At 46.0% G+C, this 57,671-nt stretch carries 24 protein-coding genes and 3 pseudogenes (1 of these 27 cut by a window edge); 8 read left to right on the top strand and 19 right to left on the bottom strand.

The features are described from left to right. Nucleotides 1-268: 268 nt before the first annotated feature. Nucleotides 269-1,706, top strand: a pseudogene (locus tag KHO06_RS19360) (catalase). A 195-nt stretch (nt 1,707-1,901) separates the two neighbouring features. On the opposite strand, the gene KHO06_RS19355 reads toward KHO06_RS19360, so the two are convergent. The 3 genes and pseudogenes from KHO06_RS19355 to KHO06_RS19345 all read right to left on the bottom strand — a co-directional run bounded on the left by KHO06_RS19355 (nt 1,902) and on the right by KHO06_RS19345 (nt 5,091). Beyond that, entirely contained in the window at nt 1,902-2,780 is an 879-nt protein-coding gene (locus KHO06_RS19355) for an NAD(P)-dependent oxidoreductase (protein ID WP_050936115.1), read from the bottom strand. 116 nt (nt 2,781-2,896) lie between these two features. Next, nucleotides 2,897-3,139, bottom strand: a pseudogene (locus KHO06_RS19350) (DoxX family protein); the annotation flags it as partial. An 80-nt stretch (nt 3,140-3,219) separates the two neighbouring features. After that, nucleotides 3,220-5,091, bottom strand: a complete 1,872-nt coding sequence (locus tag KHO06_RS19345; RefSeq protein ID WP_171357806.1) for a fructose-specific PTS transporter subunit EIIC — start codon at nt 5,089-5,091, stop codon at nt 3,220-3,222. Between the two features lie 233 nt (nt 5,092-5,324). Between KHO06_RS19345 and KHO06_RS19340 the strand changes: the two genes are divergently transcribed. Together KHO06_RS19340 and KHO06_RS19335 are read left to right on the top strand one after the other, a co-directional pair. Further along, nucleotides 5,325-5,624 (top strand): PTS fructose transporter subunit IIB, encoded by a 300-nt coding sequence (locus KHO06_RS19340; RefSeq protein WP_005432059.1) that lies wholly within the window; start codon nt 5,325-5,327, stop codon nt 5,622-5,624. Between the two features lie 12 nt (nt 5,625-5,636). Beyond that, nucleotides 5,637-6,413, top strand: coding sequence for a PTS sugar transporter subunit IIA (locus KHO06_RS19335; protein WP_103413955.1), 777 nt, complete (start codon nt 5,637-5,639; stop codon nt 6,411-6,413). 23 nt (nt 6,414-6,436) lie between these two features. On the opposite strand, the gene KHO06_RS19330 is transcribed toward KHO06_RS19335, so the two are convergent. Continuing rightward, nucleotides 6,437-7,279, bottom strand: a complete 843-nt coding sequence (locus tag KHO06_RS19330; protein WP_005451367.1) for an AraC family transcriptional regulator — start codon at nt 7,277-7,279, stop codon at nt 6,437-6,439. 382 nt (nt 7,280-7,661) lie between these two features. Between KHO06_RS19330 and KHO06_RS19325 the strand changes: the two genes are divergently transcribed. The 3 genes from KHO06_RS19325 to KHO06_RS19315 all read left to right on the top strand — a co-directional run bounded on the left by KHO06_RS19325 (nt 7,662) and on the right by KHO06_RS19315 (nt 12,016). Beyond that, complete coding sequence (locus KHO06_RS19325; RefSeq protein WP_212583172.1) at nt 7,662-9,569, top strand: fructose-specific PTS transporter subunit EIIC; 1,908 nt, start codon at nt 7,662-7,664, stop codon at nt 9,567-9,569. A gap of 77 nt (nt 9,570-9,646) precedes the next feature. Further along, nucleotides 9,647-10,879 carry a mannose-6-phosphate isomerase, class I gene (manA, locus tag KHO06_RS19320; RefSeq protein ID WP_212583171.1) on the top strand — a complete coding sequence of 411 codons (1,233 nt, stop codon included), beginning with the start codon at nt 9,647-9,649 and terminating at the stop codon, nt 10,877-10,879. 201 nt (nt 10,880-11,080) lie between these two features. Further along, nucleotides 11,081-12,016, top strand: a complete 936-nt coding sequence (locus tag KHO06_RS19315) for an ADP-ribosylglycohydrolase family protein (protein WP_212583170.1) — start codon at nt 11,081-11,083, stop codon at nt 12,014-12,016. A gap of 63 nt (nt 12,017-12,079) precedes the next feature. Here KHO06_RS19315 and KHO06_RS19310 read toward each other — a convergent pair whose 3' ends face one another. Both KHO06_RS19310 and KHO06_RS19305 read right to left on the bottom strand, forming a co-directional pair. Continuing rightward, nucleotides 12,080-12,991: a DMT family transporter gene (locus tag KHO06_RS19310; protein WP_212583169.1), complete on the bottom strand. Its 912-nt coding sequence runs from the start codon at nt 12,989-12,991 to the stop codon at nt 12,080-12,082. A gap of 548 nt (nt 12,992-13,539) precedes the next feature. Then, nucleotides 13,540-14,196, bottom strand: a complete 657-nt coding sequence (locus tag KHO06_RS19305) for a hypothetical protein (RefSeq protein WP_212583168.1) — start codon at nt 14,194-14,196, stop codon at nt 13,540-13,542. Nucleotides 14,197-14,996: 800 nt separating this feature from the next. Here KHO06_RS19305 and KHO06_RS19300 point away from each other — a divergent pair. Further along, nucleotides 14,997-15,644, top strand: coding sequence for an HAD family phosphatase (locus KHO06_RS19300; RefSeq protein WP_038889126.1), 648 nt, complete (start codon nt 14,997-14,999; stop codon nt 15,642-15,644). Nucleotides 15,645-15,711: 67 nt separating this feature from the next. Here KHO06_RS19300 and KHO06_RS19295 read toward each other — a convergent pair whose 3' ends face one another. The 3 genes from KHO06_RS19295 to KHO06_RS19285 all read right to left on the bottom strand — a co-directional run bounded on the left by KHO06_RS19295 (nt 15,712) and on the right by KHO06_RS19285 (nt 22,179). Next, nucleotides 15,712-17,019 carry a dicarboxylate/amino acid:cation symporter gene (locus tag KHO06_RS19295; protein ID WP_081233923.1) on the bottom strand — a complete coding sequence of 436 codons (1,308 nt, stop codon included), beginning with the start codon at nt 17,017-17,019 and terminating at the stop codon, nt 15,712-15,714. 84 nt (nt 17,020-17,103) lie between these two features. After that, nucleotides 17,104-18,333 (bottom strand): NAD(P)/FAD-dependent oxidoreductase, encoded by a 1,230-nt coding sequence (locus KHO06_RS19290; RefSeq protein ID WP_212583167.1) that lies wholly within the window; start codon nt 18,331-18,333, stop codon nt 17,104-17,106. 231 nt (nt 18,334-18,564) lie between these two features. Next, entirely contained in the window at nt 18,565-22,179 is a 3,615-nt protein-coding gene (locus KHO06_RS19285; RefSeq protein ID WP_212583166.1) for an Ig-like domain-containing protein, read from the bottom strand. A gap of 610 nt (nt 22,180-22,789) precedes the next feature. On the opposite strand from KHO06_RS19285, the gene azu reads away from it, so the two are divergent. Continuing rightward, nucleotides 22,790-23,242 (top strand): azurin, encoded by a 453-nt coding sequence (azu, locus tag KHO06_RS19280; protein ID WP_005432103.1) that lies wholly within the window; start codon nt 22,790-22,792, stop codon nt 23,240-23,242. A 113-nt stretch (nt 23,243-23,355) separates the two neighbouring features. Here the strand turns inward: azu and KHO06_RS19275 are convergent, their stop codons facing one another. The 10 genes and pseudogenes from KHO06_RS19275 to KHO06_RS19230 form a co-directional block, all read right to left on the bottom strand. After that, nucleotides 23,356-25,422 (bottom strand): EAL domain-containing protein, encoded by a 2,067-nt coding sequence (locus KHO06_RS19275; RefSeq protein WP_212583165.1) that lies wholly within the window; start codon nt 25,420-25,422, stop codon nt 23,356-23,358. Nucleotides 25,423-25,759: 337 nt separating this feature from the next. Further along, nucleotides 25,760-27,850: an EAL domain-containing protein gene (locus tag KHO06_RS19270; protein ID WP_212583164.1), complete on the bottom strand. Its 2,091-nt coding sequence runs from the start codon at nt 27,848-27,850 to the stop codon at nt 25,760-25,762. A gap of 323 nt (nt 27,851-28,173) precedes the next feature. Continuing rightward, entirely contained in the window at nt 28,174-29,022 is an 849-nt protein-coding gene (locus KHO06_RS19265; protein WP_038889132.1) for a mechanosensitive ion channel family protein, read from the bottom strand. Nucleotides 29,023-29,119: 97 nt separating this feature from the next. Then, the gene (locus KHO06_RS19260; RefSeq protein WP_212583163.1) at nt 29,120-30,025 is read right to left on the bottom strand and encodes an OmpA family protein; all 906 of its coding nucleotides are present in this window, start codon (nt 30,023-30,025) and stop codon (nt 29,120-29,122) included. A 9-nt stretch (nt 30,026-30,034) separates the two neighbouring features. Further along, nucleotides 30,035-33,551 (bottom strand): annotated as a pseudogene (locus KHO06_RS19255) (hypothetical protein). Nucleotides 33,552-33,619: 68 nt separating this feature from the next. After that, the gene (locus KHO06_RS19250) at nt 33,620-44,878 is read right to left on the bottom strand and encodes a DUF11 domain-containing protein (protein WP_244858465.1); all 11,259 of its coding nucleotides are present in this window, start codon (nt 44,876-44,878) and stop codon (nt 33,620-33,622) included. A gap of 199 nt (nt 44,879-45,077) precedes the next feature. Next, nucleotides 45,078-45,560: a DM13 domain-containing protein gene (locus tag KHO06_RS19245; protein WP_244858464.1), complete on the bottom strand. Its 483-nt coding sequence runs from the start codon at nt 45,558-45,560 to the stop codon at nt 45,078-45,080. 336 nt (nt 45,561-45,896) lie between these two features. Then, complete coding sequence (locus KHO06_RS19240) at nt 45,897-46,790, bottom strand: OmpA family protein (protein ID WP_212583162.1); 894 nt, start codon at nt 46,788-46,790, stop codon at nt 45,897-45,899. Nucleotides 46,791-46,819: 29 nt separating this feature from the next. Beyond that, a complete protein-coding gene (locus tag KHO06_RS19235; protein WP_212583161.1) occupies nt 46,820-50,335 on the bottom strand; it encodes a hypothetical protein in 3,516 nt (1,171 codons plus the stop codon). Nucleotides 50,336-50,365: 30 nt separating this feature from the next. Next, on the bottom strand, nt 50,366-57,671 hold the 3' portion of the coding sequence (locus KHO06_RS19230) for a DUF11 domain-containing protein (protein WP_212583160.1). It continues 3,236 nt past the right edge of the window; the window shows 7,306 of its 10,542 coding nt (coding positions 3,237-10,542); its start codon lies beyond the right edge, outside the window; its stop codon occupies nt 50,366-50,368.

Raw genomic sequence — 57,671 nt, 5'->3', positions numbered from 1 at the left:
AGAATTTCTGCCTATTTTGAACAATTTAAAATAGGCAGAAATTATTCACACAGACCACAGTTAGAAGTAATATTTAATCCATACGACAAATAATGTTAATTGACACAAAGCCACTAATTAACAACCACTTAAAGCATAGGTGATACCTATCACACTGATTGCTAATAACAGTTTTTTTATTCTCAGTTGCAGCGCTATTCTCCTCGCATAACTTTCGAGCAGTTGCCGAAAAGTCGATAAATAATCACTATATTGCAAGGAAACTCAAATGAGCAAAAAACTGACTACAGCAGCAGGTTGCCCTGTCGCCCATAACCAAAACGTTATGACTGCTGGTCCTCGTGGCCCTCAACTACTACAAGACGTTTGGTTCCTTGAAAAATTGGCACACTTTGACCGCGAAGTGATCCCAGAGCGTCGTATGCACGCGAAAGGTTCTGGCGCTTACGGTACATTCACCGTAACTCACGACATCACTAAATACACTCGCGCTAAGATCTTCTCTGATATCGGTAAAAAAAACCGAACTATTCGCTCGATTCACTACCGTAGCTGGTGAGCGCGGTGCAGCAGACGCAGAACGCGACATCCGTGGTTTTGCACTAAAATTCTACACTGAAGAAGGTAACTGGGACTTGGTTGGTAACAACACGCCAGTATTCTTCCTACGTGACCCACTAAAATTCCCAGACCTAAACCACGCAGTAAAACGCGACCCTCGCACTAACATGCGTAGCTCTACCAACAACTGGGATTTCTGGACATCACTACCAGAAGCATTCCACCAAGTGACTATCGTAATGAGTGACCGTGGTATCCCAGCTTCTTACCGTCATATGCATGGTTTTGGTAGCCACACATTCAGCTTTATCAACGCAGAAAACGAGCGTTACTGGGTGAAATTCCATTTCAAAACTCAGCAAGGCATCAAAAACCTAACTGACCAAGAAGCAGAAACAATCGTCGGTAAAGACCGCGAAAGCCATCACCGTGATCTTTACGAAGCGATTGAGCGTCAAGACTTCCCTAAATGGAAGATGTACGTACAGATCATGCCGGAACTAGAAGCGGATGAAGTCAACTTCAACCCATTCGACCTAACAAAAGTATGGTCTCAGAAAGATTACCCACTGATCCCAGTTGGTGAGTTCGAACTGAACCGTAACCCAGAAAACTTCTACGCAGAAGTTGAGCAATCAGCGTTCAACCCAGCGGCAGTAGTACCTGGTATCGGCTTCTCACCAGATAAGATGCTACAAGGTCGTCTGTTCGCTTACGGCGATGCTCAGCGTTACCGTCTAGGTGTGAACCACCATCAAATCCCTGTGAACGCACCTCGTTGCCCTGTTCACAGCTACCATCGCGATGGCGCAATGCGTGTTGATGGCAACTTTGGTTCAACACTAGGTTACGAGCCAAACTACAAACAAGAATGGGCAGAGCAACCAGATTACTCTGAGCCACCTCTACGCATCAACGGCAACGCTGATCATTACGATCACCGTGTAGACGAAGACTACTTCAGCCAAGCGGGTGACCTATTCCGTCTGATGAGCGAAGAGCAACGTCAAACTCTGTTCGACAACACAGCTCGCGCAATGGACGGTGTGCCAGAGTTCATCCAACAACGCCACGTTCAACACGCATACCAAGCGGACGAAGCGTACGGCAAAGGTCTTGAGGTTGCGCTAGGCTTAAACAAGTAAGCAAACGCTGTAATCATCACACTGTGTGATTAAAAGACATAAAAAAGGAGGTGCCCAACAGCACCTCCTGATTTCAAATCACTAATCCTTAATCACTAGTCACAGACCATGCTCAAGGAGATTCATTATGATCAACTTAGATTTCTTTAAGCTCTTTGATACCAAAGAACTGTTTATCTATTACTGATTCATCAACTACTGATTTTTAGCTACCGCTTTGATCAGTACTGATGTATCCATGCGCCCCAAGCCATCGCGTTGAAGGTCTGCGTATTGCTCATCCACTTTCTTAGTCAGTGGAAGCTCTAGACCCACTCGCTCTGCTTCTTGCAGACAGAAACCCAAGTCTTTGCGCATCCAATCAATAGCGAAGCCAAAATCGAACTTATCTTCCGCCATCGTATTTGCGCGGTTTTCCATCTGCCATGAACCTGCAGCGCCATGCTTCAACGTTTCTACAACTTGAGCAATGTCCAAACCTGATTTTTGTGCCAGCAGCAAAGCTTCACTCAGACCTTGTAAAACGCCACCAATACAGATTTGGTTTACCATCTTACAACGTTGGCCCTGACCGTTTTCACCCAGTAGCGTCATCTGCTTCGCGTACACATCCATCGCTGGAGACACACGGTCAAAAATGCTTTGTTCACCACCACACATGATGGTTAGTACACCATTTTCTGCACCCGCTTGACCACCAGAAACTGGCGCATCAATGAAGTGATTGCCGTACTTAACACACGCTTCAGCCAGCTCAACCGCTAGGTCTGCAGAAGTCGTTGTGTGGTCCACTAACACTGCATCCGCTTTCAAGCCGACCAGAATGCCTTCTTCACCGTAAACAACGCTACGAACGTCATCATCATTACCCACACAGGTAAAAACGATGTCACAGCCTTCTGCTGCTTCACGTGGTGTTTCACAAGCTACGCCTTGGTATTCTTCAGCCCATTTGTCGGCTTTCGCTTTTGTGCGGTTGTATACTTTGGTTTCAAAGCCCGCTTTACTTAGGTAACCAGCCATTGGATATCCCATCACACCCAGACCAATAAATGCTACACTTAGTTTTTCCATTGCAAGCCTCCTTGAATTCGAAATAAGTGACGTTTTGAAACTATTACTATCTGAAACAGTTACTATTTGAAACATGTTACTAAAGATTTCAGAACATTACTTGCAATAATTTCGTCTTAAATAAGCGCAATAAACTCAATCAAAGGCGAAGCCACCAAAAGTGATAATAAAAGCGTCACCATTGACGGAATCGCGTCTTTCCAAGTATCAAAACGAAAATGGAAAAACATCGCACCAACGGAGGTGAATGCAATAAAACTTGCTCCTATCGCACTTAACAAGTTGTTCGTCGATAACAAGCCAATTAACATCAAAATTGCACCCGTTACCTCAACCAGTCCAACCAAAAACATAGCGGCACTTTTCGCAGGGATAAAAAAAAGCTCCATCAAAAATGATGGAGCTAACTAGCAGATAGCCTTATTTGGGGGCTATGTACTTAAGGGATTCTTTTCGCCTGTAACAGTGCTGCGGCGTTGAGCATCGCGTCTTTAGTGCTGACATCCAACACCTTCATTTTTCTGAATCGTTCTGGCTCTTTGATGGCAACATCGTGAGCGAAAATAACAAACTTCGCCTTAGCGATATCTTTGTCAGTGATTCGGTTAATGATGCCGTTCGCCCCTTGTGTTTCGACCTTGATCTTAATGCCTAACGCACAGGCAGCTTTTTCTAATGACTTCGCCGCTAAGAAGGTGTGCGCCACACCTGATGGACAAGACGTCACAGCAAGAATGTCTGCTTCACCCTCACCTTGCACAGAGGTGTAAGCTTGAGATTGACCAACCGGACTATCGTCTTCTGTGACCGTCTTCTTAAGCGCAATAACAATCAATGCTGTGGTAAACGAGCCTGCGATCGTGCCGACAATGTAGCCGATCTTGCCGTCAACGACTGGCAGTACAATCCAGCCGCCCCACGGAGCATGGTTAATCACATGGAACATAAATCCAATCACGTTACCGACAATGCCCCCAGCAACAATCGCAGGCAGGACGCGAGCTGGGTCACCAGCAGCAAACGGAATCGCCCCTTCACTGATGCCAATCATGCCCATGATGCCCGCGGCTTTACCCGCCTCACGTTCATCACGTTTAAACTTACTTGGCGATAGAAAAGTTGCTAATGCCATACCTAAAGGCGGGGTACAGATCGCAATACCGACACCACCCATTAACCAAGGCTGAGTATTCACCTGAGTTTGAGCAAACAAGGTCGCCACTTTGTTGATAGGACCGCCCATATCAAACGCGGTCATTGCGCCCAGTACGGTGCCCAACATCACTTTACCTGAGCCCGCCATACCTGTAAGTACATCGTTCATTGTCGTCATTGCGCTGGCGATCGGTGAACCAATCACCCACATCACTGCGCCACAAGTAACAAACGTACCAACCAGTGGGTAGATAAAGATAGATCCGAGCGAACTCATGCTGTCCGGCAATTGAATCTTCTTCAGTAGCCAAACCACAAAGCCGGCGAAAAATCCGACCACAATTGCTCCCAAGAAGCCAGTGTTGTAGTGACTAACCGCAATCCATGAGCCAATCATGCCCGGAGCAAGCCCTGGCTTATCCGCAATCGAATAGGCAATGTAACCGCCTAACACCGCGGTAAACAGCGTCAAACCTGCGATACCCATCTCAGCAATATCTGCCAAAATACCTTCTTCCGGAACACCGCCATGGCCTGAAATCATCACGGACAGAGACAACAACACGCCGCCCGCGACGATAAACGGAATCATATGAGAAGTGCCAAACAGCAAGTGTTCTTTCATTCTGCCGAGCTTCTGCGCCCAAGGGCTGAGTGGCTCAGACGCAAACTCTAAAGGATCGATACCAGAGTCATTCGTGTTCGATTGAATATCAGTAAGTAGCTCGCGCGCTTCCTCCACCGACTCCGCCGCTTTTAACTTATTGACGAAACCATCTTCAATGATTTTGGTGGAAATTTGTGCCAAGACTTCGATGTGGTGATGATCATCCCCATCCGGAGAAGCCAGCATAAAAAATACGTCAGACAGTTCGCCGTCATCAGCGCCGTAATCAATCCCTTTTCGGCTGATGCCCACTGCGACTGCGGGTTTGGCAACCGCGTTACTTTTGGCGTGAGGAATGGCAATACCCTCGTCAAAGCCGGTATTGCCAATCTCTTCTCGTTTCCAAATGTCCGCCAAGAACTGACTTTTGCTAGTGAGCTTGCCCGCCGCGTCCAACAATTCGACGAGCTCTTTGAGCGCTTCATCTTTGGTTTGAGCCTGCAAATCCAAGCAAATGGTTTCCGGCTCAATAAGGTTTAATATGTCCATTGTTTGTACCTTGCAATGTTCACGCTCGTGAGTCATGAGTTATTTGTTCCATCTATGACTGTGTACAGAGTAACCAACACTCGTCCTTTCCAATACAGGACAAAAAGTGCATTAACTGGATTAATGTAACATGAGATTTAAACTGTGATAGAGCTCTTGCGATTATCTGCTTTAAATCCATCCTTCCGACGACCACTATGCTAAAATCCACAAAAAAATAAAGTGGATAGAACATGAAAATCGTAGCGGTGACAGCGTGCCCTACAGGCATCGCTCATACTTATATGGCGGCAGATGCGCTAATGAAAGCTGCGCCTAAGCATAACGTACAAATTAAGGTCGAAACGCAAGGTGCGATGGGTATTGAGAATCAGCTTACCCCTCACGACATTGCACAAGCGGATCGTGTCTTAATTGTGTCCGATATCGAGATTGAACAACCAGCCCGCTTTGAAGGCACTAACAAAATCCAAATCCCAATTGAAGATGTGTTACTCAATGTTGATAAGGTGTTCCTTGTACACTGTCGATGATACTCTTTGCAGATGAACGAATACCAGATCACCTTTTTTGTCGACGATATTAATGCCAGTGCTCACGTAGCGCAGCCCCTCAATCGCGTCGCCAAAAAGTTCAAAAGCACTATACACATCATTAACATAACGCAAAACCGCATCGCTGAACTCACCAAGTCAGTCGCGGTTTTACAGGTCGGCTTGCAGCAAGGCGACCTGTGCCAAATCACTGCCATCGGTATTGATGCCGAGCTTGCCTGTTTCGTTATCAAAGACATCATTGCTGAGAACTTTACCGTTGTCGGCTCCCACATTAATTACGAGTTCTCAAGCCAACTTGCGGAGCGACTTCCCCAGATTTGCCCACCGTGTGAAATACAATGGCATTACGCCAAAGCGCACACTGAGCTCACCAAGTTTGAGTGCTTGAAAGGGCTAGCACAGCTTATTCATCCGCTTCACCCAGACGAACTCATTCTCGCCTTTATCAAACGTGAAGAGCGGTCCTCAACCGCAGTAACACCGGGTATTGCCCTGCCCCATGTGATGTTCGAAGGTGTAGACCACATTTCTGTTGCAGTTATCGCTAACGAGATCCCGATGGATTGGGCATCCAAAATGGGTGAAGTGCATCTTGCTATAGCACTAGTAATGCCAGCGAAGCCCACGCGCGAGCACATCATTGCAGCAACCAACTTAACTCGTAACCTGCTGACCGACCAAATGGCTGAACGTTTACTGCTAACAAAAAGCAGCGTCGACTTACAGGCGCTTCTGATGTACGCCATGTCGAGGCTGCTCGCTTAGTCTTTACCGTTTTAGTTTCCGTTCTAAATTGAACCGCGATATTCCGTCGGCGTTCTGCCCGTGCGGTTCTTAAATACTCGGCAGAAGTAGTTCACATCTTTAAATCCACAGCGCACCGATACCTCATTCAACTTAAAGTTGTATTTCTTGAGCATAAACTTCGCGCGGTCTACCCGTACCCACGTAATGTAATCGGCTAACGTCATGTGACCTTGCTGACGGAACAAACGCGACAAATGGTTAGAAGAGATGCTGAACCTCGACGCAATACTGTCACGCGTGATTGGACGGTGGAAGTTCTCTTGGATGTAGATACAAATACCCTGATACAGATCTTGCACTCGGCTGTGCGCCTGCGTCTCTATAGGTGCATCTAACATCGATTTAGCGTATTGCAACAAGGCTTGCAGCAACAACTCATCCATTGGCTTCTTATTGCACTCGCGAGCCAATGAACTCAGCGCTTCCAAGATATTATCAATGGCAAATCCAGAACGAGTTTGAATACTGTGTTTTTGGATATCGTAAAAGCTCGCTTCCCCTTTACGTTTGGACACGAGACTCAAACCCAATTGACGGCGACCAAAGAGAATACTTAATACCGAGCAATCTGTATCCCAGTCAGGTTTATTCCAACAGTTAGGCGGAATAAATATCGCATCACCGGTTTTCGCCACGATATGCGTCACTTTGCGATCATGACTTTCCATTTCATTAATATATTCACCAGATAAGACCAATTCTAATCGAGGGAAGTTAACCTGATAGCTAAATTCAGGTGGTGTATGAAAATCACCAGCAAACCATATATTGTGAAATGGTTCTCGCTCGTTTAATACTGATGAAATCAAATCATGAAAAATCATTTTACGTACTCTTAAACACGCATCCATGATGCTATATCTATAGATATACACCCAACTGGACTTTTGTGCTATTGAGCAAAATCACACTTCCATTTTAAGGTTACAAAAATCCAGTTAACGAATCAATTATCCAGTCTAGTAAATCATCAAAAAAGCCTTCAAACCCTTATATATTGGAGCAATAACACATTTTACTTATGGTTCATCGACTTCCACATAATGTCACAGATATGCAGTAAGTTTATCCAGTAGACGATCTACATCACACTCTAGTCGGGCGGTTACAATCGTCCAGTAAATGCATTTTTTCTTCACTACTGTCTCCGCTTGGTTAATTTCAAAATACCCCTGAAATAAAAATTATATTTATAGGGATTCGACAATGATCACCAAACTAATAAATGAAGACTTGATTAAGCTTGATCTTCAAGCGACTTCAAAAGAAGACGTATTTAAAGAACTGGTTGCAGTTCTACACGCCCAAGGTCGTATTTCAGACCAAGAGCAATTTCTTGCAGATATAAAAGCACGTGAAGAATTAGGTAATACCGGATTTGAAGATGGCGTAGCTATCCCACACGCCAAAAGTGCAGCAGTCATTGAACCAGCGGTTGTGATCGGCGTAAGCAAATCTGGTATCGAATACGGCGCGGAAGACGGTTTGCCTTCAAAACTGTTCTTCATGATCGCTTCTCCAGACGGTGGCGATAACCACCATATCGAAGTTCTCGCAGAACTGTCTTCAAAACTGATTGAAGATGGTTTCATTGATGCATTTTTAGGTGCAGCAAACAGCCAAGACGCACTGGCACTGCTGCTTGCTAAAGAAGAGCCGCAAGCAGTGGCAGACGCACCAGCAAACCAAGGTTTCATCATTGGTGTTACTGGTTGTCCTGCAGGCGTTGCGCACACTTACCTAGCGGCAGAAGCGCTTGAGAAAGGTGCAGCGGCGATGGGTTACGAAATCAAGGTTGAAACGAATGGTTCAATCGGTGTCAAAAACAGCCCAACAGCAGAAGAAATCGAGCGTGCAGATGCAATCATCGTGGCATGTGACAAGCAAGTCGACATGAACCGCTTTGCTGGCAAACGCGTGGTAAAAACCAACGTAAAAGCCCCTATCCGCGATGCTCAAGGTCTGATTAACGAAGCGTTAAGCGCTCCAGAATACCAAGCAGAAGCAAGCAGCAATGCACAAGCGTCTGTGGCAAACAAAGCCTCTCAGGCTCGCTCTGACCTATACCGCTACTTGATGAACGGCGTATCACACATGATCCCATTCGTTGTAACAGGTGGTCTTTTGATTGCACTTGCTCTTGCAGTCGGTGGTCAACCAAGTGAAGCGGGCATGGCTATTCCTGAAGGCAGCATGTGGAACCAAATCCTCAACGTTGGTGTAGTTGCCTTTACGCTGATGATCCCAATCCTAGCCGGTTACATTGCCTACGCGATTGCTGACCGCCCTGCTCTAGCTCCTGGTTTGATCGGTGGTTGGATTGCAAACAACGGTTCTTTCTACGGCGCAGACGCTGGTACAGGCTTTATCGGTGCCATCATCGCTGGTCTGCTTGTGGGTTACTTCGTGAAGTGGATTACGTCGATTAACTACCACAAATTCATTCAACCTTTAGTGCCAATCATGATTGCGCCAATCACAGGTTCGCTATTCATCGCTGGTCTTTTCATCTTCGTAATCGGCGCGCCAATCGCAAGCCTAATGGACGGTCTGACTGCGCTACTAACAAGCATGAGTACAGGTAACGTCGTTCTACTAGGCATCGTACTTGGTGGTATGGCTGGCTTCGATATGGGTGGTCCATTCAACAAGGTCGCGTTCCTATTCTCTGTGGGCATGATTGCAAGCGGTCAAACTCAATTTATGGGTGCGATGGCGTGTGCAATCCCAGTTGCACCTCTAGGCATGGCACTAGCAACGGCGCTTGGTCGTAAGTTCGACCTGTTCGAAGAATCAGAAACCGAAGCGGGCAAAGCAGCAGGCGCAATGGGTCTAGTTGGTATCTCTGAAGGTGCGATTCCATTCGCAGCGCAAGATCCAATGTCAGTGATTCCAGCAAACGTACTTGGCTCAATGGTAGCGGCAGTAATGGCCTTCTCATTCGGCATTACCAACAGTGTTGCTCACGGCGGTCCAGTTGTCGCTCTACTTGGCGCGATGAATCACCCAGTACTTGCTCTGATTTGTATGGCAGCTGGCGCAGTGGTTACCGCAGTAACGTGTGTAACTCTGAAGAAAGTTCGCAAAGCAAAAATGATGCAAGCAGCCGCTTAATCACCCCTACCCCCAAATGGCTCCTATGGCTTGGGCAATGTCGCCCAAGCCATGATTTTCTCTCATGGTGACACTCTATGTCTGATTTAACGATGTCCGATACACAAACGATTCAAACTCAAGCTAAGCATCCGATGTTTTTCCTGATGAACAACGTGATTCAAAGCTACGCTTGGGGCAGTATTACTTCTGTTAACCAACTGTTTGGCATTGAAAACCCAACGGGCGAACCACAAGCAGAAGTATGGATGGGTGCGCATCCCAACGGTTGCTCATTGGTGATGGTAAACGGTGAGGAGACCAAACTCTCTTCACTGATTGCTCAAGACATGAATGCCTTTCTGAGTGAAGAAGTCACAAACCGTTTTGGTGAACTTCCATACCTATTTAAAGTGCTTGCTGCTGAGAAAGCGCTGTCGATTCAGGTTCACCCAAACAAACAACAAGCAGAATTAGGCTTTGCACTGGAAGAAAAACAAGGCATCCCCCTAACCGCTGCAAACCGTAACTACAAAGATCCAAACCACAAACCTGAGTTGGTTTACGCGCTAACCGAATACCAAGCGATGAATGGCTTCCGCCCAACAAGTGAAATCATCAGCTTCTTCTCTGAGCTGGCGATTCCTGAGCTGCAAGGCTTGGTGGATGACCTTATCGCAAACCAAACACCAACGGGCTTGGCAACCTTCTTCTCGGGCCTACTGTCACTAGAAGGCGAACAGAAAGAGATGGCGTTGACGGTGCTATTGGCTCAAGCTCGCATCACCGACTTACCTCTGTTCAACCTGATTCTTGAGCTAGAGAAGCAATACCCTGGCGATATTGGTTTGTTTGCACCACTGATGCTTAATGTTATTACCCTACAACCGGGCGATGCCATGTTCTTAGATGCAGAAACGCCACACGCTTACTTGAAAGGTACAGGTCTTGAGATCATGGCGAACTCAGACAACGTACTGCGCGCGGGTCTGACACCAAAATACATGGACGTGAAAGAGCTTGTTGCGTGTACACGCTTCAACGAGAAGCCGTTCGACAGCCTATTGCTCGCACCAAACGAAATCGACGATATGTTGGAATACCCAATCCCAGTCGACGATTTCAAATTCGCCATCGTTAAACAAGCTCACCAGCGTACTCTAGAAGTTCAAACCGCTGAGATCATTATGCCTCTGGATACCAAACTTGTGCTCACTCACGCAAACGGCGAAATATGCGTAGTTGAAAAAGGACAATCAGTTTTCATTCCGGCTTACGCAAAACAGGTTACTTTGGATTGTGAAGGTCGTGTTGCGCGCGCTTACAGCTAATCGTTATTGTGAATAGTACGCCACTAAAACCAACGCCTCGCCACTCGCGGGGCGTTTTGCTTTTAACCCTAGTCTTTTTAACCCTAGTAAAGCAATGGTTAATTAAGCACTATAGTCTTGATCCAAAACAGAAACATTTCCCTAAAAAACCAAGAAACTGTGTAAGACTTATTGAGTAGCCCTGTTGATAAAGGTGGCAAGATGACTCATAGAAACGCTCGCTCTCTTCATGCCATTATCGGCGCACTCGTCGGTGATGCAGCATCTCTCGGATTTCATTGGCTTTACGATCAAGAACTCATCAGGCAGTTTGGTTCTCCGCATCCGGAATTTCATCAACCTAACCGAACTGAATACCATGACAAAGGTTATTTTGCCCACGGTAGCAAACAAGTCGGTGACCTCACCCACTATGGCGCGCAGCTTGTTGCCATGTTAGACGCTCTGGTTCAAACCGGACACTACGACGAGGCACGTTACATTCGCTCCTTTCGAGAATGGTTTGATTTTGGTGGTAAATGGCAGGGCTATACAGACAAACCGACTAAGCAAACACTGCTCAACATTCATGAGTTGGAAGCCAAAGAGCTACGCTTAACGCAATGTGGGGCTGACGACACGCAAAACCCTGCATTATCTAAGCTTCCGCCTTTGGTGGCTTTTCATTCCGATGATGACAAACTCGCTAAACTGGTCGATTCCGCCGTGCGGGTTACCAATAACAACGACACCGCAGTTATGTACGCCCAAGCTGTCGCAGTGATGATTCAGATGGCGTTGCAAGGCGCCGCGCCCAAAGCGTGTGTAATGGCAGCTCAGACGGTTTCTCCAAATATTGCTAACGATATTCAACGTGCAGAAGCGATGAGCGGCAGAACCGCCACCAGCGTTGCGGAGTCCGTTGGGATGCATTGCGGTTTAGACGCTTCATTTGTGGTGATTTGTCATTTGTTGATGAACTCAGAAAGTTACGAAACCACCATGCGTGAGAACATATACTGTGGCGGTGATTCAAGTGGTCGAGCCATTCCACTCGGTGCCATTCTTGGGGCAAGTTATTACGACACGCCAATGTCGATTCCAAATCACTGGATGGATAAAACCGCGCTACCTCGCCGTTTACTGCAGTGTTTATAAAAGAAGGGGGTGTTGCGAGTTCAGGGCAAAAAAAAGAGGCCCATGAGAGCCTCTTGCTATGCGTTACTCGGCGGGTACTGCCACTGAGCGTAACTTGAAAAGCTTCTTAGGTGCTTTGGTTAACAAAATGCCAAACATAAGAGGTAGCATTAAGATAATCGACTGCTCTGAAAGCATTTCTCCATTAATAAACGCGGATAGGAATAACGCGACCAAAGGGAAAATCAGAAAACAAATCGAAGCTTGAAACGGTGTCGAAACCTGACCAAGTTTAAAGTAAGCCACAATACCTCCAACACTTGCCACAAAGCCAAGATAAACGACCGCTAGGACTGAGTCGTAAGTAAATGCCGCTACATCAACTTGCTCACATACTGCCGATAAAGCGAATAGTAGCAGAGACGCAATAAAACAAGGCACCGCATTATAGGTCAACACCTGAATGTCCTTGCAGTACTTTTGAACTAACACATACATTACCGCATGCATCGCCACCGCAAGCGCTAACGACAGCGTACCTAGTAAGTAATCTTCCCCACCCAGTTGCATCTCGTTGCCCAAAATTAGACAAAGACTTACCACTGCCGTCAACAAGCCAAACACTTGGTGACGCGCCAAACGCAGCCCCAAAAACAGGCCAGACATTAGCATCACCGCAACCGGCATGTTGGCAAAAATAATCGATGCAAGACCCGACGAGATGTATTGCTCTCCGTAAATCATCAGCGTAAACGGCATCGCAAAGTACAAAACAGCCACGATAAAAATCCAATGACGTTTACCCTTTGGGAACATCAAAGGTTGTTTGAATGCTTTTGCCATCACAAACAGCAAAGGTGCAGCAAGGAAAAAACGCATACTTGTGGCAAGAACAGGGGGAATAGAGTGCAATGCGACTTCCATTGCGAACCAAGTGGTTCCCCAGATCAAACACACAGACAAAAAGAGCAAAAATATAAAAGACTTTGAATTCATGACGACGACTTACTTAAATTATTTAATATTCACTGGCTTGTATCACCAGATTTACGTGTCACATTCTAAAGTCTTCCCTCGAGAAACATTTTGCTATTTGTAAGGTTCTTTACCTGCCAACTAAAATAACTTTCCACATATAAAATAAAATGCAGAAATAATTTCTACAATATAAAGATATGGTAATATCATTGTTTTATTTGTGGTTTTTTATCTCGTTTAAAATATGGGGGTGAGTACGGCACGAAAGGGCACTTGAGCCAAAGACGTACACTTTTTGGCGACCGTACTAACCATTCCATCACCCTAAAGGTCTAGTTGTGTGATGGCAGATAGTGAATATAAAACCAATTGCATATATAGTAACTCCTGCAATCCTTAACGCTCTGACTGAGCTTCGCCCTAGCCTGAGCCAATGCAGGCTAGGGTATTTTTTTAGGGTTCGCACAGACAAACCAAGCTGCCAGAGAGTCTCAGCAAAGTTAAAAATGCACCAGTCATCAACTGGTGCATAAAGCGAAAGGTTGAATACTGACTAATCTAAAAGACTAAAGAGATTCAAAGCCAACACTAGCTTCCGTGTAGCCTTTTCTTTCAGAGTTGTAGTCGATAGCAACATTCAGGTGACCTGATAGTTCACCTTCTGCGGCATAAACTGGGCAAGTGGCAACATGCGAAAGGTACGTTGCCTCTGTCGGCTTCATAAAGTAGTAAATTTGCTGCAACTCACATTCACCTACGCTCTTACCAGATGACTGAAGACTTGCTCTTTGCTGATGAAAGTTAGGAGCAGCATCAAGAAGGTAGCTCGGTGTTAGCGTGTAGATATGAGTCTGATAGATGTCGGTAAACTCGTTGCCTGCTTTGTACATCTGGCTGCTCATATCGTAAACGACGTTTAAGTGCCAATAAGCAATTTCGGATTCATCCGTAACTTGCGCACCAGGTTTTGAGTACATACAAGTAATCTGGCTGTGTGGGGTTTCCATATCTTGATCAGCCATGTGGCCTTTCTTGATAGACTGGATACCACAACGATGCAGCGTAAAACCAGACGACGCCATTCGCTCACGGACTTGATGAGCAGATTCAAACTTTGTATGCACTCCCTCAGGCGTGCTACTGGTGATATCAACTGAGTTGTTGGCATGAGCTTGTAGGCTAATACCAGCGATGAAGACGACTGCAACTTTTATATTTTTCATAGTAATGTTCTATTCTCCTCGTTAGATTCGAGAGGGAAACTAACTCACCAAACAAATATGAAACAACTTTAATATAGAAATTTGTGATATTAGATCCATATATCAGGGTTAAACTCACTTAAAAAGCGGATAAAATCCTTTTTATTCATATAATTAACAGCAAATCAACTCAGTAAAAACCTGTTTTATTCCCCCTTCTAGAACGAACGCTTGCCAAATGCGCTTAAGCTTTATTTCGCTTTCTACAGACAGAAAAAAAGCGATACCAGATTGATATCGCTTTGGAAAAGGTTGCAAGACCAGTAAATATTCCGAAAAAATCGATTGGACCCCTCCATCTCTCTAAACGGGTATTAATCGCCCGGCACGAGCAACAAACCTAAAATCACTTTTATTCTTTCGCTGGTACCAGCAGTCCGCATACAAAGACATAAGCGGTATTAACTAGCTGAGAAGAAATTATGTTATAACATAACACTTATTGAGTTAACAGGTAGGAATTGCTTCGTGACTAGAATCACAGAATAAACCCATGAAGGACTTAAAGTCCCTCTCTCGAAATCAAAAAAGAGCAGAGACGGATCTCTGCTCTTCTGTCTATTTTAATAGATTGTCGTAAACGCTTCTTCCCGACAAATTAGCGCAATATCGATTTCAGTATTAAATTATTGTTTCGTATGGAACAGCGCTTGCCCACTTTTGTCTTTATTCAACCAAAAGTTGATGATGATCGAATTGCACAAGAAAATCGATTCCGCTTATGTCAAAATGCGCCATCTCAATCGACAAGTCATAACGTAATGAATTATCAAGCTGCTATTTTCGATATGGATGGACTGCTCCTCGATACGGAGCGAGTGTGCATGCGCATTTTCCAAGAAGCGTGCGAGGCACAAAGCCTCCCATTCTACAAAGACGTTTACCTTTCAATCATTGGTCGCAACGCGGCGGGCATTGAGGTCATTTTCCGCAAAGCTTACGGTGATGATTTAGATCGCCTTCATCACGAATGGCGCACTCGCTACGATGCGGTTGTAAAACATCAAGCCATTCCAGTAAAAGAAGGCGTGGTAGAACTGCTTGAGTGGCTAAAACAGCAAGGTTTACCCATTGCCGTTGCGACTTCTACTGCAAAAGAAGTAGCGAGAAAAAAGTTGGAGCTGGCGGGTTTGAGCAAGTATTTCGACAACTTAACCACGGGCTGTGAGGTCTCACATGGAAAGCCAGATCCAGAGATCTATCTGCTTGCAGCAAGTCGACTAAACGTTGACCCAACCAAATGTCTTGCCTTTGAAGATTCCAACAATGGCGTACGCTCTGCGGTAGCAGCTAACATGGTCACTTTCCAAATCCCAGACCTTGTTGAGCCTTGCGCAGAAGTGCGTGATTTTGGCCATGCGATCGTTCCTTCACTGCATGACGCATTATTCGAGCTTAAAAAAGCGTAGCCCGTTTTCGCTCATCTAAGTTCAGAACAACGAAAAACGCACTCTCCATTGAGAGTGCGTTTTGCTTTTAGCCCACTAGCATCTCTGACGAATCAAGAGATTGTGAATCCACCGTCGTCTTCTTTTGCCAACGGTCGATCACAAGCGTCGCGACTAAATCCCCCTCCACATTAACGGCGGTTCGGAAGGTATCCAGCGGTCTTTCGATCACCAATAAAATCGCAATCGCTTCCAATGGAATACCTGCTGCTAACAGCACTAACTGCATACCTGACATAGAGCCAGAAGGCATGCCCGGAGCACCGACAGAAGAGACCATAGCCATGATAAAAATCATCACCAATCCAGTCGTGCTCAAATCCACACCGAACAGTTGCGCCAAGAAAATCGCGGCAACACCTTCAAATAGCGCCGTCCCGTCCATGTTCATTACAGAACCAAGTGGCAGCACCATACTGCTGACTTCTGGTGAGACATCTAAATTGTCTTCCGCACTTTGCTTTGCAAGAGGCAGAGCAGCTGCACTAGAGGAAGTCGCGAACGCCATGGCTAACGGTGCTGAAATCGCTTTAAACAGCGTAACCGGCGAAATCCCCGTCATAACCTTAGCAATCGTCGGTAATACGACTACCCCGTGCACCATAGTAAGCACAAACACCAGCAACGCAAACAGCGCAAGTTGCTGAATCAGATTGCCACTCGAGGTCAACGTGATATCAAGCACGATCGCGAAAATAGCAATCGGAGACAGTTTAACGATGCCACGAATCATGGTGTTGATGCTTTTGTTTAACCCCGAAATCACGGCTAATAAAGGGTGACCTGATGGCACCGAAAGCAAAATCGCAACGCCTGCCATAAAGGAGAAAACGACGATCGCCAGTAAGTTACCATTCGCCAATGCAGCAAACGGATTGACCATGGCCATCTTGACGAGATTGGTCAATATCGCTGCCCCACCAGCCCCTTGTTCATCAATCAAACGAACATCACTGCCAACAGGAATAGTCTGACTGAGCGGCTCCCATGCTGGCAATGCCAAAGAAGCACCAAGCCCCAAGCTGATGGCTATTAGAGTCGTGAAGCTGTAGAAAAGCAGTGTTCGCCCACCCAATGCTTTAAGGCGTAAGGTTGAACCGATATTGGTAATACCCTCGACAAGGGAGAACAGTACCATCAAGCCCACCACCATTTTGAGCAAACCTAGGTAGACCGTTTTACTCAACATCAAAATTTGGTAGTAATCACTCGACAGCAATAGCGATTTATCTGCAAAACCATGTTCGACGAGAAGAAGGATAGCTTGAGCCCCACTCCAAGCAAGCAAAGCAGAAATAAGAAGTTGAACAGGTAAAGAGAGTTGCAAATGACGCATAAAAAAACACCTAGCGCCACAAATCGTTATGATTTGGGCGCTCGATAATAGTGAAAAGACAGAAATGAATAATACTGACTAAGATTAAGACCAAGAGCCTTTGTAATAAGGGTTCAATAAACCTTTTACGCGTTTAAGCACAACCAACGCTGATACTCGGAACCAGCCAAAAATGACACGTTGATGCAGTCTAAAAATGGTGTCGTATAAACGACGGACGTAGCGTCCGCGTAACACGACTTTGTCATTCATCAACGCGCCAACCGCGTAGTCATGCCCAAGTGCTACTACCATGCCACCATCTTTGAATACAAACGGCTTAAGCTCTTTGCCTTTCACCAAGCGCTTAAACTGCTTCGCCAAATGCGCCGCTGCTTGGTTGGCTGCTTGTGCTCGTGGTGGTACGACACGTCCATCCTCTTGTGGACATTCAGCACTGTCACCGATGACAAAAACGCTCTCATCAAGAGTGGTTTGCAACGTTGGTAACACTTTAAGTTGGTTAATACGGTTGCTTTCCAGACCATCGAGATTCGCTAACCAGTCTGGGCATCGAATACCTGCCGCCCAAATTTGTAGATCAGCAGGAATGACCTCATTTTCTGTTACAATGCGATCCGCTTCTGCACGCTTAACCCTTGCGTTTAAGCGGACGTTAACGCCCTGCTTTTGAAGTTTCTTGAATACTTTTTCAGACATGCAATCAGCGCTTGCGGGCAATACGCGGTCTGCGGCTTCAATAAGCGTAATAGAAAGCTGAGTATCATTTTGATAGCGGTTTAATTGCTTGCTCACTTTAGCCCACTCAGCAGCCAACTCAACACCAGTCGCACCAGCCCCCACAATAGATACACGGTGAGCACCACCGTTCGCCAGCATCTGTTTCATCTGCTCCCATGCTTTTTCTGCTTGAGAGGCAGAATCTAAGAACAAACAATGATCGCTCACACCCGGAATTTTGAAATCATTACTGATCGCACCCACTGCAATCACAAGGTAATCGTATTTCAATGTTTGTTCTGGTGAGAACTCAGCGCTTACGGTAATCGTTTTGTTTGCTCGATCTAATCCTGACATGCGCGCTTGAACATACTGGTAGCCGTGGCAAGCAGCATGAAGGCGAAACGCCACCGAATCGAGCTCATTGTCAAACGTGCCCGCCGCAATTTCATGCAGTCTTGGTTTCCATAAGTGATGAGAAGATGGTTCAACCAAAGTGACGGTGTGGCCAGATTTACCCGCAAAACTGCTCGCTAAACGCGTGACCATTTCTAGGCCTGCAGCACCACCACCGACAACAACAAAATTCGACATACTCCCCTCCCGGAAACCATTCATCGAAAGATAAAAATCATAAACGCAGTAAATACGTTTGGAATGGCGAGCATTATATTGAGTTGAAAATAAATGATAATAAGCAGAAAAAGAAAATAACTATTACAGAAACGTAAAAATAAAAACTAAGCGTCTGAGCCGAATGAAAAAAACAAAAAAGCCACCACTTTTCAGTGGTGGCTTTGACTCAGCGATGTTGTTCTATCTGAATTAACGAGGATCAAGTCCTAGCTTTTGTAGCACCAGTTTGAAGTTATCACGGCGCTCTTCCACGTTATGAACGTCACCAGTCGAACACGTCAAATCAGGACAACCACGGTTAACGATGCCTGAAACGTCATCAATAAATTGAGAGCCTTGTAGACCGCTGTCAACGTACTTCTTCAGCTCGTTGTAGTAGTTCCAGTCTGCATATTGGCCGCCTTCATCGTTATACGCCTGCACTGATGTTACCCAGTAGAATAGACCAGCAATCCATTTGATCTCTCTGTTTTCTTCCGAGCTACAAATCAGACCAGGGTTCGAACAGAAGTCCAACTCTGCGTATAGCGGATTCTCTGGTGGCGCTTCAACCGTTACGCCATCAATCGTTTTACCGATCGTCGATGGATCAACGTGTGAACGACCTAGGTAGTGGTTAAGCGTACCGAAGTTCTGACGACCTGTGGTTTGGATAACACCACGACCCCACCAGCCACAACCTTCAACACTTTCTTGGCTGCTGCCGTCCCAAACAAATTTACCTGCTTTTTGGCCAACGTAAGTTCTACACTCGTCACGCTCCCATACTTGCTTAGACGTATCGACGCTTTCAGGTACTTCGTTACAGTGACCGTTGTTGGTCCAACGACCAGCAGCACCATTTACCAGTAGACCACGCTCTTCAAGCACAGCATCCGGAGCAGCAAATACTGGAGCTGGTGCACCGTACCATTTCGCATGCGTCAGCGCGCTTACTTCCATCTTGTTATCACGTGGACACGAGTACGCGTGATCCAGACCAGACACTGGGTTTACACCATAATCTGCGTATTTCTGACCAAGTTGACCACAGCTTGCCGTCATTGGGTAATCCGTTGGCGCGCCATATTTCACTTCTGACCAGTTGTTTTCATCACAAGCGTTGTAACGAATAGTCTCTTGCATACTTTGTGCAAGGAATGCAGCAATCGCGACTTTCGCGTATTTGATGTTAGTAGCGTCATCGACTTCGTCGTCCATCAGCCAGAACTTGTTACCCGCCACACCAATGTTGTGCATCGCGTTTAAGCCATCTAGGAAGTCATTCCACTTGTAAACCGTTGACGGAACCCACTGAGATTGCGGCGTTTCGTATAGGAAAGCTTCGTTATCCATCACGCTTTCAGCGTTAGCTAACTCTTGGTTTAGCGCCTCAATACGAGTCAATGAACCTTTCTCTAGCTCTTCACCCACGTAGTACAGTGGTACTTTCGCCGTTTGGTACACTTCAATCTTGCTGGTTAATGCTTGAGAGTCTTGATCAAACATCAATGCAAACACGTTACTGTAAGCCGCTTTGCGAATTTGCTGCTCGCTTTGCGTATTGCCCATGAAGTAGTTCGCCGCTTGCGCAGTCGACATGTTTGCCAGCATTGCAGGTGCTTCAACGTAATCTGTTACCTGTTTTACGTATTCAAGTGCGTTGTGCCACTGCTCGCTAGTTAGCGCAGCCGTCTCGCTCGATTTAGTGAAAGCAACAAAGTCCGCTTTATTTGCAGAATCCGCTTTGTATAGTTCAAAGCTATTAAGCAAATCAGCAGAGAAGACAGACGCTTCATCCCATACTGATTGACGACCAGAATGCGTATCATACGCGAATTCGCCAATGCTTAATGACCAACCAAATGTCGCTTGAGGTGCAAGTGTGGTGAAGATCAAGTTATGAGCCTGTGCCCAACCTTTTACATCATCACTCAGTGCGTTGATCGCATCGATATCGATATTGCTACCTGTAATATCGATAGCGTTTGTCAGCGCTTGCTTAACCGCTACCGTACCCAATGATGCGCCTTTGTCTTGTGTTGCAAGATCCAGAACATCCGATTGAATAACGATAGAGGCTGAGCCTGCGTTCTCTGCCTGTTCTAGGACAGAAACAAATGCACGTGTTAGCTGTTCTACATCTACTAACGCATCAGCGCTGCTTGTCTCGATCGTCAATGTGCTTGGTGCTTGAGTTGATGGGCTCGCGACAACAAATGTATTTGGCCAACCAGCAACTTCAAGGCGAACTGGGTCCATTGGGTTGCGTAATGATAGCGCTGGTGCTGTACCCGGCTCTGTGCCGTCACAGTTCAGGTGCAGTGCCCATGAGGCGTCGCTACCCGGAACAGTTTGCGTCCAGTAAACCGCTGAGTAAGCAATGTTCTTGTGAACCATAATGTCGCCACCAGTTGCGTGGTCACCACGAGTCCAATCTGGGTAAACATTGAAATCAGCACACAAGCCACCCGGAGGCGTTGGGGTATCAACTTCTTCCACTGTGATTTTCACACGTGCAGTCGCCGTTAGATTTTCAGCATCGGTCGCTACCGCTTCTAACGTAACATCACCTACTTGAGATGCCGTCCAGTTACAAGAGTACTGGCTTGCCGTAGACGCGTTAAACTCACAAATTTGCTGGTTGTTTGCTTTCACAATAACACGAGACAAATCATCATCCGCATCCGTTGCACGAACAGAAATCGATACCAACTCGTCTTTTTCAAACTTAGAACCGTTTGCAGGAGAAGAGAAGCTCACTTCAGGACTAACAAAGCTTGGGGCAGCTTCTACTGTCACTGCGATGCTGTTCTGCTCAACCGTTTGGCCGTTTTGATCTAACACCACCACTTTTAGCGTTGCGTTGCCAACTTCGCTTGGTGTCCAAGATTGCGAGTAAGAGTTTTGAGTAGCTGTGATACTACGCTGGCCTAGCTTGTGATCGTTTGCCCAAAATTCCAGGGTCGAGATCAACTCACCATCAACGCGTGCAGTAATTGTCGTCGCTTGTTCAACAGTCAGTTTTTGACCTTGTGTTGGTGCAACAAACGTCAGTTCATGTACTTCAGGCTCCAGTGGCGGCTCAACTTGCTTTTCTTTAACTGTGATACTCACAGCCTGCTCTTGTGTTAGACCAGAAGTGTCTTCCACTACTGCTTTAATCGTGTGTGCACCCACGCCAACTGATGTCCAACTTGCTTGGAAAGGCGCCTGTGTTGCACGAGCAACTTGAACGTTATCGACAAAGAAGGTCACTGCTTTAACGCTGGTATTGGTCGCTGTTACGTTTGCTAACATCGCAACCGCTTGGCCTTCTTCAAACTCCGCGCCGCTTACTGGTGACGTTAACTGAAGCGAAATCTCCGGCTCACCCACTTCACCATCATCAGCAATCAAACGGATAGTGTTTTGCAGTAGAGCAAGATCCAATACGCCACTCACACCCAGAGTTAGCTCGATACTTTCACCAGCTGGAAGTTGTGACTTAACCCAACTACCGCTATCAAAGGAAAGGGTAAGAGTGTTTTCGAATAGGCTCCCTTTCGCATTGCTCGTAAATGCCATGCCTGGGTAGCTGACGCTTGTAGCAGCCCAAGAAGGCGCAGACATAGTTAGATTTGAATCAAACAAAACCTTGGCATCACGCAACTCAATTGATTGAGAACCATCGTTTGTCAGGGTTACTTTGTACGTGTTCCACCATTGGCTTTCAGAGCCAACAACAGCAGCATCGGTTACCACTCCAGCTTGTGCTGCGGGCAGTCCCATTCCGATCGCGAGCGCTAGAACGCTCGGCATGAAATTTAGCATATTCTTATTCATAATTAATGACTTATATAATCTACAGTAGGAAGGTAAATCATTATAAGCAGGAACTTTTTTCGCGGCGCAGCCGATGGATGTAACAAAACGTAACAGGATTTTTGGAGGAAAAATCGTCAATAATTAAGCAGTTTTAGACGTCAAATTGATGACAAATCATTCAGTGACAATATGGACAATTTAAACTGGGACTCTAGTTCAAATTATATAAATGACATCAAGCAATTGATGAATTTATTTATTCGTGTCGATAAATAACTTTTGTTTGCATAATTGTTAATTTTGTGAATTAAGAGAAATTTGCGTTACAAGTTAAAAAGCACAGAAACATTTAGTTACAACTTGTCGAGATTCCAGCCAAAAACATTGCAACTACTCTGTTGATTGATGTAAGAACACCGAAAGATAAGATTACTGAAACTTGTTAATTTGATTACATAAAATAAGCCTAATGAATGATCAAATAGTGAAAATCATAAGTATAACTTTGCAACAAAACGTCAATATAGGGTTCAAAGCACGGTTTCAAACAGAATATTCGATGATAATGAGATGCATTGGATCGGTTTGAATCCAAGTCAGCCCAAAAATACAATATGGAGAGTGTTATATGTCTTTACGTTTAGTAGCAGCAACCTTTGCACTAGTTGGAATGAGCTTTGGCGCACAAGCCAACGCGGAGTGTGAAGTGTCCATCGATGCTAACGATATGATGCAGTTTTCGACCAAGACACTGAGCGTGCCAGCGACGTGTAAAGAAGTGAAACTGACGCTGAACCACACTGGTAAGATGCCTGCACAGTCAATGGGTCACAACGTTGTGATTACAGATACGGCTAACCTTCAAGCGGTGGGTACAGACGGGATGTCTGCGGGCCTTGAAAACAACTACGTGAAACCAAACGACGACCGCGTTTATGCCTTCACTAAAGTAGTGGGCGGCGGTGAAAGCACTTCTATCACCTTCAGCACAGAAAAAATGACTCCGGGAGGCGACTACTCGTTCTTGTGTTCTTTCCCTGGTCACTGGGCAATCATGCAAGGTAAATTCGAGTTCAAGTAAACACATCTACATCCGGATGACCCAATTTGAGATTGGGACACACAGATGTCTTATTTGAACCTAAAGAAAAGGGAAGCATTTCGCTTCCCTTTTTGGTGCTGTTAACTTACTGCTTAGCATGCAAAGTGATCGTAATCTGAACGCTCTTCTCGCTCGCTGTATTCAAGCTTTACAACATCGTCAAACGGCATTGGGCGGTAGAAGTAAAAGCCTTGAATCAAATCAATACCTAATTCTGCCATAAACTCTAATTCGCTCTCTGTTTCAATACCCTCGGCAACGGTGACGGCTCCGGTAATTTTTACCAGCTTCGCGGTTAACCTAAACAGTTCGCGACCGTTTTTGTTGTTGAGGTTAAGTACTAACGAACGGTCTATTTTCACTTTATCGAAATCGTATTTTGACAGGTAACCAATAGACGAATAACCAGAACCAAAGTCATCCAACGCAATCTTCACCCCCGCAGCTCGCAGTGCGCTCAACACAAAGTGGGTACGATGCTCATCCTGAATCAGCATGTCTTCGGTAATTTCAAACTCCACTTGAGAGCAAGAGAGAGCACTTTCATTAATCATCGTCAGTACCTTTTCAGTGAAGTCCGGTACCAAGCAAGTTTCTGGCGATAGGTTAATTGAAACCTTGAAGTTTGGTCGATTCGCCAATGGCGCTGCTTCACGTAATGTCGTTTCGACCACCCATAAATCCAACTCACTCATTAAGCCGACTTTGGCAAAGTCCTCAAGAAACGTTGGTGGTGTGATCTCTCCTGTTTCAGAGCGATGACGAATCAGTACTTCAAGCGAACGAATCTCACCCGTACGAGCATTAACCTGTGGTTGATAGAACAACACAAACTCGCCATGCTTTTTCAAGTCACTGATGCGTTTTTGCGCCGCAAACTTATTCGTGATTTCAGGGAAAAATGCCCCCGCCACTTTGCCATTATCTAATCCTTCATAATTGAAGAAATCATCAGAAACGGACTTTGCAAATAGCGTATCCGCATTACCAATTTTGTCCATTTGCTTAAAGAATGGGTAGTAAATTACCACACCAACCAAGATGATGATCAGTTGCAAAATCACGCCCGTCCACGTGTAGCCTGTGCCAATGAAACCACTCGCTAATGGCGGTGTCATCCAGCTGACGATCTCAGTAATCGGAGCGACCAGCCCCATCGCTGTCGCAACGTAAGCAATGACCAACCCTACAATAGGAGCAATGAGAAACGGCACAATCATGACGGGGTTGAACATGATGGGTAAGCCATAAATGATTGGCTCGTTAATATTGAACAAGCTCAAAACCAATGCCGCTATCGCAAGCGCTTTATAACTGCGATTTTTGGTCAGAAAAAGCATACAAAGTACCAGTGAAATGGTATTCCCTGCGCCCCCCATTCCTGCATAAAAATCAAAGAAATTAGTGGTTAAAATTGGCAGTGGTGTACCAAGCGCTTCATGGTTTTCTATCGCAACACGCGTCACTTCATAAAGCTCGGCTTTGTAAGGCGCAAAAATGATGTGGCCGTTGATACCAATCGACCAAAATAGGTTACGCACAAATTCGTAGATCACACCATCAAGCAGTGAGTTAGGATCCAGTTTTGGCAGTAGAAGATGCGCAACATCCGCAGCACAAAACGCTTGCCCAAGCGCATAGCCCAACACCGTATAACCAACGACCAACACCACCGTCGCCACGATGAGGTTGTAGGATTGATCCACAACGTTCGGCAAATCAGAGCGCATAAACCATTTTCGGTTTTGCATAAAACGCACAGACCAAGCGACGACGGTCGGAACAAGAATTGCCAACGGGTAGTTACTTGGAACGACTGTACCATCTTGCAATAAGCCCCATTCATTGCAGATGATAAAGTAAATCATCAACGATGGCGTTATCACGTTCACACGAGAGACTTTCAACAGTGAGGAAAGAAACTGCGAGAAGTACACCAACAGCAAAATTGGAAATAGCTTCCAGATAATGGCACTCGCGGTACCTACAGTGATACCAATCTGCTCGTAGCCAGCTATCACCAGTAAATTACTCAGCAATGTACTGAATGCAGAAATTAACGAGACTGGTAACAACATCACGAGGACGTTACATAAACCGTTAATGTATAAGTTGGAAGATATTAAAGTAAAAAGTCGATTGATATATCGATTGTTCATTTGGCTAAGTAAATCCATCAAAAAACGGCCTAGAAGCCGCTTAAGAAATTCGCCGCAATTAAATCCATGTAATTTGTTTCGTAATGAGGGAGAGTTTCGACAAGAACGTCGATGACGGTATCATTCGAGTAACAAAGCGTTGATCGTTCAACGTTGCGCATAGTCACTCAACAAAGGTAGCTACAGCCAACTTGTTGCTATTTAACAGAATGAAAGTGTGCCAGCCAAAACCCTCGACACCCTTCCATTCTGCTCAAACTCGTTGTTTCTTTGGTCAACGTAGTTTGTTATTTTGTTTGCTTATTAAGCAAGGAGGCGCACATTATCGCCAGCAAGTCTATATTTCCACTCGACTTTGTAATTGTGACGATAGAAATGGCTTTTCTTGCTGTTCGTCCAAAATGTCCAATAACGGAGCTGGACGAGCAAAGAAATAACCTTGCACTTTATCCACCTCACACGCTTTGACAAAGTCATACTCCGCTTGTGTCTCAACCCCTTCAGCCACCACCTCACAATGGGTGATATGACCCAGTTTCGCCACCAACTCGTAGAGATCCTTTCCTTTCTTATCGTTGGCATCCAGTAAGAGCGAGCGGTCAAGTTTGATCTTATCAAACGGGTATTTGAGCAAATGCGGGAACGAGGCATAGCCAGTGCCAAAGTCATCCATTGCAATACGAATGCCTTGAGCTTGCAGCGCTTCCATCGTTTTAATCAAGAATACCTTGTTGCTGAGAATCGCTTCTTCCGTGATCTCAATCTCCAGCCATTCTGGCGAGATACCGTAATGGGCCAAACGCGATAACAAATGCGGCACAAACTCTTCTTGCTCGATCGTCGCCACCGCAATGTTGATGGCAATACGACGATCTTTCGATAAGTTCATTTGCTGCATGTCTGCCAAGACTTTCTCAATCACCAGCTTATCCAGTAATGGCATCGAGTTAAGCATCTGGAAATCACTCACAAAGGTCGGTGGACATAACTTGCCATCTTTATCGATGTAACGCAGCAGAGCTTCATAAGAGAACTCGTTAATATTTTTCGTCGACTGCAGTTTTTGATAGAACATCACTAACTCCCCTTCGCGCAAAATCGTAGTTAAACGCTTCTGGGCTGTCGACTTACTGATGCTTGAGTTGTTCGATGCTTTTACATTACTTAGCAATGTTTTAAAGATAGAGCTTTCTATCCCAGAATAAGCCGTATTGGCACGGAACTGCGCTGAATATTTCCCTGCGTATGACAAGTAAAATGGCCGATAGATGAAAATACCCAAAACAATGATCAGCGCTTGCAAGATCGAGCCTTCGATTTGATTCCCCATTGCCATATAACCACTGAACAGTGGTGGCGTCATCCAGTTCACAATGTTTTCAACCGGCGGAACAAGACCCGATGAAATACATAAGAAGGTAATGACAAAACTCACTAACGGCACCAGCACGAAAGGGATGATCAAAATCGGGTTGAAGATGATTGGCAAACCAAACAACAACACTTCGTTGATGTTAAAAATAACCAGTGGCATTGCCGCCAGAGCCAACATCAAGTGGTTACGCTCTTTAGCAAACATCAACACACAGAGAAGCAAGCTGATCGAGTTCCCCGAGCCGCCCATCGACATAAATGCATCATAAAAACCTTGGCTGATGACATTCAGTGACGCATCTCCGGCTTGCCATGCCATCATATTCGCTTCGGTCGCGGCAAAGATCTGCTGCTTAATCGCGAACAACAAGTTGTGTCCGTTTATACCAATCGATCCGAGCAAGCCCAGCACGGTTTGGTAAATAAGACCACCTTTGAACGTCAACGGATCAACACCGAGTCCACGAACCGTACCACCAGCCAATGCCATAAAGATTGCCGTGAAATGGGACATCACGAGCGCAACAAGCACAAACAAGAAAAAGTGCACCACGTGCTTAAGCAGCCGTGATGAAAAATCGAGGGCTTGAGGCTCTAACAAACGTATCTTAAAGATGCTGCAGTAAACGTACGTCATTGTGGCACTCAATAGCGCCAACAGCGGGTTATTTGGCAACATGTACATCTGTGAAAGGCTGCCATTCTCTATGGAGATCAAATAGAACATGATCAACGAATAGATGATGAACACCGCACTAGAAACATTGGTTTTGTGGGAAAGGTAATAACCCGCCACCACACAGAATGCACTCGGGTACAAGTTGATCAGGATATCTGACACGTGAAACAGCAACTGGGACAAATCCATTAAACCAGTAAAACGGAAGACGTGCCCAAAAAATACTGCCAACGCATTAGAGAGAATCAAAGGCAGCAGTAGCAATGCGATCGACGCCAGGTCCGTTAAATAGGATTTGGACGCCGACTGCCACTGCCCCATCAATGCGAATAGACGTTGAGAAGGAGCAAATTTGATTTTAAAGCCAGTTTGCATGAAGCATCTTAATGATAAACGTGATAGAGATTCAGCGGTTTAATAAACAGCCATACGTGCAACCTTTACCGCGATGCCGTCGCTTCCATAGGAAACTAGCTATTGCGGTACGGACTATCTGAGTAGTCTTAATTGATGTTTTTATTATGTATTTTAAGCAACAAGCGGAAGTTGTCTGAGGGCAGATTGCGCGCGTAATTTAACGATTATATGCGCCTCGATCCATTAAGATATTTTATCGTGACGACAAATGAACAATAAAAATAACCCCCACCTTTGATTGGTGAGGGTTTACATTGAGCTGGTGATTATTGAGCGAGAACTTAATGCTCCGAGTTCATTGGAAATCGTTGCTCATAAAGCTCCATAAAGTCTTTGCGAATCAGGTGTTCTAAGTGGTTGGCTTTATCTGTCGGACAGAAAATCATGATGTGCACGATTTGCTCACCATTGATGTTGCTTGAGATATGGATATGCGGCTCAGCCCCCGGAAGATCGACACCAGCGTGCTTCTCGATCATCGCGTTATAACGGTGTGCAACATCAGCAAAATAACTGCAATGTTCGTCAATCTTATCAGTCAGTAACGGCAAAAGTGGGTATAGGTTGACGAAGTCTTTCACCACAACAGAAAAGTCATGGTAAACGTAACGCTTCATAAAGTTGAGGTTCTTCACTGGGTAGGTGAAAAACATACTGTTAGGCAACGTCGCGGTTTTCCCCGTGAAGTGGTATTGCCCATGGTGCAAGTCGATTTCTTGAATCACTGTCGCCATCATGTTGTGCTCAATCACTTCGCCACACAGCTTGCCGACTTCAATCCAGTCACCAATGCGAAATGAACGCGAACTGGCTCGTTGAATCGAACCGGTAAAACAAAGAATAATCTCTTTGGATGCAACAACAATCGCCACTGCAATAGCGGTAACGCTTAGGGCAAACTCGCTGATTTCTGATTGCCATAAGATGAACAACAGGATCAGCGTAAGCGCGAACGTGCCGTTTTTGGTTCTCGACATCCAGCTGCGTTGTTCTTCGGTAATGAAGGCATCGTCGCCACGAATTCGAGACAGAATCAAACGACGCAGAACAATGATGAACAGCAGGATTAATGCGGAAAATAAAATTTTGTGAGTGAGAAGAAAATCGACGACTAACTGCACTTTCTCCATTACCCGACTCCCTGTTTGGTTTGGATAGGTTGACCTTTGATGCTAACTATCGCTAAGAAAACAGATAGCTAGCTTGCGAGAGGACAACCTTACCAAATTATTCAGTCGGTTGTCCCAGTTCGCTCTCTTTAAATACGATAAACGCACGGCGGTTTAAAGCATTGGCTTCTGGAGATTCTTCGTTGATCACAGGTTGAAGCTCACCAAAGGCTTTTACTTCCCACACAAACTGCGATGGATCGAGTTTCGTTTTGAGGTACGCCACTACGGTTTGTGCTCTTCGCTCCGCCAGTTGTTCATTATAGGAGAGCGAGCCCACTTGGTCGGTATGACCAGCCACCATAATGCTACCTTCTAAACCTTGCAGTTTTGCGATGAAATCATCTAATTGTGAAAGGTCTTCCGATTTTAATTCCGACTTATCGAAATCAAAGTGTGGTGTCATCGTCATGTAGATCTTACGTTCTGGTTTTGGCGGCTCACAGAAAGGCATCTCTTCGTACTTCTTCGCCTCTTCAAACATCACGTAAGCACGACGGTTTTCGGCGCGAGCTTGATCCGATTTACCCAACGCTAGAGGCTGCGACTCACCAAAGTGCTTCACTTCCCAATCGTATTGCTCTGGGTTGAGTTGTTGCTGAAGATACGTCTCTACCGATTCAGCACGGCGCATAGACAGCTTCTCGTTATATTCGTCAGAGCCTTTAAAATCGGTGTGACCAACAATCGTGATGCGTCCGCTCAAGTCTTGAATATCCCTGATGAACGCATCTAAGCTTGCCGCATCGGCTTCACGAATGATGGATTTATCGAAGTCAAAATGTTCGGCAACCGCAATATGAATTTCACGTTGCGGCGCTAAACATTCACCGATCAGAAACTTGGAGACATTGACATCGGCAAACTTTTCTCGGTTCTCTTGGCTTACATACGCATCCGCCGAACAACCGGCCAACATTGCCCCTGCGATCATGCCGCTTAACAAACGAATCGTCGTTTTCATATCGCCCTCTTATAACTTACCAACTAGGTTAATGAACACGCCTGATGCGTCGTAATCGTCATCATTCGCTAGGTTGCCATCAAAGCCTGAGAAGTTGTAACCCACACCGACTTTGAAGTTGTCGCTCAAATGTTTGTTAACCGAAACCAATGCGCCCTGCTCTAGCTCGTCGTAGGTGCTGTCCGTCTTCCAGTGGTACTCACCAGTCACGTCCCAATCTTTCATAACACGGTAAGAGGCACTCAAACCGTAGAGAGAAATTTTGCTATCAACCGGAATGTCTTCGCCGGACTGACGAGTGAAGATTTCATGCTTGTCCTTATAAGCGTATTTCGCGCCTAAATCCCAGTTTGCATCCAACGAGTAAATACTTTCGATTTCGATGATATGACTTTCTTCATCTTTGTAATCCACATCGCGGTTAAGTTGGTCGAAGTCCACCAAATAGGTGTAGCGAGAGAGTACGTTCAAACGGTCGTTGTAGATTGGACGATATGCTAAACCTGCGGTCGACTCAATAAAACGAGCCAACACTTTATCGCTCGATTTGCTCTCTGAGCGTGAGTAGTTGAACTTACCAAACAAGGTGTACTCTTCCGTTAGATGATGTGTGTAACGGTTAGTCGTCACCCATTGGTCGACACGTTTTTTTATCTGGGTCTGCGGAATCATCGGTCTTGTCGACACGGTACTCGACTTTGTTCTTGAACAATACGTCATCGACATCGATGGATGTGCTCACACTCACGGCTTGGCGCTCTGTGGTGATCTTCTGGTCGTCTTCAATTTCGCCTTTTTGATAGCCAATCCCCATGTCGATGTCGTCGTTCATGTCGTAACCAAAACCAAACGAGTCAATACGACCTTTGCCGTTGTTCTCATCTACAAATTGGTTTTCTTGGTAGAAATCGACGGTTGAAGTCAGGTCTGCACGTTGGCCGACAATTACGTTGTTTTTGCCTTCGTAAGTGTCGTCTACGTAGGTTAAGTAGGTGCTGTAATCTTCCGTTACGTCATACGTCACGCTCGCTTCTGCGGCATCACCGCGATCACCAGTTGTGTATTCCGCGCCAACCACAAAGTCTTCTAGAATTCGCGTTTCACCACCTAGCGTGACGCTGTCGTTCTCATCGTATTCATCGGTTTGACCAACGGTTTTCTGGCCTTTGATATACACGTTGTTGTCGCTGTCCCAGATGTAGTCAGCACGTAGACCCGCTAACGTACCTTTGCCTTTTTCATCTTGGTTGTTTAGCTCTTCAACTTGTTTACCTGCCGCCGAGATCTTGATGTGTTTGGTGACTTTAACTTGGGTTTCCAATTCCGCTTGCTGGGTATCGGTTCGTAAATCACCATCGGATTCGCGCTCTTCAACCGAGGTAAAGCGTGTCTTCACAGCAACTCGGTCAGTGGCCTGGAAACGAATTTCAGTACCGTAAGACTCTTGCTCTAAGTCATCATCTTGGCTGGCAAAACTATAACCTGCATCTTTGGATTTGTACCAAGCTTTAACGTCGTTACCCACCGCAGAGAATACGTTTGGTGCTAAGTCGTAGAGGTTCATCACCCCTTTCACTTGGTAGATATCGCCTTCACGATCTTCCGCGTTACTGCCAATTGGGGTAAAGGTTAAACCGCCATCGAAAGAAACGTAGTTGGAATCGGTTTGACGACCTTTACTGTGTCCGAATTCGGCTTTCAAGTACGTCCCTTCTGATGCACGCAAGGTTAAGTCCGTGCCGTACGCTTCGTAATCTTGGTTGTCTTTTTCTTCGGTTTGGTAGTTTGCGCCCACACCAATGTAGTCGTTCACCCAACCTTTCACACGACCACCAGCGGTCATTGCGTCAAGCGCGTCACTGCCTTGAGGAACGTATTCGTAGTCCACCGAAAGGTAGTTGTCATAGCCAGATGCTGGTTGGTCGTTGATGACAGTGCCGAAGTTATCCGAAATGATATTGTTCAGCGGTCTGGTCAGAATGATGCGGCCTTGATACGGGTCGATTTCATAGTCACGTCCCGATTGCAGCGGCATTTCTTGCACAGTGATGCTACTGTCTGGGTCGACAACTTTCACCATTACTTTGTCACTACCCGGTACTACTTCACCATGACGCAAGAAGTACAACGAACCACCTGTACCGAGGAATTCATCGTGAGCGAAGAGTGAGTCAGATTCAGCCGCAAAGCCGACAATGTTTAGGCGATCTTCACCAAACTTGGTGGTTGAGCGCGTACGGTAATCCCCTTTGAAGCCGTATAAGCTACGGTTGTAATCGTTGTTGTCGGTGCCAGTAATGCCAGTGTTGTAGTTACCCCACAACACATTGGATTTGTCGTACTCAACGTTGAGGTAAACCTTACCTTTGGTGTTCACCACTTTGTAGATGTTGGAGCTATCACCATAGTTGCCGTAATACATCTCATCGTCGTCTTCGAGAATGTCGAATACGCTGGAGGAGTCAGAGGCAAACGGGTTCTTAAACATGTCTCGAACATCACTCTCTTTAGTATCAAAGTGAGTGGTAACTCTGAGTTTGTCGCCAAACTTACCCTGACCAAAGTACGCTAAACGTCCTTGGTTATAGATGTCATCTTGGTATTGCTCGTCGACGGCTAATGCGGCGGAGTTGCCCGTCACTTTGTTTTTACCGATGTAGAAATCCGCAAGACCCGCTTGTACCCAGTATTCATCAGGAATACGCACGTACAGTTGGTAACGGCGCTCTTCGCCGCTGTCGAATACCACACGAGTTGGGAACAGATACGCATCTGCTGGCAAGTATTGTTCTGCGTATAGCTCGCCCTCTTCCACATCAAACTCGTCTTCGCCAATCACGACTTTGTCGACGCCTTTTAGTCCCGTACCCATGAATCTAGCCAGACCAGCAGAGGTAGGAATGTTGTGACGCATCAACTGAGCTTTACCGAGCTTGCGGCTTTGCTCTTCTTCACCGTCGTTCTTATCGATATCAACTTCAGAATCTGGCTCGACCAGGTCAATCACACCAACCGTCGTCACGTCCATATTGCCGTCTTTATCGAAGGCTTTTAAACGGAACAACAACTGCGTGTTGGATTCAAATTGATACTCTTGGTCGGTCGTGCCATCCCAAACAATGTTGAAATCGTTCGCAAATTGCTGACCTTCAACCACTGCTAAAGGGTCAACCAAGCCACGGTCACCACCACGGAAGACTTCCAGTTGGTAATGATCAACGTAGTAGCTGAAGTTGGTTGTGATAGCGAAGCTCATTTCTTGCAATGGCTTGCCATCTTTCACTTCAACATCACTACTAATGCTCAGGTCGAGAACTGGGTCAAATCGCATGATGTCGCGGCTTACCCAAATCGCACCTTGGTCTAGGTAGATACGTGAGTTATCCGTTTGTTCGTGAGCTTTTACTTCAATACCCAGTGAGTCACTGTCAAGTTTCTCCAATTGGCTGGTGTCTTTCGCGTACGAAAGTATCGGCAACGCAGCCGCGATACACATTGTCAGTTTTGATTGTCTAAATCTAATCATAATAATCCTGCTTAACCGCTTGAGTGGTGGGCTGGGACTCACCCAGCCTGCGTCTGTACTGCGAACGGTTAATCATCCCCACTGCTTTGAATACTGAAGTTAAATTTCGTCAGTTTGTTTGGTGTGATTCGGCGTACTTTCGGGTTCTCACTGACCACCGTCATGCCTGTCGGTAGCGAGTCTGTGTCGACTTTGACCAAGAACTGCTTACCTTTTTTATTCAACACCCACTGATCTGGAACATGGTATCGACCATATTGGTCTGTCTCGATGATGATGCCTTCGACCGTTAGCAGTCGAACGCCTGGGATACCGTCTTCGTAAAGTCCTTTGTTCTCTACGATGATTTCCCATAAGTACATGTCACCATCTCGGTAGAGGTTTCTCACCACGTCGATGTTCTCTGCCGACAGACCTTTTTTCTTATCTCCTTTGTGCTTGGTAATCGCGTTACCTTGCTTATCGAACTCGATGTGCGTGCCGTTATCCGTTGTCACCTTGAACGAGAAACCTTGGCGAGTTCGTGTATTAAACTGGAACACCACTTTGTTGCTGTGTTCGAGCGTACGGTTACGGGATAGGCCGTACAGCTCATCGACTTCATAGCCTTTGTCCACACTCGACATAACAACGTCTTGGCCTTTGTGTTTCACCTTCACATCTTTAAGTTGGGTTTCAACACCATCTTGAGTAATAAAGGTTGAACCCGGTACGTAATCGCCCGCGGCAAGGTCAACATCAATGTAAATGTCATCTGCCGTTGCATCTGCTTGGAAGCCGTCACCGTTGTGGTCTTCGAACACCTTGCCGATGATTGAAGCGGTATCGAATACCTTATCTGGCATGACTTCAACCGTTGCACTGGCGAGGTTCGACTTCACAACGTAATTAGTCGTGGTGTTTTGTGCCGAGAAACTTTCTGCCGGTGGCGCTTCAGCCCATGCGGTGTTGGTGTAAACGCCAAAGGTGGCACCAACACTCACACGCATTAGGTAGCGGATACGTACCGCATCAGCGGTTTTCGAATCGCCCTTGCCGTAGATATTCATGTCGCCTACTTCGAAGAACAGTTGATTGGTCTTCGTTGGCTCTACGGTTATTTGGATATCATCCGAGGTATCAAAGACACCATCAGGACCACTGTTGACCACCTCTGTCGAGTCTGGGATGTAAGCAAAACCGCCCGGATAGCGGTCAACCAAACGTACACCAGTGAATGGGTTGTCGTTTTCATTAGTAATCACGACTTCGTATTCGACAACTTCACCGACGCTCGCCTCTGACTTGCTCGCTACCTTGGTCACTTTTAGCATGCCTTCGTTGTAAGCTTGCTTCTTAACCTTGATCGTGACGTTGGCGGAAGCGACTTCACCTGTCGACGCTTTCGCGGTAAAGACGTTCGTGAAGTTGTCATCAATGCCTTGGTTGATCTCACCTGTCACTACGATTTCGTATTCATTACCTTGGTACGCCTTCATAGTGTGGTTTGAATCGACATTGCTATCTGAATCGACAGAAACCACCACACCAGACTTAAGCTCAGTGATGGTCGCTTTCCATGTGGTGAACAATGGATTGCCGTTGTTACCAATAAGCTTGTCGATTTCATCCAACAGGTTGACGCTTTCTGCATCCGCAGAGCCTCGGTTGGTTGCCGTCATTGTGAAGGTAATTTCATCGTCGTCGTTGGTGTATTCCACTTTATCTGCCACCTTGGTCACCGACAAAATGATCGGCAATGGTTTGATAGTTGCGAAGTCATCCGCCAGAACATCGCGTTCTGACTTGTCGTAGGCATACGCGTGGTTAGTGATTTCTCCCATCGCATCCGCGTTGACAACACCTGTGATTTCAATGTCCAACTTATCGTTTGGCGCAATAATCACACGGCTATTCACATCCAAATTGTCACCTTGAATCTGTGGCAAGACGATGGTGCGGTCATCACTGTATGAGCTTGTCATGCTCCAACTAGTAAACGCTGGCGCTTCGGTGTCATGAATCGTATTCACCTTCAACTCAGAGATAATATCCTTAAGCACTATCTCTTCGGTAAACGAGCTAGATTCATTACTTAACACCACGTGGTAAGTGACGTTTTCACCCGGACGGTAATACTCATCATCGACGGTCTTCTCTAGTTTGACCGACTCTGGCATCGCCAATAGCATCGCGCTTGCTTCTTGAGTTTCACCGCGGAACAACGCACTTGCCGTGTTCTCAATCTCGCCCGTTGCGTACTGATTCACCAAGCCTGTGATAACGAACTCCACCTCATCATTCGCTGTTATGTTCAGCGTTGAATCAATGTCCGTATTTACACTCGGAATGTTTGTGATATCAGTATCGGAACTGCCCTTATTGACTTCGATACGCCAAGAGTCGAACGCTTTTACTGTGGTTCCATCCAAACGAACCACTTCTAAGTCACTGATGGCATCTTTCACTTCTACGCCAGTTGCCGGAACGGTTCCCTCGTTCTTCACTTTGACGCGGAACGTGGCTTCTTTGCCTGGTACGTAATACTCGGTGTCAGCGGTTTTCTCGATTGAGATACCTTGTGACTGAGGTTGAATAGTCGCACTCGATTGCTGCACAGTGCCATTCAAGTCCGCAATAGCCGTGTTGGTGATATCACTCGCTGCTAATGGGTTTGTTTTCACTGTAATGGTGAACTCAACAATATCGTGAGGTGCGATATCGATCACTGAGCGAATGTCTTGATTATCGACAGGCATTGGTGTGATCGTGGTACGACTGTCCGTGTTGGTCGTTTTAATCGTCCAGCTTTCAAACGCTCGCTCATTAACACCATAGATGTTGGTCGCTTTGATGCCTGATAGGATGTCATCCAATTCGATGTCGTTATCGAAACCATCGGTGCCGTTGTAAACACGAACATGGAACACCGCTTCCTCACCCGGAATATAGTTTGGTGACTCTGCGGTTTTCTCAATCCAAACTTCTTCAGGTAAGCTTTCTAGCGTTGCGGTTGCATCGAGGGTTGCTCCACCAAACTCTGCCGTTGCGGTATTCACGATGTTTGCAACCGCACTACTGTTCACCGTACCTGTGATGGCAAATTCAACCATGTCGCCTGGTGCGATATCAAGGTTGGTAGAAATATCACCATTTGGTCCCGGAACCGTTTCTATGTTGGTACGTGGGTCGCCTTTAGTGGTCACAATCGTCCAATCATTTAGCGCAGGCTCCATTGCACCACCTGAGGTTTCCACTTCAAGTGAAGATATGATGTCCTCGACTTTTACATCAGCCGCAAAGCCAGAACCATTGTTGGTCACCTTGACACGGAATGTGGAGAACTGCCCCGGCTGGTAATAACGCTCATCGGTGGTTTTCTCCAGAACGATATCACCCGGACGTGGCTTGATAGTGGCAGTTGCAGTCACATCTTTACTGTTGTGGTTCAATGTCGCTTGGTTAACGATGTCGCCCGTCGCTTCCGTATTGACTAAGCCAATAACGTAAAGGGTGATGGTATCGTTTGGAGCGAGATCGATGTTGTAATCAATGTTCTGATCGACGACGAGTGAGTTGGCGTCGACTGTGGTCAGCGAGCTTCCCGTTACGTATTGAACCGCCCATTGCAAGAAAGCTTGGTTCGCCGAGCCATCAATGGTGTTCACGGTGAGCGCACCAATTTCATCTTTCAGGTTAATGTCATTCGCGTAGCTGTTGCCTTCGTTGACAATTTTCAGGATGTAACCTGCCGCTTGGTTAGGGCTATAAAACTCTACCATTGGCTCTTTGGTGAAGGTTAAATCTGGTATCTTTGCCGTACTGGTGACTTCGGCTGTCTTGATCGTGCCGTTATAATCCACTGCAACTTGGTTGGTGACATCTCCTACGACTTCAGGATCTAGCTCCCCTTCTACGCTCAGAGTCACAACGTCATTTGGGCCAATATCCAAACTGCCGTCTATGAACTCCCCCGTCGCCGATGGGAACTTGGTTTCTCCCGTTTGTGAAGATGCATTGAAGAAGATGGTGCCAGATTCAAACGCTTTTACTGTCGCGCCAGTAATACTGCTCGAAGTGATGTCGTTTACAAAATCTTTGACTTGAACGTCATTCGCCCAGTTGGCTGTGGTGTTCTCAATCTTGATGGTATAAGTCAGCGTATCGCCTGATTCATATTGGCTCTTATCGACCGTCTTCTCGACGGTCAAATCAGCAGTAGCCGCCTTATAGGTCGCAGCCGCTGTTTGGGAGCCGCTTGAATCGCTCACTTCCACTACGTTGGTGATATCGCCAACAAGGTCCGCTTTGACGATACCTTCAACATGAAGTTTCACTGTGTGATCTGGGTGAATGTTGTAGCGGATTTGGTAGCCACTATCACCTTTGACCTCAGATCCTGTGATCGGCTTCGTTAAGTCAGGGACTGTACCCTCCACGCTCGTATAGGCATCAAACCAAGAGTCAAATGCACGAACAGGTAGCGTAGAACCCGCCTTCTCGGTTCGGATCGTTTTCCAAAGATCAGAGATCAACACATCCGTCGCGTAACCCTGTCCCACGTTTTTCACTTCAATATCGAAGCCAATGGTGTCGCCAGGATGGTAAATCGCAGGAGTGATTGAGGTAACCTTGGTTACTTCGAGACTTCCTGGCTCTGGAACAATGACTTTTTCTTTGAGGTTGTAGGTAAAGTAATTGGTCCCTGAGTTCAGTTTGCCTTGTAGTTGGTTTGTAAACTCACCAACCGCATCATCACGAACGTGGCCCTCAACTGTGATTAAGATTTCCGTGTAAGTATCATCTGCGGCTTTCCCGCCCATCTGAACGGTCACATCAATATCTGTGTTCGGAGCAATAGAATTAAGATTACTGATGTCTGTATAAGTAGGGTTGCCATCAGTAATCACTTGAGCACTGACCGTCCAATCCTTCAGAGCAACTTGCTCTGAGCCATCAGCCACTTCAACTTTGTAGTCAGAAATAATGTCTCGGATATCAATCAGCTCATTATTTGCCGTCTCGTTACGAACACGCATTTGATAGTGGATTTCAGAACCCGGCGTGTAGGTTGGTGTGTCTGTTGATTTTTGGGCAATAAGGCTCGACGTACCAGGATCTAAAACGACGGCATTACTATCAACACCATTGACTTTAGCCACGTTGGTAATCGTCCCCGTCGCATCCGCTGCTACTGTACCGTCAATTTCAAACACAACGGTGTCGCCTGGCATCAAATCGAACGCAGCATTCAGTGGTACGGTTCCTTGGTAGTTACCCGTAATTGAGAATCGATCTGCATCCGGTGCACTCACGATCGCAACGCTGTAATCTTTGAACGCAGGCTTACCATCAGATGTATCAATGCTGTTCAGTTCATCAACAATCGTCGCGCCATTAGTAATACTCTCACCCACGTTGGTCACGCTAACTTGGTATTGAACTTGACCGTTCGGGTTGTAGTGACAATCGGTACCCGTCGTTGATGGGAAAGTACATGTACCACTGTCTGCGGTTGTATTCAGAACTGCTTTTTCAAAGTCCAATACCGGCACTACTGGCGGAATGACATCCGTTGTATCACTGTGATTGCCCGCTTTACCCGTGTTTCCGTCAATATCACCTAGCGCATCTTGGCGAACCTTACCTTTAACCGTAAACTCAATAACTTCTTCTGGTGCAATATCAACGAGTAGGTCAAGATCGTCCGTCGCATCGTAAGGTTCAACGTAGGTGTCCTGCGTTCCTGTCGTGCCCGCAGAAGTGAAAACATGTGAAATGTTCGTCTCAGAAAATGCAGACTTAGTTGTACCGCCAATCACCTCAACACGAACATTAGAAACGATATCTTGAATAGCCGTTTGATCTCGCCACACAGGCTCCGTATTGGTCACGGTGAACTTATAGATCACCTCATCTTCAGGTTTGTAGGTGTCACCGGATACATAAGATTTGCCATCAATAGAGACAATTTCTTTACTGACTGAAAGGTTGCTACCCTCTGGCGTTACTTTTGCTGAATGGAAGTTGCTGCCATTGTATTTTGGTGTCGCAACAATTTGGTCAAGTGCGTCTTGGCGGATCTGTGACTCCATCACAAAGTCAATCCAACCACCAGGCGCAATCGACAGCGTAGAGATATCAATGTCCGCATTTGGACCACCAGTATACCCATCAATCAACGTGGTCGCTTCGCCAGAAGTTGTTGCGGTAACTGTCCATCCATACTGACCAAATGCTGGCAGAGTTTGAGAATCCGATTCGCCCGCGGCGTTTTGCGCAACACGCACTTTGACATTAGAGAACAGCTCTTTCAGTGATTTGTTGTACTCCAAGCCCTTACCATTGTTCTCAATCCGCAGGTGGTAGACGATCTTCTCACTGTCAGTCGTATGGTTGTATGTGGTCTTGTGTGTAGCAAGCGTTGTATCTGTATACGCTTTATGCGTTTTAGAGATACTTGCTGGCAGCATACTCACTGGCTCGGATGGTAAGTTATGACTGTTATCAACGACCGCAACGTTCAGGATTTGCCCTACTGCTTGCTCGCTGATCTTCGCTTTAATGGTGTACTTAACAAAGGTGCCACCAGCAACAAACTCGTTTGCTGCAAGATCGAAGCTAGTATCAATGTCAGCATTGTTGACGACTTTGCCGGCATTGCTGATCGTACTAGCATCGACGCTGGTCGTTATCGTCCATGAATCAAATGCACGCCCTTTAACACCGCCAAAATAGTCAGTTTTAATTTTGCTGATTTCATCTTTAATTGGCATCTGATTGATGTGAACATTGTTCAGGTTCTTCAATAAGATTTCGTATTCGATGTAACCACCAGGCGTGTATCCACCGCTTAACTCAGTTGTGCCATCCTGATCGTAGATTTTGGTGACATGTTTAGAGAAGTCGTACTTCTCTGCAGAGGCTTTGGTCTCCGCACTGACCGTATCGCCATCAACCGTTAATAAGTTCAGAATGTTGCCCACTGCGTTATCATTGACTTTTGCAGTCACGACATACTCAATCTTGGTACCCGTTGGAATGGAGGCGTGGGTATCGATATCGACGTTATCCGCAATTTTGCCATCGAGATCTAGAATCGCTTTACTGCTGCCACTCACAATGCGTGGCGCTACCGTCCAGCCTGAATCAAATGCTTTATCATTAGTGCCATCAATAAGGTCAACTTTAATCTCAGACAGTCGATCAATTACCGGAATGTTATAAGCGTTACCTTTACCATCGTTTTCAATTGTTAAGCGGTAAACGAGCGGTTGCCCTGGCTCATAGCTTGCTTGGTCAACTGTTTTACTAAACGAAAGGTGGTAGCTATTTGGAACGACAGTAATGCCGCCAATCGTAATCGTACCGACCGCATCTTCACGGACTACACCCTCAACCTGATAGGTAACGGAGTCTCCGCCTGCTACATCGATTGTGGTCGTAATGTTTTGGTTGTCAGCAACCGTGCCGTCCAAGGTGCCATCTGTAGTACCATTTCCGCCGTTAGTATCGTCTTTGCTGACATCAACGCTAAAGCCGGCTGCAAACGGGGTTGCCGTGGTTCCATCAAGAAGCTGAGTCGTTACACCCGTGATGTTTTCGTTTACACCGTGGTCATTCACGTAGCCCGTTTGCGAGGAGATAGTAACTTGGTAGGTAAGCGTATCACCCGGTGAATAGAAGTTGGATTCCACACCGTTAACCAGTAACTTTCTAACGACATCGCCGCCGTTGTACGCACGCTCCATCTCATGGTGGGACACGTGAGACTCTTCGGTTACTTGACCAAAGTCACGGTATACATAAGCATCATTTTCAATTTTGTTGTTCAGGTTCCCCATTGAGTCTTGAGAACCAATGACATTATCTTTAACTCGCGCTTTGATTCGGAAAGTACGAAGTTCTCCGGCCTCAAGTGTCATTGTGTTAGACGCGTCACCCGGTGGGTAGATGAAATCATCATTCGTTTGTGGCTGGAAACCAGCGCCATCATCGTAATCAAACTGCCAGTATTCAAATGGCTTCTGGTTTGGGTAGTCTGCGTAGTGGTTATCTTTTTTGTTAGCAAGAACCGAACGAATTTCATTCAATAAATCGACAACTTTTAGACCAACTTCTGGGTTAGCACCGTTGTTTAGGACACGAATTTCATAGGTCACATCATCGCCAGGGATAAAGCGGACTTTATCGGCGGTCTTCAAAATAGAAACGTTGAGTGAATCCCCCGTCTTACTACCAATTTGTGCAGAGGATGATTGATTTAGATTGGTTGAAGGATCATATATCTCTGCCGTATTAGAGATTTCATCTTCGACATAGTCGTCTTTAACTTTACCGCTAATGGTATAAACGACAGCGCCTTCTGCTCCATTGATTCGAGGATCTAGATCAATGTAGCTATTGATGTTGCCGTTATTTGGAAAGCCTGACTTTTCGCCTTCATAACTACCTGTTTTAAAAGGAGAGTTATTCGAGTCAGTAGACGCTGTAATTGTCCATTCTGAGAATGCATTTAGGCCGATAATATCGTCTGTCACATGCACTTCGTTGGCATAACCTGGGCCCGTGTTCAAAATTGTGACATTGAAGCTCACCCACTGACCTGGAACAAACGCATTATCGGGCGTGGTTTTAGCAACAATCACTTTCGGGTCGTGAGGATAAACCACGACCGTGTCAGAAGCTGAGTTCTGAATGCTTGAGTCTGGTGTCTTTATTTCCGCAGTATTATCAAACCGAGTAAATAGGATTTCATCTTCGTTAGTTCGGTCGATTTGCGCAACGATCGTGTACAGCACTTCAACGTTTGGTGGGATCTGAGCGGTGGTATCTAAGTCTGTATTATCAGCGAACGTGCCGACATATGTATAAGCTGGATTCCCGTTGAGTATAGAATCATCAGAGATAATCTCGGCGCTGATCGTCCAAGATTTAAATACCGCTTTCGTTTTTCCATCCGGCTCTAAAACACCCGCAGTAATTGTTGATAATACATCTTTCACCGCAACGTTTGTCGCAAAGCCGTTTTCTTTGTCATTTTTAAGGCTGATTTGGTAAGTCACCTCAGTATCAAGCTTAGAGTACGCGGTTTGATCACCATGGAAACCTTTATCGGTATTGGTCTTAACGCGCTTATTAAGCTCGATGGCAAAGTCACGCGGGTCGGAGCCGCGGTCAGCATAAACAGAGCCATCCACTGTCACTTCATTAGAAATGTGGCCATTTGCAAGAGGAGCTGTCTTTGCAACTATGGTGTATTCGATATAAGAATGAGGCTCAAGTGTCGCGATAACATTCAAATTATTAGGATAATTCACTTCACCCGAGATACCGGTATCAGAAGCGGTCGCAGCAGTGCCATCATCTTTAAAAGCCGCAGCCGTAATCTTCCAATCCGAGTATGCTTCGATATCACCGCCATAAATGTCTTTTGTTGTTACTGAGTGGAGGTCATCTAAAACCTGAACTTGGTTTGCAAAACCATCGCCATCATTGGTCACTGTGATGGTATAAGTCAGCGCCTGCCCTGAAGAGTAGAAACGGCTGTCGACGTCTTTACTTGCACGTAAGTTATCGTCTGGAGTTTGAACACCCGACCCCTCTTCTGTGACATTATCGTTAGAACAACTTGGATTGTTATCAAGAATTAAGCCCGTGCTAGTATCATTCGTTTTGGCCGTCAGTTTGTACTTGATGGTTTTACCCGGCGCGATGTCTGGCGTAAGCGAAAGCGGACTGGACGTCCAAGTTCCATAGCTAAAAGATCCCGGATCCGAACCTATCGAGTCCTCACCAGAAATGACATCAACTTTCCACTTTTCAAAAGCCTGGCCATCCCCAGCACCACCCGCTTGCTCAGTAATCACACATGTTAAGTTATCTTGAACCAGAAGGTTGTTCGCGAAGTACTTTGAAGAGCCATTGGTGACTGTAATTTCATACTCAATTTCTCCACCAGGTACGTATTCAGACGCTGATGTGGTCTTCGTAATTGAAATATCTGAGTCCGTTACGGTTAACACTTTTTCTGCATCAACCGTGCTGGAGATTGTCGAGTTTTGTACCAATGAACCTGATTCATCCGTGACTGAAGCCGTAAAACCTTGCAAAGTGCTGATGGTGATTGAGGTTAAAGTTGCTTTAATTTGATAGGTGATTGACTCACCCGGGTAGATAGAAACGGTATCGTCGAAGTCCACATCCGTTTGTGGGCTACCTTGGTAGTCTGAGAGTGAGTTACTGCCGATGCCTGAAACCGTGATGTTCCAAGTAGCAAATGGATTCCCATCTACATCGGTGTTGTTGTATGAAGGAGATAAGTTGTTGGCGAGACCATTGCTACTAACTAAATCGTTAATATTCTGTTTTACGTGGTAATTATGAGCAATTGCGCCACCGTTGTTCGTCACCTTCAACTCAAAATCGACCTCACCATTAATCAAATATGGCGACGTTGAGTTGATTGTATGCTCGAGTTCGATATCAGGATCTGCCGGAGGGGTGGAAAGCGCATTACTGTCGACATTTCCGGCACGAGTAGTGGAAGTCGCTTGAGTATCAATGTTGGAGAGCAGATCGGATGCAACCGTCGCGGTGATAGTGTAAGTGATGTAGCCACCGACAGAGATCTCCGCGTCAGTGACAGATAAATCGCCAGTAGTCGCAAACGTACCCGCATTACTGCCAGACGAAGCTACCGCGCTGATCGTAACGTTACTAAATGCATTCCCTGTCGAACCATCGAGCTTTTGTCCTACGAGAGACGCAAAGTCTTGCTCAATATCTAAACCTTTAACAGCATAACTGCCATTGTTGGTTGCGGTTAAAGAGTAAGTGAGCGTGCCACCGACGTTATATTCCTCAGGGGATACAAAAGCATCGAGAGTATAATTATATTCAGCAGGTTCGAAGGTAACGGTATCAGTATTGGTAAAAGTGGTTTCTGTGCCAGAAACCGTCCCTTTTACTTCGGTACCGCCCAGCGTAATGCTCTCCGCCGCATCGTCAGAAACCCTTGCTTCTATTTGATAGGTAATACGACCAAATGGAAGTAAGTTCGCTCCAGTAACACTGAGGTTACTGTCACTTGAGGTATAAGAGCCAGGGTCTGTGCCTAATGTATGAGAATCCGATATGGTCAAACTGTTGAAAGCTCTATTCGAACCAGACATTACATCCCAAATCGCATTGGTCACGGAGACATCACTGATAGTGCTCGCTGTCGTATTTTTTACTTCAACAGAGTACGTAATGACGGCACCGTTTTCATAAGGTAACCCAATAGTGGGACTGGTAGATATAACGATTTCACCTGCAGCCAAAGCTTGAAGAGGAAATAAAGCCATCAGTAAGAATAGGGCTAGATAACGTTGAACAATTGGCACAATACTTTTCCAACTCATACAAAATATTAATTATTCATCCATTTATGACAAAGCTAACGATAGCGTCAAAAACAAAGCGCCGAAATATTGGCGGCAGATGGTTTTGCTTTGTCACGTTTCTGTCATTTTTAATGCGGCATCCGTTAAAACTTTTTGACAGTCAGTTCTGATTCAGTTTTGCGACAGATTCGAGCTTCGCGGAGGTAATAAACTCACCAAATGTTTCACACCAAACAATAACGGTCGTGTAGTTGTCTAAAGGCAGATCTTGAGGAAGAGTGACCATAAAACGGTCAAATGTTTTCACGTCACCGACATTAATCATTTGCGCCTTCAATCGATTGAAATCGGCTTCCGTTTCAACAAATGTTGGAGAGAGATACACTTTATAATCCGGACCAGGAGCTAACTCACCTTGAAACGCAATGGTGTCCTCAGTTAACCAAATCTCGCCTTCACCCCAGTGCAAGAAATCACTGTCAGTTCGATTACGATCGAAAGTCCCCTGGTACAGCACACCTTGAGTAGATTTGGAGATAACAGAAATATCCGGAGAGTCCGGTTGGATAAGAATAGGTAAGGCGTAAATACCCGCAGCAAAACCAGCCAAAACACATAACGTGTGGCTTACAAGGAACAAAATCTATTTCATAATTATTTACCTAGCTTTAGCTAATACGACGTCATTGATAAATTTAGTCCATAAATCTCGCTAAATCAGTCAATTACTCAAAACTAAGAAATTTCCTATATGATTTTCAGGGCAATATCACACTTCGAATTATTATATTAAGACTTTCAATACCTAAACCAAAAGAGAGCCAACCAAGGAAGTGCAACTAATGGAAATGATCATGAGAAAAGTTTTGCTAGTGGAGAGGAAAAATTGAAAGGAATAATAGGAAAAACTAAAAAGCCAGCCTTTAATTTATCTGATTAAAGGCTGGCTTTTTGACAAAGGCTTAAGCTGGGTGATTGGTTACTCTATCGAACCTTCCTTGAACACTATAAAAGCTCGGCGGTTGAGTGCATTGGCCTCTTCAGAACGTTCGTCGATAACCGGTTGTAGTTCACCAAACGATTTCACTTCCCATAAGAATTGCGATGGGTCGATTTTGGTTTTCAAATACTTCACCACTTCAGATGCTCGGCGCTGTGCCAACTTCTCGTTGTATGACAGCGAGCCAATTTGGTCCGTATGGCCCACAACCAGAATACTACCCTGCAAGCCTTGTAACTTATCAGTGAAGCTGTCTAATTTGGCTAAATCTTCCGGTTTCAGTTGGGACTTATCGAAATCGAAGTGCGGCGTCATCGCCATGTAGATTTTGCGATCCGGCTTTGGCGGCTCACAAAATGGCATTTCTTCGTATTTTTGTGCTTCTTCAAACACGACATAAGCTCGGCGGTTTTCAGCACGATCCTCATCGGTTTTACCTAGCGCTAATGGTTGCGTTTCACCGAAATACTTCACTTCCCAGTCATAATGGTCTGGGTCGAGTTTTTCTTTCAGGAAGCTCTCCACTGATTGAGCACGGCGCAGCGACAAGGCTTCGTTGTATTCCAGTGATCCTTTGTAATCGGTATGACCAACAATGGTAATTCGACCGCTTAAACCTTCGATTTCATGCACGAAGGCATTCAAACTCGTCGCATCTACGTCTCGAATGTTGTACTTATCAAAAGCAAAGTGCTCTGCCACAGCAATGTGAATTTCTCGCTCTGGCGCTAAACATTCGCTGATTAAGAATTTCGATACGTCCAAGTCGGTAAACTTGTCTCGGTTCTCTTGGCTTACGTAAGTATCGGTGGCGCAACCAGCGACAAGCAGCGTGCCCACTACCCCACCAAGAAGACGAAGGGTTGTTTTCATAAATTCCTCTCACTCATTCACGGATGGGGTTATAACTTACCAACCAAGTTGATGAATACGCCTTGTGCGTCGTAGTCATCATCGTTGGTTAAGTCGCTATCAAAGGCAGAGAAGTTGTAACCAATACCGACTTTGAAGTTGTTGCCGATGTGCTTGTTCACTGACACCAAGGTACCATGTTCTAACTCATCATTTAAGGTGTCCGTTTTCCAGTGGTATTCACCAGTGACGTCCCACTCTTTCATTACTCGATAAGAGGCACTTAAGCCATACAGATCAATGTCACTTTTGATGATTTCGTTTTTACCGGATTCACGCGCAAAGACTTCTTCTTTGTCTTTATGTGCGTATTTCGCGCCGACATCCCAGTTTTCATCGATGCTGTAAATCGCTTCGACTTCGATGATTTGACTGGTTTCATCTTGGTAATCCACATCACGGTCTAGTTGGTCATAATCCGCAATGTAGGTATAACGGCTCAATAAGTTCAGACGGTCGTTGTAGATTGGACGGTACGCTAAGCCACCTGTTGCTTCGACAAAGCGCGCCATAGTCTCACCTGTAGTTTGACTCTCAGTAATCGAGTAGTTGTACTTACCAAACAAGGTGTGCTCTTCCGTTAAGCGATGCGTGTAACTGTTGGTCGTCACGATCTGCTCCAGCTCTCGCTGTGCGACATCGGGATCGTCTTCGTTCTTGTCGACACGGTATTCCAGTTTGTGACTCAAGTTGATGTCATCCAAATCGATTGACGCGTTCAAACTGACGGATTGTCGCTCAGTAACTTGGTTTTCATCGTCTTCAATTTCACCTTGTTGATAACCAATGCCCATTTCGACATCGTCCGTCACGTCATAACCAAATCCGTAGGAGTCGATACGGCCGTGGCCATCGTTTTCATCGACAAATTGGTTCTCTTGGTAGAAATCCACACTTGAAGTTAGGTCAGCACGTTGGCCAACAATCACGTTGTTTTCACCTTCGTAGTTGTCATCCACGTAAGTGACATAGGTAGAGTGGTCGTCAGAGACATCATACGTCACCGTCGCTTCGGCAATTTCGCCACGATCACCAGTGGTGTACTCACCGCCCAGTGATAAGTCTTCCAACACGCGGAACTCAGCACCAACAGAAACGCTGTCGTTATCGTCGTAGTCGTCCGATTGGTTCATGGTGGTTTGGCCTTTGACATACACGCTGTTGTCGCTGTCCCACATGTAATCCAAACGTAAACCCGCCAAGGTTGCGTTACTTTGCTCATTAGCTTGGTTTAGCTCATCCACCTGTTGGCCTGCTGCCGACAGCTTGATGTGCTGAGTCAGTTTAAATTGGGTTTCTAACTCAATGGTCTCAGAATCTGTTTTCAGATTGCCATCCATATCACGCTCTTCGTTGGCAGAAAAACGCGACAACACAGCAATACGGTCATTGGCTTGCAGACGCAATTCCGCCCCATACACTTCTTGCTCAAGGTCGTCGCTGCTGCTTGCATAGCTGTAACCGGCGTCTTTATCTTTGTACCAAAGTTTGACGTCGTTACCGACCGCACCGAAGATGGTCGGTGCCAAGTCATACAAGTTCGCAACTGCTGTCACTTGAATGCTGTCACCTTCGCGGTCTTCTAGACTGTCACCAATCGGCGTAAAGGTTAAACCACCATCGTACGAGACAAAGTTCGACTCGGTTTGTCGGCCCTCACTGTGAGCGAATTCCGCTTTAATGAACGTCCCTTCCGTCGCACGAAGCGTTAAATCAGAGCTGTAAACTTGGTAGTTTTGGTTGTCTTTCTCTTCCGTCGCGTAGGTGACGCCAAGGCCGATGTAGTCATTCACCCAGCCTTTCACACGGCCGCCGTAAGACATCGCATCCAGAGAGTCAGAGCCTTGTGGTACGTATTCGTAGTCCACAACCAGATAGTTTTCGTAATCGTCGTTGCCTTCAATCACGCTGCCGAAGCTATCAGACATGATGTTGTCTAGCGGCTTAGTCAGGATAATTCGGCCTTGGTATGGGTCGAATTCATAGTCACGCCCCGGCTCTAGTGGCACTTCATTTTGCGTTAAGCCGCTTTCATCTACGACCCTAACGTAAACCTTGTCACTGCCTGGTACTGCTTCGCCGTGACGCAAGAAGTAAAGCGAGCCGCCAGTGCCAAGAAATTCATCGTGTGCATACAGAGAATCTGCTTCTGCTGCAAAACCAACGATGTTCAATCGGTCTTCACCGTATTGAGTGGTATCGCGAGTGCGGTAGTCCGCTTTAAAGCCATATAAGCTACGGTTGTAATCGCTAGTTTCTGTGCCTGTGACACCCGTGTTGTAGTTACCCCACAAGTACTGCGATTTGTCGTATTCTACATTTAGGTAGACTTTGCCCTTGGTATTGACCACTTTCTCGATGTTTGAGCTGTCGCCATAGTTGCCGTAGTACAACTCGTCATCGTCTTCCAGAATGTCAAACACGTCTGAATCTTCCGATGCAAACGGATGCTTAAACATGTCTTTCAGTTCACTTTCTTTGGTGTCAAAGTGGGTAGTAATACGCAGCTTGTCACCAAACTTACCTTGGCCAAAGTACGCCAAACGACCTTGGTTATAGATGTCATTTTGGTATTGATCATCGACGCCAAGCGCTGCACTGTTGCCTGATACGTTGTTCTTACCGATGTACAAATCCGCCAAACCAGTTTGTGCATAGTAAGTGTCTGGGATACGCACGTAGAGTTGGTAACGGCGCTCATCGCCATTATCAAACACGACTTTGGTTGGGAATACATACGCGTCGGTAGGTAGGTACTGCTCAGCGTATAAGTTGCCATCTTCAACGTCGAATTCGTCTTCACCAATGATAACTTTATCAACGCCTTTAAGGCCGGTACCAATAAACTTCGCTAGACCTGCGTCGGTCGGAATGTTGTGACGCATCAACTTAGCTTGGCCATAGCTGCGGCCTTTGCCTTCTTCGTCTTCGTTGTCGTTTCGGTCGATGTCCACTTCTGCATCCGGACGGACGAGATCCGTCACACCTACAGTAGTGACATCCATATTGCCGTCTTTGTCCCATGCTTTTAGTCGAAACAGCAGCTGGCCGCCAACATCAAACTGGTAGTCTACCTCTGTAGTGCCGTCCCAGTTGATGTCAAAGTCGTTGGCCAACTTATCGCCTTCCAGCACAGCAATCGGTTCAGACAAACCAAAATCACCCACACGGTAAACTTCAAGTTGGTATTTTTTGATGTAGTAGCTGTAGTTAGTGGTGATAGTGAAACCAACGCTATCGCGCAGCGTACCCTCTTCCACCTCCAGCTCATCACTGACGCTTACATCCAGCACTGGGTCAAATCGCGTGATATCACGACTCGCCCAAATGGCACCTTGATCTAAGTAAATACGCGATGCGTCGTCTTCTTGTTTTGGTGTTTCAACCGTGATGTCAGTGGTTTCTGACTCGAGTTTTTCTAGTTTGCTGGTATCGGCTGCTATGCCCATCATCGGCATGGCAGACATAACACAGGTAGCTAAACGAGACTTACTAAATACTTTCATACAAATTCCAGATACGGCTCCAATCACTCACTACTCTTGCTCGGTGTCTTTCGCTTTGCGATGAACACTGAAGTTAAACTTCGTGAGCTTATTCGGGGTAATTCGCAACACTTTCGGGTTTTCGCTCACCACTTCCATCGAAGTCGGCAGCGAGTCAGTGTCTAACTTCACTAGGAAGTTTTTCCCTTTCTTATTCAGCACCCATTGGTCGGGCACGTGGTAGCGTCCGTACTGGTCTGTATGAATGACGATGCCTTCCACCGTCATCAGCTTGACACCTGGTATCCCGTCTTCATAAACCCCTTTGTTCTCAATCACGATTTCCCACAAGTAGGCATCGCCATCTCGATAGAGGTTTCTTGTGACGTTAAGATTCTCTGCACTTAGGCCGTTCTTTTTGTCTGATTCATGAGCAAACTTGATTTGGCCTTGCGCATCAAATTCGATGCGGGAGCCACCGTCCGATGTGACGGTAAAATCAAAGCTCTCACGAGTACGTGTTTTGAATTGAATCGCGACAGATTTTGTTTCAGAGATGGTGCGGTTTATCGAGTGGCCCCAAAGATCACCCAATTCAACACCTTCTTGCACGGCTGAAATCACTTGACCATTGTCTTGCTCATCCTCAACCGACAGCTCTTTCCCATCGCGGACGACGATTGTAGAGCCAGCGACGTAGTCCTGTGTAGGCAAGTTGGCAATCAATTCCACATCAAATGCCGTCGCGTCTGCTTGGAAACCGTCTTGGTTGTGGTCTTCAAACACCTTACCGATGATGGACGAGGTATCGAATACCTTGTCCGGCTCTACGGTCACTTTGGCACTGTCTTCGTTCGACACCGCAAGGCCATCGACTTTCGATACTGCGGTGTTGATGTAGTCACCAAACGTCGCGCCAACGGAAACTCGCAGTAGGTAACGAATACGTAGCTTCTCGCCCGGGTCGAAGTTCAATGAGGTAAACAGCAGCTTGCCTGTGTCTGATGGTTCAATCGTCAACACTCGGTCGTCTTCATTACCAAACTCACCATCAGGGCCACTCAACACCACTTCCGATGTATCAAGAATGTACTTGAAGCCGCCTGGGTAACGGTCTTCCACGGTGACGTTTTTGAAGTACGATTCGTTGTTATTTTCCACGATCACTTCGTATTCCACGGCATCGCCCACTTGCGCGGTGTCTTGCAACGCCGCTTTCGTTAGCAGAAGTTCACCACTGTTATCTGGGATCTTCTTGATGTGCGTAGTCACGCTGTCACTGGTTTGTGTACCGTCGGCTTCTGTCGCGGTAAAGGTGTTGGTGATGTCGTCATCCAAGCCTTTACCTAGCGTGCCCACAACTTCAAAGGCAAACACATTACGTTTTTTCGACTTTAAGTTAACCGTTAAATCCAAATCTTCACTTGCCGGGAAGGTGTGGCGATCAATCACGCTACCGCTGTCGTCTACTTCGACACCTTCAATCGTCCAGTCAGTGAAGACTTTGTTGCCCGCTTCATTTTGCAGCTCACTGATTTCATCGGTTAGACGAACATTAGCTGCGTTACCATCACCTTGGTTCGTCACGGCTAGGTAGTAAGTCACGGAATCATCATCCGGTGTGTATTCCGGCTTATCAGAACGCTTCTCGACCACAAGCTCAGCGGGAACAGGCGGTAAATCCAACGCTTCGACTTGGTCTGCCGAGCTCTGTAACGATTTAGACGACGGCATCATGCCTTTTGAACGAGCCATCGCAGCCGGATTCCACGTCAGGTCTAAGTAGTAACCGAGCACATCAATGTTGGTCAGCATGTCTTCGTTGACGGTCAAGGTGAAGGTGTAATCAATCTTGCCGCCCGGAGCAATATCAACGATGGTGAAGAGATCTTTATCGTCTTCATAATCGCCCGGCTGAGTTTCAGCACCTTGCCAATCGGCTGTTAGCCTCCAACCGTCAAACACTTTATTACGAGAACCGTCAATGTAATCACCCATGGATTCACCGAACTGGGTATAGATAGCGACGTTCTTAGCGATTCCACGTCCGATATTCTCAATCACTAGGTGATATTCTACTTGCTCACCAGGTACGTAATGTGGCGCATCGGTGTATAGTTCCGCCTGAACAACCGCACTCACACTGTGTACTGGCGGGCTGATCACATCACCATCGTCTACTTGCGCGGTGTTTACTATTGCTCCAGTGGCTGTATCCACAACCGTGCCTTTCGCGCGGAATACCACCTTACCTTTTGGTGCAATATCCACGCTGTACTCTGTTGGACTGATCGATTCGACATGGCTGCCTATGGTTTGTGATTCAACCTCAAGCGATGTTGAGCCATCGACAAACGCAGGGCCGATAGTGCCATCGTAATAACCGACTTGGATAGACGACATGTCGTCAACCACACTGAGGTCTGTGATGTAGTTGTTCGAAGTGTTCTCGATGGTGATCAAGAACTCCAACTCTTCACCAGGCTCGTATTCGGTTTGAACGTTTGTTTTGGTGGCAATAAAGCCTGAATCCATCGGCAGCATAATCGCCGTTGAATCTTGAGAGACACCATTGTAAGTGACGGTTGCAGTGTTGCTGATCTCACCAATCGCAGTGGTACGGATCAGCGCTTTCACGCGGAAGGTCACGGTACTCTCAGGCGCAATATCCATGGTTGCATGAATATCGTCGCTCAGCTCAAACGTTTTTGGTGTCACTACAGTGCGTTCATCCGATGCTTCGTACGTCACCTCCCACAACAAAAACGCTGATTCTTTGTTTCCACTGGTGGTGTCAACATCGATGTCGCTGATGATGTCTTTCAGTTCAACACCGGAAGCAAACGCCAATGATGTGTTACTCACCGTAATGTCGTAGTTGATCAGCTTGGTCACTTCATAGGTTGAAGTGTCGACCGATTTGTCGATGGATACCGTCGCGAGAATCGGCGTACTGATTGCACTTTTTTCTGTTGTATTGCCTTCAAACGTTGTGCTCGCGATGTTGGTAATATCTCCAGTCGCATTGGCTACCGTTGTCGCTTGAATGGTATACACGATCGTATCTTCAGGGGCGATATCCAACGTCTCTTTCAAATCTTCACCTGTTGTTGGCGCTGAAACTGGCGTTTCACCCGTTGTAGAAACCGCTGAAATCTGAATCGAACTTGGGTCAAACACTTTTCCTGTCGTTCCGCCAGCAAGCGTGGTTTCAATCGACTTCAATGTATCTTCAATCTCAACCGCTTCCGCCCAACCTAAACCGTTGTTCTTAACCGTCACGGTATAGGTCAGCGTATCCCCCGGGAAGTATTCAAGCTTGTCGACTTCTTTCGCCAAAGTAATTTGCGCGTCTTCAGGCAAATACGTTGCTTCCGCTGTGTAGTCTGTACCATCACTGTCCACTTTAACTAGGTTAGTGATGTTGCCTTTGGCCCTGTCGTTAACGGTATTCGTCACAACAAAAGAGTAACTATCACCAGGATGGATACTGTAAGTCGCGCTGTAACCTTGATCGGTATCGACCACATTTTTGCGAGCATTCAACAAAGGATCGCCGCTGCCACCTAACACTTCATCACTGATCACCCATTTGCCAGTGAAAGCCTGTTCTTTGTTGGTACTGTTCGCCACATCGGTCATTATGGTATCAATGCGATCCACCAACACTTGGTCGACCAAGTAACCTTCACCGACGTTAGTTAACGTAATTTTGTACGCAATAGGCTGACCCGGTTGATATTTTGCATCCGGTTCTGCAATTGGCGTAGTCTCTTTAGTCAGCTCTAATTGGCCTGGTTTTGGTGTGATATAACCTTGTGTTAGTTTCGCTCGCTTACTACCGAGGCCATAGAGAAGAAAGGCAGTATTAGTAAAGCGACCGATGGCATCATCACGAACTTTACCTTGGATGTGGATACGAATAAGGGTGTATTTATCACCACCGCCAGTAGCAGCATCATCACGTCCCGCCATTTTTATCGAACCCGCTGGAATATTGATGTCCGGATTAGCGACACCAACGAGTTTATCTAGCTCAGAGAAGTCATTTGCTGCAGGATCAGACGGCGCGGAGTCTAACAGCACTTCATAATCCAGAGTCCATTCTTCTAAAGCGGGTTTCATTAAGCCATCGACGGTTTCAACCTCAAAGCTCGCAATGTCATCTAGTAATCCAAAATAACCTGTACTCACATCATCATTAGTGATGTCGATGTAGTAGTTAACCGTTCCACCCGGTACATATTGAGGAGTATCCGTCCATTTATTGATCAGATATTGAGATCGACCCGCATCAAGAATAATGTCATTTGTAGTGTTACTAACACCATTGTGCACCACTTGAGCTGTATTGGTTATCGTTCCCGTCGCAGAAGCAGCTACCGTGCCTTTCACATCAAAGACTATGTGCTCTCCAGGTCGAAGATCTACCCTCGCATCTAGTGGAACGTTGCCACTGTAGTTCCCTTTTACGGAATAAGACCCGACAGGCTCAATCGCGATCGACGTTGCCCACTGTTTAAATGCATTCGTGCCATCTGATGTTTTTATGTTATTGATCGCATCGATAACACGAACGTCATGCGCAATACTATCGCCCGTATTTTCAAGGGTGACTTGATATTCCACATCACCACGAGGTGCATAAGTACAGCCACTGCCATCACTCGAAGGAACCGAACAGCTCGCCGACTCACCATCGGTATACTCTAGGGTCTTGAAGTAGTTAATTTCTGAAGGTTTAGGTGGAATAGGAGCTGACACCGCAGCTTGATCATCCGCAATCACTCGGTTCGCTTCAATCTCGCCCAGCGCATCATCTCTTACTGTACCTGTCAGGTTAAAGGTCAGCGCTTCTCCAGCTGCAATATCAACTTCAATATCGAGATTACCTGCTACACTGTAACCCGGAACATAAGTATCAATATTGGCATCAATACCATTGCTTACCACGTGGCTGATATCACCAGATGAATATGCCGGTTTGGTTGCTCCTCCAATGACTTTAACACCAATATCGGTCACCGTATCTTGAATACGCACATCGTTCGCCCACCCGTTTTCAGGGTTAGTAACGACGAACTCGTACTCCACTTCATCACCAGGAATGTATGTATCTCCTGAGTTGAAAGGCGCACCATTGATTGAAACTACGCGTTTTTCCACATTGATATTGTTCGCCAAAGGCAACAATGTGGCCGTGCGATTTTTACCATCGTAATTTGCGGTGTTTTTAACATCGCCTAACGCGTCTTCACGGATAACGCCATGAATGGTGAAGACCAATGACTCCTGAGGTGCAATAACAATGTCGTTTTCTATATCGACGCTGTTTCCACCAACGAAATCAACGGCGTCCGTAATAGAACCCGGAGCTGCGTTTTTTGATAAGCTCACTTCCCATCCGGCATTAAATGGCTGCTCACTAGGGTCGCGACCCTCCGTAACGCTATCTTCAGCTATACGAGTTCGAATCGATGAAATCGTATCCTTTAGTCGAGAGCCGTACTCAGTTCCGTTGCCATTATTTTTTAATAGAATACGGTAATAAACCTCACTCTCTCCTGCAGCTTGCGAGTAAGTGGTTTTATTTTGCGTAAACGCAGCATCGTAATAAGCTATTTTATTAAAACTAATGGATGGATCTGCCATTGACGCTGGAGGAGAGACAGCAATAAATTTGTTTCCATTATCCTCGTCAATAAACGCTCGGTTAGTAAATGAGCCCACAGCTTTTGGACTTATCCTGGCGCGAATAACATATCGCACATAAGGATCGGACAAGAATCCACCAAAATTTTTGGATGCAATATCAATGTGAGTATTGATTGGCTTATTATCACCGATCGTGTTATCAACATCAGGATCAGTAATACCAGAGCGGTCAAAGAAGACATTAATAGTCCAACTATCAAATGCTGGACCAGTGGTTCCATCATAGTAATCTGTCGTTATCTGATCGATATCATCACGTAGACTCATATTATCTACATGAGCTTCGGCGATGTTATCTATCCGAATCTCATACTCAACAAAACCACCAGGCATATATTCGGATGCTCCAGTGAGTTTGTTGCCATCCACATCGTAGAAAGCGAGGATATTTTTCTCGTACTCTACTTTATTTACAGTCTGCTTAATACTGTGAGCAATACTGTCACCATCAACCTTCAACAAGTTGACGATTTCGCCTTGAGCTTTGTCGTTGACAGTAGCAACCACTTCATACTCTAAGGTTGACCCCATTGGCACATCTGCAGTGACATCTAAACCATCTCTTTCCGAACTATTTGTTGTATAAACATTGCCCTCCCCATTACCTGCATCTACATATTCAGCATTTGAACCCGAAGCACGAGAAGTTAATGTCCACTCAGTAAAAGCCTTACCAGTAGTACCATCGACTAATTGGGTCTCAATGGAAGAAAGGTCATCCCAAATAGAGATGTCATCCGCATTTGCCTGACCATCGTTTTCAATGATCAATCGGTATGTGATGGTTTGGCCTGGTTCGTACACTGTTTCATCAGTGACTTTATCGAAATTAAGGTGGTAATCGTTCGGAATAACGATCGTGCCACGATAATTGATATCACCGACCGCATCCGGACGAATTACGCCTTTAACGGTATAAGTAACGTCTTCACCTTCATCAATATCAATCGCGGTGACGATATCATTGTTGTCAGCGACCGTACCGTCTTTAGTACCGTCTGTAGTACCCGCATTGGCAGGTGCACTTTTCTCAACACTTACGCTGAACTGGTTAGATTTTGTCGCAGGATCGTAGAACGGGTTACCTGTTGAGCCATCTTGCAATTGAACTGAAATACCATTAACCAGTTCATTTACATTAACGTTGTTGCGGTAACCTCTGCCCTCTTGTGACGTGTACTTGAAGGTGTAGATCAGTTCATCACCCGGCGAGTAACGGTTGATGTTGGTGCTACGGATTACCTCACCATTGTTATAAACCTGATGGTTTTCAGCAACGGCACGTTTGAAGTATTGGCAGTCTGTCGTACAACCTGAGTCACGCATATCAATCAATATTGCCTCATTGCGAATGACATCTAGATTGCCAGACTCAACACCATTGGAGACCGCGTTATCTTTAACTAAAGCCTTTATCTTAATCGTCCTCAGCTCACCAGGAACAAGAGATAAAGGAATTCTCACATCATTGGTAGATTCGCTTCCGTAACCACTACCAGTATCAACTAACCAGTGAACAAAGGCTTGCTGAGTGGCAACATCACCCACAAAGCCATCTTTGTCATTAGCAAGCGTTGTCAAAACTTGAGTGAGCTCGTCTCTTAGCTCAACCTCTGCTATCTTTTCTTCGTCGTTGTTCTTC

Origin of the sequence: Vibrio sp. B1FIG11, from assembly GCF_905175335.1 — a bacterium.
GTDB lineage: Bacteria > Pseudomonadota > Gammaproteobacteria > Enterobacterales > Vibrionaceae > Vibrio > Vibrio campbellii.
The sequence above is the reverse complement of the archived record's forward strand: the minus strand, read 5'-3'. Positions and strand labels throughout refer to the sequence as shown.

Coding starts and splice junctions, on each gene's coding strand:
- KHO06_RS19315 (WP_212583170.1), top strand. CDS start 11,081: ATGACTCATAGAAACGCTCGCTCTCTTCATGCCATTATCGGCGCACTC.
- KHO06_RS19275 (WP_212583165.1), bottom strand. CDS start 25,422: ATGAACAATCGATATATCAATCGACTTTTTACTTTAATATCTTCCAAC.
- KHO06_RS19345 (WP_171357806.1), bottom strand. CDS start 5,091: ATGGACATATTAAACCTTATTGAGCCGGAAACCATTTGCTTGGATTTG.
- KHO06_RS19300 (WP_038889126.1), top strand. CDS start 14,997: ATGAATTATCAAGCTGCTATTTTCGATATGGATGGACTGCTCCTCGAT.
- KHO06_RS19260 (WP_212583163.1), bottom strand. CDS start 30,025: ATGAAAACGACGATTCGTTTGTTAAGCGGCATGATCGCAGGGGCAATG.
- KHO06_RS19335 (WP_103413955.1), top strand. CDS start 5,637: ATGAACGAATACCAGATCACCTTTTTTGTCGACGATATTAATGCCAGT.
- KHO06_RS19330 (WP_005451367.1), bottom strand. CDS start 7,279: ATGATTTTTCATGATTTGATTTCATCAGTATTAAACGAGCGAGAACCA.
- KHO06_RS19270 (WP_212583164.1), bottom strand. CDS start 27,850: ATGCAAACTGGCTTTAAAATCAAATTTGCTCCTTCTCAACGTCTATTC.
- KHO06_RS19290 (WP_212583167.1), bottom strand. CDS start 18,333: ATGTCGAATTTTGTTGTTGTCGGTGGTGGTGCTGCAGGCCTAGAAATG.
- KHO06_RS19250 (WP_244858465.1), bottom strand. CDS start 44,878: ATGGCTTTATTTCCTCTTCAAGCTTTGGCTGCAGGTGAAATCGTTATA.
- KHO06_RS19285 (WP_212583166.1), bottom strand. CDS start 22,179: ATGAATAAGAATATGCTAAATTTCATGCCGAGCGTTCTAGCGCTCGCG.
- KHO06_RS19325 (WP_212583172.1), top strand. CDS start 7,662: ATGATCACCAAACTAATAAATGAAGACTTGATTAAGCTTGATCTTCAA.
- KHO06_RS19310 (WP_212583169.1), bottom strand. CDS start 12,991: ATGAATTCAAAGTCTTTTATATTTTTGCTCTTTTTGTCTGTGTGTTTG.
- KHO06_RS19240 (WP_212583162.1), bottom strand. CDS start 46,790: ATGAAAACAACCCTTCGTCTTCTTGGTGGGGTAGTGGGCACGCTGCTT.
- KHO06_RS19340 (WP_005432059.1), top strand. CDS start 5,325: ATGAAAATCGTAGCGGTGACAGCGTGCCCTACAGGCATCGCTCATACT.
- KHO06_RS19355 (WP_050936115.1), bottom strand. CDS start 2,780: ATGGAAAAACTAAGTGTAGCATTTATTGGTCTGGGTGTGATGGGATAT.
- KHO06_RS19305 (WP_212583168.1), bottom strand. CDS start 14,196: ATGAAAAATATAAAAGTTGCAGTCGTCTTCATCGCTGGTATTAGCCTA.
- KHO06_RS19265 (WP_038889132.1), bottom strand. CDS start 29,022: ATGGAGAAAGTGCAGTTAGTCGTCGATTTTCTTCTCACTCACAAAATT.
- KHO06_RS19235 (WP_212583161.1), bottom strand. CDS start 50,335: ATGAAAGTATTTAGTAAGTCTCGTTTAGCTACCTGTGTTATGTCTGCC.
- KHO06_RS19295 (WP_081233923.1), bottom strand. CDS start 17,019: ATGCGTCATTTGCAACTCTCTTTACCTGTTCAACTTCTTATTTCTGCT.
- azu (WP_005432103.1), top strand. CDS start 22,790: ATGTCTTTACGTTTAGTAGCAGCAACCTTTGCACTAGTTGGAATGAGC.
- manA (WP_212583171.1), top strand. CDS start 9,647: ATGTCTGATTTAACGATGTCCGATACACAAACGATTCAAACTCAAGCT.